This is a genomic window from Nitrospirota bacterium, assembly GCA_016207885.1.
In the GTDB taxonomy this organism is placed as follows: Bacteria; Nitrospirota; Thermodesulfovibrionia; order UBA6902; family UBA6902; genus JACQZG01.
This window is the reverse complement of record JACQZE010000023.1, coordinates 57,672-115,342: the sequence shown is the minus strand read 5'-3', so window position 1 is coordinate 115,342 and position 57,671 is coordinate 57,672. Positions and strand designations below refer to the sequence as shown.

At 47.0% G+C, this 57,671-nt stretch carries 59 protein-coding genes (2 of these 59 cut by a window edge); 33 read left to right on the top strand and 26 right to left on the bottom strand.

The features are described from left to right. From HY807_10520 to HY807_10510, 3 genes are all read left to right on the top strand, one after another. A protein-coding gene (locus HY807_10520) for a PAS domain S-box protein (protein MBI4826835.1) crosses the window boundary here: on the top strand, positions 1-1,648 show its 3' portion. 581 nt of this gene lie to the left of the window's left edge; only the last 1,648 of its 2,229 coding nucleotides appear in the window; its start codon lies beyond the left edge, outside the window; it ends in the stop codon at positions 1,646-1,648. Positions 1,649-1,828: 180 nt separating this feature from the next. Further along, a complete protein-coding gene (locus HY807_10515) occupies positions 1,829-2,269 on the top strand; it encodes a response regulator (protein MBI4826834.1) in 441 nt (146 codons plus the stop codon). Beyond that, the gene (locus tag HY807_10510) at positions 2,262-3,695 is read left to right on the top strand and encodes a diguanylate cyclase (GenBank protein MBI4826833.1); all 1,434 of its coding nucleotides are present in this window, start codon (positions 2,262-2,264) and stop codon (positions 3,693-3,695) included. The genes HY807_10515 and HY807_10510 overlap by 8 nt, the downstream gene beginning before the upstream one ends. Positions 3,696-3,777: 82 nt before the next feature. Here the strand turns inward: HY807_10510 and ftsZ are convergent, their stop codons facing one another. The 16 genes from ftsZ to mraZ form a co-directional block, all read right to left on the bottom strand. Then, positions 3,778-4,917, bottom strand: a complete 1,140-nt coding sequence (gene ftsZ, locus HY807_10505; GenBank protein ID MBI4826832.1) for a cell division protein FtsZ — start codon at positions 4,915-4,917, stop codon at positions 3,778-3,780. Positions 4,918-5,163: 246 nt separating this feature from the next. After that, positions 5,164-6,378, bottom strand: a complete 1,215-nt coding sequence (gene ftsA, locus HY807_10500; GenBank protein ID MBI4826831.1) for a cell division protein FtsA — start codon at positions 6,376-6,378, stop codon at positions 5,164-5,166. After that, on the bottom strand, positions 6,375-7,295 hold the full coding sequence (locus HY807_10495) for an FtsQ-type POTRA domain-containing protein (protein ID MBI4826830.1): 921 nt from the start codon (positions 7,293-7,295) through the stop codon (positions 6,375-6,377). Before HY807_10495 ends, ftsA begins: the two co-directional genes overlap by 4 nt. Further along, positions 7,282-8,220, bottom strand: a complete 939-nt coding sequence (locus HY807_10490) for a D-alanine--D-alanine ligase (protein MBI4826829.1) — start codon at positions 8,218-8,220, stop codon at positions 7,282-7,284. The genes HY807_10495 and HY807_10490 overlap by 14 nt, the downstream gene beginning before the upstream one ends. 147 nt (positions 8,221-8,367) lie before the next feature. Next, positions 8,368-9,363: a UDP-N-acetylmuramate dehydrogenase gene (gene murB / locus HY807_10485; GenBank protein ID MBI4826828.1), complete on the bottom strand. Its 996-nt coding sequence runs from the start codon at positions 9,361-9,363 to the stop codon at positions 8,368-8,370. Beyond that, positions 9,324-10,703: a UDP-N-acetylmuramate--L-alanine ligase gene (locus HY807_10480; GenBank protein MBI4826827.1), complete on the bottom strand. Its 1,380-nt coding sequence runs from the start codon at positions 10,701-10,703 to the stop codon at positions 9,324-9,326. The genes murB and HY807_10480 overlap by 40 nt, the downstream gene beginning before the upstream one ends. A gap of 112 nt (positions 10,704-10,815) precedes the next feature. Then, positions 10,816-11,907 (bottom strand): undecaprenyldiphospho-muramoylpentapeptide beta-N-acetylglucosaminyltransferase, encoded by a 1,092-nt coding sequence (gene murG / locus HY807_10475; GenBank protein MBI4826826.1) that lies wholly within the window; start codon positions 11,905-11,907, stop codon positions 10,816-10,818. Beyond that, positions 11,904-13,079 carry a putative lipid II flippase FtsW gene (gene ftsW, locus HY807_10470; protein ID MBI4826825.1) on the bottom strand — a complete coding sequence of 392 codons (1,176 nt, stop codon included), beginning with the start codon at positions 13,077-13,079 and terminating at the stop codon, positions 11,904-11,906. Before ftsW ends, murG begins: the two co-directional genes overlap by 4 nt. Before the next feature lie 6 nt (positions 13,080-13,085). Further along, positions 13,086-14,567, bottom strand: a complete 1,482-nt coding sequence (gene murD / locus HY807_10465; GenBank protein ID MBI4826824.1) for a UDP-N-acetylmuramoyl-L-alanine--D-glutamate ligase — start codon at positions 14,565-14,567, stop codon at positions 13,086-13,088. Next, positions 14,564-15,646, bottom strand: coding sequence for a phospho-N-acetylmuramoyl-pentapeptide-transferase (locus tag HY807_10460; protein MBI4826823.1), 1,083 nt, complete (start codon positions 15,644-15,646; stop codon positions 14,564-14,566). The genes murD and HY807_10460 overlap by 4 nt, the downstream gene beginning before the upstream one ends. Beyond that, positions 15,636-16,991: a UDP-N-acetylmuramoyl-tripeptide--D-alanyl-D-alanine ligase gene (locus HY807_10455; GenBank protein MBI4826822.1), complete on the bottom strand. Its 1,356-nt coding sequence runs from the start codon at positions 16,989-16,991 to the stop codon at positions 15,636-15,638. The genes HY807_10460 and HY807_10455 overlap by 11 nt, the downstream gene beginning before the upstream one ends. A 138-nt stretch (positions 16,992-17,129) precedes the next feature. Continuing rightward, the gene (locus HY807_10450) at positions 17,130-18,611 is read right to left on the bottom strand and encodes a UDP-N-acetylmuramoyl-L-alanyl-D-glutamate--2,6-diaminopimelate ligase (protein MBI4826821.1); all 1,482 of its coding nucleotides are present in this window, start codon (positions 18,609-18,611) and stop codon (positions 17,130-17,132) included. A gap of 49 nt (positions 18,612-18,660) precedes the next feature. After that, positions 18,661-20,463, bottom strand: a complete 1,803-nt coding sequence (locus HY807_10445; GenBank protein MBI4826820.1) for a penicillin-binding protein — start codon at positions 20,461-20,463, stop codon at positions 18,661-18,663. A gap of 155 nt (positions 20,464-20,618) precedes the next feature. Next, positions 20,619-20,951, bottom strand: coding sequence for a hypothetical protein (locus HY807_10440; GenBank protein ID MBI4826819.1), 333 nt, complete (start codon positions 20,949-20,951; stop codon positions 20,619-20,621). Further along, a complete protein-coding gene (gene rsmH, locus HY807_10435) occupies positions 20,948-21,823 on the bottom strand; it encodes a 16S rRNA (cytosine(1402)-N(4))-methyltransferase RsmH (protein MBI4826818.1) in 876 nt (291 codons plus the stop codon). Before rsmH ends, HY807_10440 begins: the two co-directional genes overlap by 4 nt. After that, positions 21,824-22,264, bottom strand: coding sequence for a division/cell wall cluster transcriptional repressor MraZ (gene mraZ / locus HY807_10430; GenBank protein MBI4826817.1), 441 nt, complete (start codon positions 22,262-22,264; stop codon positions 21,824-21,826). It abuts the gene before it with no gap. 266 nt (positions 22,265-22,530) lie between these two features. Here mraZ and xerD point away from each other — a divergent pair, with 266 nt between their 5' ends. The 11 genes from xerD (at position 22,531) to HY807_10375 (ending at position 33,451) form a co-directional block, all read left to right on the top strand. Further along, positions 22,531-23,403 carry a site-specific tyrosine recombinase XerD gene (xerD, locus tag HY807_10425; GenBank protein ID MBI4826816.1) on the top strand — a complete coding sequence of 291 codons (873 nt, stop codon included), beginning with the start codon at positions 22,531-22,533 and terminating at the stop codon, positions 23,401-23,403. A 108-nt stretch (positions 23,404-23,511) separates the two neighbouring features. After that, entirely contained in the window at positions 23,512-25,944 is a 2,433-nt protein-coding gene (locus HY807_10420) for an AAA family ATPase (GenBank protein ID MBI4826815.1), read from the top strand. Then, the gene (locus tag HY807_10415; protein ID MBI4826814.1) at positions 25,941-26,879 is read left to right on the top strand and encodes a lysophospholipid acyltransferase family protein; all 939 of its coding nucleotides are present in this window, start codon (positions 25,941-25,943) and stop codon (positions 26,877-26,879) included. Before HY807_10420 ends, HY807_10415 begins: the two co-directional genes overlap by 4 nt. Positions 26,880-27,004: 125 nt before the next feature. After that, positions 27,005-27,310: a nucleotidyltransferase family protein gene (locus HY807_10410; GenBank protein MBI4826813.1), complete on the top strand. Its 306-nt coding sequence runs from the start codon at positions 27,005-27,007 to the stop codon at positions 27,308-27,310. Next, on the top strand, positions 27,297-27,644 hold the full coding sequence (locus HY807_10405) for a DUF86 domain-containing protein (protein MBI4826812.1): 348 nt from the start codon (positions 27,297-27,299) through the stop codon (positions 27,642-27,644). Before HY807_10410 ends, HY807_10405 begins: the two co-directional genes overlap by 14 nt. Before the next feature lie 45 nt (positions 27,645-27,689). Next, positions 27,690-29,252, top strand: a complete 1,563-nt coding sequence (gene waaF, locus HY807_10400; protein ID MBI4826811.1) for a lipopolysaccharide heptosyltransferase II — start codon at positions 27,690-27,692, stop codon at positions 29,250-29,252. Beyond that, positions 29,249-30,253 (top strand): lipopolysaccharide heptosyltransferase II, encoded by a 1,005-nt coding sequence (gene waaF / locus HY807_10395; protein MBI4826810.1) that lies wholly within the window; start codon positions 29,249-29,251, stop codon positions 30,251-30,253. Before waaF (HY807_10400) ends, waaF (HY807_10395) begins: the two co-directional genes overlap by 4 nt. Next, complete coding sequence (locus HY807_10390) at positions 30,250-30,996, top strand: DUF3108 domain-containing protein (protein ID MBI4826809.1); 747 nt, start codon at positions 30,250-30,252, stop codon at positions 30,994-30,996. Before waaF (HY807_10395) ends, HY807_10390 begins: the two co-directional genes overlap by 4 nt. Positions 30,997-31,115: 119 nt before the next feature. After that, entirely contained in the window at positions 31,116-31,871 is a 756-nt protein-coding gene (locus tag HY807_10385; protein ID MBI4826808.1) for a glycosyltransferase family 2 protein, read from the top strand. After that, positions 31,868-33,169 (top strand): UDP-glucose/GDP-mannose dehydrogenase family protein, encoded by a 1,302-nt coding sequence (locus tag HY807_10380; protein ID MBI4826807.1) that lies wholly within the window; start codon positions 31,868-31,870, stop codon positions 33,167-33,169. Before HY807_10385 ends, HY807_10380 begins: the two co-directional genes overlap by 4 nt. 9 nt (positions 33,170-33,178) lie before the next feature. Beyond that, positions 33,179-33,451 carry a hypothetical protein gene (locus HY807_10375; GenBank protein MBI4826806.1) on the top strand — a complete coding sequence of 91 codons (273 nt, stop codon included), beginning with the start codon at positions 33,179-33,181 and terminating at the stop codon, positions 33,449-33,451. An 11-nt stretch (positions 33,452-33,462) separates the two neighbouring features. Here the strand turns inward: HY807_10375 and HY807_10370 are convergent, their stop codons facing one another. From HY807_10370 to HY807_10335, 8 genes are all read right to left on the bottom strand, one after another. Next, positions 33,463-34,485, bottom strand: a complete 1,023-nt coding sequence (locus tag HY807_10370) for a sensor domain-containing diguanylate cyclase (protein ID MBI4826805.1) — start codon at positions 34,483-34,485, stop codon at positions 33,463-33,465. Between the two features lie 4 nt (positions 34,486-34,489). Beyond that, positions 34,490-35,128: a 16S rRNA (guanine(527)-N(7))-methyltransferase RsmG gene (gene rsmG, locus HY807_10365; GenBank protein ID MBI4826804.1), complete on the bottom strand. Its 639-nt coding sequence runs from the start codon at positions 35,126-35,128 to the stop codon at positions 34,490-34,492. 113 nt (positions 35,129-35,241) lie between these two features. Beyond that, positions 35,242-35,598 (bottom strand): 3'-phosphoesterase, encoded by a 357-nt coding sequence (locus tag HY807_10360; protein ID MBI4826803.1) that lies wholly within the window; start codon positions 35,596-35,598, stop codon positions 35,242-35,244. After that, positions 35,595-36,305, bottom strand: a complete 711-nt coding sequence (gene ubiE, locus HY807_10355) for a bifunctional demethylmenaquinone methyltransferase/2-methoxy-6-polyprenyl-1,4-benzoquinol methylase UbiE (GenBank protein ID MBI4826802.1) — start codon at positions 36,303-36,305, stop codon at positions 35,595-35,597. The genes HY807_10360 and ubiE overlap by 4 nt, the downstream gene beginning before the upstream one ends. A gap of 35 nt (positions 36,306-36,340) precedes the next feature. Continuing rightward, a complete protein-coding gene (locus HY807_10350; GenBank protein ID MBI4826801.1) occupies positions 36,341-37,597 on the bottom strand; it encodes an ATP-binding protein in 1,257 nt (418 codons plus the stop codon). Next, a complete protein-coding gene (locus HY807_10345; protein ID MBI4826800.1) occupies positions 37,590-37,796 on the bottom strand; it encodes a class I SAM-dependent methyltransferase in 207 nt (68 codons plus the stop codon). Before HY807_10345 ends, HY807_10350 begins: the two co-directional genes overlap by 8 nt. Before the next feature lie 41 nt (positions 37,797-37,837). Further along, on the bottom strand, positions 37,838-39,055 hold the full coding sequence (locus HY807_10340; GenBank protein ID MBI4826799.1) for a Fic family protein: 1,218 nt from the start codon (positions 39,053-39,055) through the stop codon (positions 37,838-37,840). Positions 39,056-39,404: 349 nt separating this feature from the next. Further along, positions 39,405-40,964, bottom strand: coding sequence for a sensor histidine kinase (locus HY807_10335; protein ID MBI4826798.1), 1,560 nt, complete (start codon positions 40,962-40,964; stop codon positions 39,405-39,407). Positions 40,965-41,091: 127 nt separating this feature from the next. Here HY807_10335 and HY807_10330 point away from each other — a divergent pair, with 127 nt between their 5' ends. From HY807_10330 to HY807_10295, 8 genes are read left to right on the top strand one after another with little or no spacing between them, the layout of a single operon-like run. Beyond that, complete coding sequence (locus HY807_10330; protein MBI4826797.1) at positions 41,092-42,105, top strand: hypothetical protein; 1,014 nt, start codon at positions 41,092-41,094, stop codon at positions 42,103-42,105. Next, positions 42,092-42,724 (top strand): dTMP kinase, encoded by a 633-nt coding sequence (locus tag HY807_10325; GenBank protein MBI4826796.1) that lies wholly within the window; start codon positions 42,092-42,094, stop codon positions 42,722-42,724. The genes HY807_10330 and HY807_10325 overlap by 14 nt, the downstream gene beginning before the upstream one ends. Next, on the top strand, positions 42,706-43,716 hold the full coding sequence (locus tag HY807_10320) for a DNA polymerase III subunit (GenBank protein ID MBI4826795.1): 1,011 nt from the start codon (positions 42,706-42,708) through the stop codon (positions 43,714-43,716). The genes HY807_10325 and HY807_10320 overlap by 19 nt, the downstream gene beginning before the upstream one ends. Further along, positions 43,709-44,758 carry a stage 0 sporulation protein gene (locus HY807_10315; protein ID MBI4826794.1) on the top strand — a complete coding sequence of 350 codons (1,050 nt, stop codon included), beginning with the start codon at positions 43,709-43,711 and terminating at the stop codon, positions 44,756-44,758. The genes HY807_10320 and HY807_10315 overlap by 8 nt, the downstream gene beginning before the upstream one ends. Then, on the top strand, positions 44,748-46,712 hold the full coding sequence (gene metG / locus HY807_10310; protein ID MBI4826793.1) for a methionine--tRNA ligase: 1,965 nt from the start codon (positions 44,748-44,750) through the stop codon (positions 46,710-46,712). The genes HY807_10315 and metG overlap by 11 nt, the downstream gene beginning before the upstream one ends. Continuing rightward, positions 46,709-47,149 carry an MOSC domain-containing protein gene (locus HY807_10305; protein ID MBI4826792.1) on the top strand — a complete coding sequence of 147 codons (441 nt, stop codon included), beginning with the start codon at positions 46,709-46,711 and terminating at the stop codon, positions 47,147-47,149. Before metG ends, HY807_10305 begins: the two co-directional genes overlap by 4 nt. 6 nt (positions 47,150-47,155) lie before the next feature. After that, positions 47,156-47,638 carry a MogA/MoaB family molybdenum cofactor biosynthesis protein gene (locus HY807_10300; GenBank protein ID MBI4826791.1) on the top strand — a complete coding sequence of 161 codons (483 nt, stop codon included), beginning with the start codon at positions 47,156-47,158 and terminating at the stop codon, positions 47,636-47,638. Next, positions 47,635-48,375, top strand: coding sequence for a sulfite exporter TauE/SafE family protein (locus HY807_10295; GenBank protein ID MBI4826790.1), 741 nt, complete (start codon positions 47,635-47,637; stop codon positions 48,373-48,375). The genes HY807_10300 and HY807_10295 overlap by 4 nt, the downstream gene beginning before the upstream one ends. A 20-nt stretch (positions 48,376-48,395) precedes the next feature. Here the strand turns inward: HY807_10295 and HY807_10290 are convergent, their stop codons facing one another. After that, positions 48,396-48,575 (bottom strand): hypothetical protein, encoded by a 180-nt coding sequence (locus tag HY807_10290; protein ID MBI4826789.1) that lies wholly within the window; start codon positions 48,573-48,575, stop codon positions 48,396-48,398. 41 nt (positions 48,576-48,616) lie between these two features. Between HY807_10290 and HY807_10285 the strand changes: the two genes are divergently transcribed. From HY807_10285 to HY807_10235, 11 genes are all read left to right on the top strand, one after another. Continuing rightward, positions 48,617-49,201 (top strand): peptidoglycan DD-metalloendopeptidase family protein, encoded by a 585-nt coding sequence (locus HY807_10285; GenBank protein MBI4826788.1) that lies wholly within the window; start codon positions 48,617-48,619, stop codon positions 49,199-49,201. Between the two features lie 250 nt (positions 49,202-49,451). Beyond that, entirely contained in the window at positions 49,452-49,682 is a 231-nt protein-coding gene (locus HY807_10280) for an addiction module antitoxin (protein MBI4826787.1), read from the top strand. Further along, a complete protein-coding gene (locus HY807_10275) occupies positions 49,669-49,992 on the top strand; it encodes a type II toxin-antitoxin system PemK/MazF family toxin (protein MBI4826786.1) in 324 nt (107 codons plus the stop codon). Before HY807_10280 ends, HY807_10275 begins: the two co-directional genes overlap by 14 nt. A 248-nt stretch (positions 49,993-50,240) precedes the next feature. After that, the gene (locus tag HY807_10270) at positions 50,241-52,166 is read left to right on the top strand and encodes a YgiQ family radical SAM protein (GenBank protein ID MBI4826785.1); all 1,926 of its coding nucleotides are present in this window, start codon (positions 50,241-50,243) and stop codon (positions 52,164-52,166) included. A 9-nt stretch (positions 52,167-52,175) separates the two neighbouring features. After that, positions 52,176-53,129: a transcription termination factor Rho gene (gene rho / locus HY807_10265; protein ID MBI4826784.1), complete on the top strand. Its 954-nt coding sequence runs from the start codon at positions 52,176-52,178 to the stop codon at positions 53,127-53,129. 181 nt (positions 53,130-53,310) lie between these two features. After that, positions 53,311-53,523 carry an addiction module protein gene (locus HY807_10260; protein MBI4826783.1) on the top strand — a complete coding sequence of 71 codons (213 nt, stop codon included), beginning with the start codon at positions 53,311-53,313 and terminating at the stop codon, positions 53,521-53,523. Next, on the top strand, positions 53,514-53,822 hold the full coding sequence (locus HY807_10255; protein ID MBI4826782.1) for a type II toxin-antitoxin system RelE/ParE family toxin: 309 nt from the start codon (positions 53,514-53,516) through the stop codon (positions 53,820-53,822). The genes HY807_10260 and HY807_10255 overlap by 10 nt, the downstream gene beginning before the upstream one ends. 128 nt (positions 53,823-53,950) lie before the next feature. Beyond that, entirely contained in the window at positions 53,951-54,286 is a 336-nt protein-coding gene (locus tag HY807_10250) for a winged helix-turn-helix transcriptional regulator (protein MBI4826781.1), read from the top strand. Next, positions 54,286-54,843, top strand: coding sequence for a hypothetical protein (locus HY807_10245; protein ID MBI4826780.1), 558 nt, complete (start codon positions 54,286-54,288; stop codon positions 54,841-54,843). The genes HY807_10250 and HY807_10245 overlap by 1 nt, the downstream gene beginning before the upstream one ends. A gap of 127 nt (positions 54,844-54,970) precedes the next feature. Further along, on the top strand, positions 54,971-55,144 hold the full coding sequence (locus HY807_10240; GenBank protein ID MBI4826779.1) for a hypothetical protein: 174 nt from the start codon (positions 54,971-54,973) through the stop codon (positions 55,142-55,144). 18 nt (positions 55,145-55,162) lie between these two features. Beyond that, the gene (locus tag HY807_10235; GenBank protein ID MBI4826778.1) at positions 55,163-56,041 is read left to right on the top strand and encodes a hypothetical protein; all 879 of its coding nucleotides are present in this window, start codon (positions 55,163-55,165) and stop codon (positions 56,039-56,041) included. Positions 56,042-56,052: 11 nt separating this feature from the next. Here the strand turns inward: HY807_10235 and HY807_10230 are convergent, their stop codons facing one another. Continuing rightward, positions 56,053-57,671, bottom strand: the 3' portion of a protein-coding gene (locus HY807_10230) for a UvrD-helicase domain-containing protein (GenBank protein ID MBI4826777.1). Its footprint extends 400 nt past the window's final position; 1,619 of the gene's 2,019 nt are visible here — the last part of the coding sequence; its start codon lies beyond the right edge, outside the window; the stop codon is at positions 56,053-56,055.

Genomic DNA, 57,671 nt, shown 5'->3' with positions numbered 1-57,671 from the left:
GCTTCAGAGAGGATTCACTCTGAATTTTGAAAACCGCTACATATGCAAAGATGGCTCTTTAATATGGCTGTCCTGGAAGGCTATCTATAATAAAAAAGAAAAAATCACGTATGCCACAGCGCGCGACATCACATTGAACAAGTGGGCCGAAGAGGCTCTTAGAGAATCGGAAGAAAGGTTCAAGCTCATCTTTGAAAGCTCAACCGACGGAATCCTGCTTGCCGGCATCAAAGAGAAGAAGTTTTCCACAGGCAATAAAAAGATATGCGAAATGCTTGGTTACACGCTGGACGAGATCAAAAATATCGGGGTCATGGACATACACCCTGAGGCAGACCTGCCTTATGTTATTGACAAGTTTGAGAGGCAGGCAAAAGAAGAATTCTCCCTGATAACGGACATCCCTGTAAAAAGAAAGGACGGGAGCATTTTTTATGCCGATATAAATTCATTCCCGATAAAACTGGGCGGCAAAGACTATCTGGCAGGGTCATTCAGAGATATTACCGGGCGCAAGCGCCTTGAAGAGGCTGTTAAAGTTCAGACAAAGCGGTTCGAAACATTTTTTACCAACTCGATAACCCCGCTGGCATTTCTTGACAAAGACTTTAATTTTATCCGTGTCAATAAGGCGTATGCGGACGCAACTCAAAGAGATATATCCGAATTTCCGGGACGAAACCATTTCGAACTTTACCCGTCGGACGCAAAGGCGATATTTGAAGAGGTTGTCAGGACGAAGACGGCATTTCAGACATTTGCCCGTCCATTTATCTTTACCGATCATCCTGAGTGGGGAGTCACATACTGGGACTGGACACTTGTGCCCACGCTGGACAATAACGGGGAGGTTGAATTCCTCGCGTTCTCTCTTGTTGACGTAACCGAACAGAAGAAGGCGGAGCAGGAGCGCGAGCGCCTTAACAAAGAGCTTGAGCAGATATTGTATGCCGCATCGCATGACCTGAAGACCCCTCTTGTCAACATCAACGGCTACACCGGTGAAGTGAAAAAATCCATAGAGAACATAATAGGCCTGGCAGAGAGAGGGGTTGTATCTTCAGAGATCAGGAAAGAGATAACTTCACTCGCGATGGAACTTCCCGAGTGGTTCGCATTCATTAGCTCGAGCGTTTCACGGATGGACAGGCTGCTGAACGGGCTGTTGCAGTTTTCGCGTTCAGGCAGTGTTGATCTGAAGATGGAAGAGATAGATATGAATACGCTGATAAATGAGATCGCGGGCAACCTTAATTACAGGCTGAAAGAGGCGGGCGCAAGCCTTGAAGTCGCAGGCCTGCCGGGCTGCGGCGGAGACAGGGAGCAGATAAACCGCATCTTCTCAAACCTTATGGAGAACGCGGTCAAGTATCTTGACCCTTCGCGCAAAGGCGAGATAAAGGTTACCGGACACATAAAAGATAACCTCTCTGTTTATTGCGTAGAGGACAACGGCATCGGCATTGCCGCTGAACACCAGAAGCAGATATTCCACATATTCCATCAGCTTGACCCTTCGATCACAGGCGAAGGGCTGGGGCTTGCGATAGTGCAGAGGATGGTGGAGAGGCACGGCGGAAAGATATGGCTTGAGTCTGAAAAAGGCAAAGGGTGCAGGTTCTGTGTGGCGCTGCCGCGGAAACAGTGATATAGTGAAGATGAAAGGAATATGAAATTAACACACCCCTTAATCCCCTCTTATTAGAGGGGAGATAAAAAAGGGAATTTCAGCTTTTCCCCTCTTGATAGAGGGAAGTTTTAAAGGGCATTATAGCTTTTCCCCTCTAAAAAGAGGGGCAGGGGTGTGTTTGAAATAAAAGGGCAACCTATGAAGAATGACGCGATAATCCTGATAGCTGAAGACGATGAAGGGCACGCCGGGCTCCTGACCAAGAACTTCAGGCGCGCCGGTGTAAGGAACAAGACCATCCTCTTTAATGACGGGGAGGAGATCCTTAACTTTTTATTTGGCAAAGGCAAAGGCACTCATGTGCACCCGGGGTCTTCTTACGTTCTTATCCTTGATATAAGAATGCCCAAGATCAGCGGTATCGAAGTATTAAGGCTGCTTAAAAGCGATGAAAAGCTCGGAGTGATCCCTGTGATAATGTTCACCACAACATTTGACCCGGCTACGGTGAAGAAGTGCCATGACCTCGGCTGCTCAAAGTACCTGATAAAGCCGACTGAATATGACAAGTTCGTTGAGACGATAAAACAGTTAGGGATACTCATAACCGCAATGGAGGTGCCTGTTGTAAATGAGTAAGCAGAAGAATTCTCATGCGGCAAAAATAAATGATCAGGCTGCGTGTCCTGTGATCCTTATTGTTGAGGACGAAGAAGGCCTGAACCACCTCATTAAAAAGGTCCTCGGCAGAGAGGGGTTTGTGACCGAAGGAGTTCTCAACGGGGAAGACGCCATCCGCAGGATCAGCAATGATACTGACGTGATCCTGATCCTGGACTTTGTGCTCCCTGACATGACCGGCAAAGAGGTCATCACATCTCTCGCAAAAAAAGGCATCAAGGTCCCTTTCATCATCATAACGGGCCACGGAGACGAGAGCCTTGCCGTAGATATGATGAAACTCGGAGCCAAGGACTATATAGTCAAAGGATCGGAACTTGCCGGCATACTCCCGCATGTATTGAACAGGGTGGCATACGAAATAGAGCAGGAGCATAAACTTGTCGAAGCGCAAAAAGCTGCCGCTGAAAAGCAGGCTGAACTGTCAGTCCTGTATAAGGTTTCTTCGGCGCTGAGCCAGACACTGGATATCGAAAAGCTCTTTGATATTATCTTTCATACGATAACCGGGCTTGATATGTTCGATATTCAGGAAAAAGGCGGGATATTCATGATCGACGAGGACAGGATGACGCTCGTTTCACATCTCGGGCATCCCGACTCATTCATTGAATCTCACAAAGGCATGAGAGTAGGCGACTGTCTCTGCGGCATCGCGGCAAAGAGAGGAGAAATACTGGTATCAAAAAACTCTCATCATGACGACAGGCATACCATCCGGTATCCTGAGATAGCGCCTCACGGGCATATAATAATCCCTTTAAAGGCAAGGGGCAGTGTGGTTGGAGTGCTGTATCTTTATATGGATGTTGATTTTGATCTGCCAGATGGCAAATTACGCCTTCTTGATTCTATCGGAAACCAGATAGGCATCTCGATAGATAATGCAAGACTCTACGAAGAGACCAAAAAGTCTTCTCTCCATGACCCGCTTACTGGGCTTGCCAACAGGCGGATGATGCATATAGTCTTCGGCAGGGTCATGGCAGAGGCAAAGAGAACAGAGAAACCGTTCTCAGTAATAATGATAGATATCGACCGCTTTAAGGAATTCAATGACACCAGAGGACACTCCGCAGGCGATAAACTGCTTGAAGAGCTCGCTGACCTGATAATAAAAGAGTCAAGAGAGGTAGATCTTGTGGTGAGGTACGGCGGTGAGGAGTTTCTCATCATCCTCCCTGATACCACCCTTGAAATGGCGCGAGAAGCTGCCGAAAGGATAAGAAAGGCTGTTGAGTCACGAACAGAGGTAACGATCAGCCTCGGCGCGGCAGCCTACAGCAAAGAAACAGTGAATGAAGAACACCTCACCAACAAGGCTGATTCCGCGTTATACCTTGCCAAAAGAAACGGCAGGAACAGGGTCGAGGTCAGCAGGTAAGAAGACAGAGATAAATTTGTCACAGTATCTAAGCTTAGGATGTCATTCCGGACAAGCCGGAATGACAACACAGGGACAATTACTACAAGCCCCCCTCTTCTCCTGCCCCTGATTTACGCATGAATGTCGGCACATCAAGGTCATCCTTCACTTCTATGGGAGCCATCGCCTTTGAGAGTATATTGCCGGAACCCTTCAGGCTCTGGCCCTGTGAAACAGCCGGCCTCCACTTATCCAGGCCGATCGTAGTGGGCTGCTTCTGCTCGTCAAAACTCGTCGCGATGACCGTTACGATTATCTCATTGTCAAGGTCTGAGTCAATTACTGAACCGAATATTATCTCCGCGTCCTCATGCGCGACATCCCTGATAAGGCTTGCCGCCTCATTTACCTCATGGATAGTAAGGGAGGTTCCTCCCGTTATATTGACAAGCACGCTCCTTGCTCCGTTTATTGACGTCTCCTCCAGCAGAGGGCTGTTGATAGCCATCCTTGCCGCCTGCTCAGACCTCTTCTCTCCGGCTCCGTTGCCAATGCCCATGACCGTCCTGCCGCTGTTCGAGAGGATAGTCCTGATGTCGGCAAAGTCCTGATTGATTAGCCCCGGCAGGAAGATAAGGTCTGTAATGCTCTTGACCGCCTGCCTGAGAACATCGTTTGCAAGTTCAAGCGCTTTAAGCCAGGGCGTGTCTTTGTCAGCGACGCTGAGGATCCTGTTATTATGGACAAGCACTATTGAATCAACATGCTTCTTCAGCTCCTTTATGCCGTGGTCCGCGTTCTTCGACCTCTTGCCGCCCTCAAACAGGAACGGCCTTGTAACGACCGCCACAGTAAGTATCCCCATCTCCCTTGTTAACTCGGCAATGACCGGCGCCGCTCCGGTGCCTGTCCCGCCGCCCATGCCCGCGGTTATGAATACCATGTCTGCTCCGTTAAGCGCTTCTGCTATAACGTCCCTGTCCGCCATAGCCGCCTGCCTCCCGACCTCGGGGTTCGCGCCGGCGCCAAGCCCTTTTGTCATGGAGCCTCCTATCTGTATCCGCCTGTGCGCAAGCGATGACTCAAGGACCTGCGCGTCGGTGTTTACAACTATGAACTCCACCCCCTCAAGGCTTGCGGCTATCATGCTGTTGACGGCGTTGCCTCCGCCTCCGCCTACACCTACGACCTTGATCCTGGCATTCTTGTTCTGAACCTCATCCATCTGAAAAATCTGCATGTCCCTCTCCTTTAAAATGTTTATTGAAATTAAATATTAAAAAAATAGCCTGTTAATTAAATAAATATTTGTCATTCTGGCTTGTCCAGAATCTTCCCCTCTAATAAGAGGGGTTAGGGGTGTGTTTTATCTCAACATCCCCCTGTATCCCCCTTTACTAAGGGGGAATTTAAAAAACCTGACTCCCGATACCCAAAGGGCACAGGCAAGCGGGAGTGACAGAAATAAAATATTAAGTTTTTTTATTTAAAGATGAAGCGTCTCTCTGGCCCAGTTGATCACTCTTGATATGCCCCACCTTGAGTGTTTTTCATTCTCGGCCGTCATCTCCCGCGCGCCATAAATCAAAAGCCCCACGCCTGTTGCATACATAGGGCTTGACATATCATCAGTGAGCCCTTCTATCCCCGCAGGCATTCCTATCCTCACCGGCATATCAAGGATATTCTCTGCCATTACATCCATCCCCTCCATCATTGCGGAGCCTCCTGTAAGCACGGCTCCGGATGAGAGCAGGCCGTCAAAGCCGCTTGCCCTTATCTCATCCTTGATAAGTTTAAAGAGCTCCACAGCGCGGGGCTGTATTATCTCTATCAGGTGATGCCTCGGCACATTCTTCGCCTGCCTGTCGCCTGAATAACCTATCTCAATCTCCTCATGGTCCTGAACCATGGATATCATCGTGCAGCCGTACTGCTTCTTTATCTTCTCCGCCTCGGGCGCGGGGGTTCTCAGCCCGATGGCTATATCATTTGTGAAATTATTTCCGCCGACAGGGATCACTGAGGTATGGCAGAGAAGGCCCTCGTGGAATATCGCGATCTCGGTAGTGCCGCCTCCTATGTCTATCACAGCAGTGCCGAGCGATCTCTCATCATCAGTAAGCACAGCCTCTGCCGTTGCAAAAGGCTTAAGCACGATATCAATGACCTCAAGCCCGGCCTTCTCGCACGTCTTAACAAAATTCTGCACATACGTGGCTGAGCCTGTGATTATCCTCACATCCGCTTCAAGCCTTACCCCGGACATGCCTCTGGGGTCTGTTATGCCGTTCTGCCCGTTTATGCTGAAGCCCACGGGTATGACCTGCAGAACTTCCCTGTCAAAAGGAATGGCGACCGCCCTTGCCGCGTCTATGACGCTGTCAACCTCTCTCTGCTCTATCTCATGCTTTGAAAGCGCTATCACACCGTGGCTTAAAAGGCTGCTTATATGCTCTCCGCCGATCCCAAGGTACACCGCGTTGATCTCAATGCCGGCCATCGCCCCGGCATCTCTGACAGCCTCTTTTACAGATTCAACCGCATCCTCGATGTTTATTACAGCTCCCTTCCTGAGCCCTCTGGAAGGTGCGCTGCCGCGGCCGATGATACGAAGCCCGGCCTCTCCCGTCTCGCCTGCGATCACGGACGTCTTTACAGTGCCTATATCAAGGCTTACTATGAGCCTGCCCTTTTTCATGATCTCTTCTTCACCTTTTTCTTAGTCCTGGCTTTTACCTTCTTCTTTGCCGTCTTGACCGGCACATCCTTCTTAACTGTCTCTTCCTTCTTCACCGTCTGAACGGCCGCATCTTTTTCCGCAGTCTGGACGGTTTCTTCCTTCTTCACGGACTTGGGTTTCTCTTCTTTTTTTACGGGCTGGACTATCACATCATCAAACCTGAGGTCAACGTACTCGACAGCGGTCTCCATCTTTCTTATCTCAGGTTCCAGAGCCTTCCATTTATCAAACTTCTCAGTGTATTTTCCATAACCGATCTTCAGCATATCGCCGTCCATCTTCACGGCAAGGCCGTATGATTCAAGCCATATCTCGATAGACTCCTTGCCTTCAAGCCTCTTCTTTTCCGAAAGGACATCCACGAGGCTCAAAGCCTCTTTGATCGCTTCCTTGTTTATCAGCGGGTCAATATCTTTTATTACAGGAAGGAACGGGGTGCCTTCTCCGCTGATCTTATCAAGCACCTCGCCTCTTGCGTCAACAAGCGAGGTCTCCCCGCGGAGTGAAAGAAGCGCCTTTGGCGAAGACTCCTCGATTATCAGGGCAACCGTATCAGGGAACTCTTTTCTCATAGAGATTTCCTTTATCCAGAAATTCTTCCTGGCGTTCTTTTCAACATCCCTGAAAGAGAGTTCAATAAGGCTCTCACCGCGCCATATGCCTGAGCTCTTTATTACATCCTCATCCTCAAGATGATGGTTTCCTGAAACAATTATATTTTTTACCGTAAAAGTACTTGCCGCAAGCTTCATACCGAGGCCTATGACTGCGATAAGTATGACCGCCGAAAAAAAGAGCATGCCCTTTCTGAAAAAGACAGACGCCTTCTCCCCGCGCCGGTATGCCGCCCTTTTTTTGTTCTTATTTTGCCGCAAGAGCTATTATCTCCTCTATCAGTTCCTTGAAGCTTATGCCCGCTGACTGCGCTATCTTTGGAAGCAGGCTCGTTGAGGTCATGCCCGGAAGCGTATTGACCTCAAGTATATACGGCGTTCCTTTGGCATCCACGATAAAGTCCACCCTGCTTGCGCCTGAACAGCCAAGCGCGTTATGCGCCTGAAGCGCCTTCTCCTTCAGATCTCCGTAAACAGCATCGTCAATCTGCGGCGGGATTATATACTCTGTCAGGCCTGATGTGTACTTTGCCTCATAATTATAAAATTCCAGCGACGGCCTCACCTCGACCCCGCCGAGCGCCCTGTCCCCGAGCACCCCGATATGGATCTCTTTGCCGCTTATGAACCTCTCTATCAGAACCCTGTCGCCGAGGGCAAACGCCTTCTGCACCGCGGGCATGAGCTGCGCTTCTTCCTTAACTATGGCCACGCCTATGCTTGAGCCTTCTGAAGCAGGCTTCACGACCCACGGCAGCGGGAATCCTATCTTGGGCGGCTCAGAGGCTGACTTGCCCTTCTTTCCCTTTGGAATTCCGAGAGCCATAAATTCAGCAACAGGAAGGCCGTGATGCATGAATATCTTTTTTGACGCCTCCTTATCCATGGCAAGCGCAGAGGCGAGAACTCCCGAACCTGTATAAGGTATCCCCAGCACTTCGAGCATCCCCTGTATGGCGCCGTTCTCTCCTATGCCGCCGTGAAGCGCGAGAAAGGCGAGTTTGATCTTATCCTTTTTAAGCACAGCAGCTATATCCCTGTTGACATCAACAGGCACGCAAGCGTATCCAAGCTCCTGAAGGGATTGATACACCGCAAGCCCGGTGCGCATCGAGATCTCGCGCTCGGATGAAAACCCTCCCATCAATACCCCTATCTTCTTCGTTGTAACCGGCTTCTTTGTCATTATAAATTTCCGCCTTTCATGTTTTATTATTAATCAATATTTCTTGTCATTCCGGCTTGTCCGGAATCGTCTGTAATTTAGATTCCCGACGCGCTTCGCTTGCGAGAATGACAGCATTTATCTAATTAATTGTCCTGTTTTCAACTTTCAGTTTTTCCCTATTATCTTTATCTCAGGTTCAAGCGTGATGCCGCTGTGCTCCTGCACCTTTTCCCTCACCATATCCATAAGCGCGATGAAATCTTTGCTCGTGGCGCTCCCTCTGTTTATCAGATAATTTGCGTGCAGCCCGCTCACCTCAGCATCGCCTGCCCTCATGCCCTTGCATCCCGCGAGCTCTATCAGCCTTCCGGCGCTCTGGCCTTCAAGGTTCTTAAATACACATCCTGCCGAAGGCGCTCCAAGCGGTTGTGTCTCCCTCTTCTTCCTCAGGCATTCATTCACTTTGGCATCGACCTCTTCAGGCGTTCCCTTCTTTAACTTAATATTAGCGCTCAGTATGGCAAGCCCTGCCGGAAGATTTGAGTTCCTGTATGAAAACCTCAGGTTCTCTATCTTGAGAATAGCTATCTTGCCGTACCTGTTCATTATCGCGATGGAGACTATAACATCTTTTATCTCAACACCGAATGAGCCTGCGTTCATATAGACAGCTCCTCCTAATGAGCCGGGTATTCCTGCAAGCGCCTCTATGCCTGAGTATCCTTTTTCTTTTGTAAAATTTATCAGCTTGCCAAGCGATACTCCTGCGCCGGCAAAGAGTGTAACATTCTCATCAGTATCTTCTGCTACGCAGACCTGATTGAATGCATCCAATGATACCGCTATGCCGTCAAGCCCGCCGTCCTTTACAAGCAGGTTCGTACCCGCGCCTATAAAAAATACAGGCACTGCCTCTTCCTGCGCCGCTGTCAGTATGTTCTTCAGCGACATCGGGTCTTCCGGAAATACCAGCATCGAAACAGGGCCGCCTATCTTTAAAGAGGTATGTTTTGACAATGCTTCATTCATCATTATCTCTCCCCTGACAGTCTCCATTATCCTGGCTGAGAACTTCTCCATCCTGCCGCTGAATCCGCTGTCTTCATCTGCAGCCTGTCCTTTCAAATCTTCAGCCTCAGGAACTCTTCGCCCAGCTTCCATACATCGCCCGCGCCGAGTGTTAATAAAATATCGCCTGCCCTTAGTTCTTCAGAGAGGCGGCCTAATGCTTCATCTTTCTTATTTATATGGTCAATATCTTTTCCTGCGTCTTTTATGCGGGTGCAAAGCGCCTCTGAGTTAACGCCTTCAATGGGCTTCTCTCCCGCGGGATAGATATCCATCATCATCACCTTGTCGGCATATGCGAACGCGCCTGCAAACTCCTGGAGCAGGTCCCGTGTCCTTGAATACCTGTGCGGCTGAAAAAGCACGACGAGCCTGCCTTTGTCTTTGGCATTGATCATCGCCTCTTTTATCGCCTTTAAGGTCGCCTTTATCTCTTCCGGGTGATGGCCGTAATCATCTATCACCCTGATGCCGGATACCTCGCCCTTCTGCTCAAACCTTCTCTTTACGCCGCTGAACTCTCCGAGCGATTCTTTTACCGTATCCATAGGGATCTCAAGTTCATTTGCGACAGCTATCGCGGCAAGGCAGTTTGATACATTATGGTTCCCGATAAGAGGCACATCAAAGATACCTATGGACTCGCCGTTCAGAACCGCCTCGAACCTTGTCCTGAACCCGTGTGTCCCGATATTGCGCGCCGTGAGATCCAGCCCCGAGCTTATGCCGTATGTTATGAACCTCCTCTGCACCTTAGGCAGCAGGTCTTTGATATACGCATTGTCTCCGCACAGAATATTCAGCCCGTAAAAAGGCACCTTGTTTATGAATGAGAGGAATGCTGTCGTAAGCTCTGTCATATCTTTGTAAAAGTCCATGTGCTCCCGGTCTATATTCGTGACAACTCCTATGGTCGGACTGAGCTTCAGGAAAGAGCCGTCGCTCTCGTCAGCCTCTGCCACAAGAAAGTCTCCCTGACCAAGCTTTGCGTTGCTCCCCAGCCCCTTCAGTTTGCCGCCTATAACAACGGTAGGGTCAAGCCCGCCGGACGCAAGCACGCTTGCTACGAGCGAGGTGACTGTCGTCTTGCCGTGCGCTCCTGCTATCAGAACACCGTATTTGAGCCTTGCGAGCTCGGCAAGCATCTCTGCCCTCGGAATAACAGGTATGGCGCGCTCCCTTGCGGCAATGACCTCGGGATTAGTTGGCGAGACTGCGGAAGAGATGACAACAACGTGCGCGTCCCTTATGTTCCCGGCATTATGGCCGACATTAATATGTATACCCAGGCTCTCTAGCCTGCGGGTCGTCTCAGAACCTTTCAGGTCAGAGCCTGTGACCTCATAGCCGAGGTTGTTAAGCACCTCTGCGATCCCGCTCATGCCCACGCCGCCTATGCCTACAAAATGTATCCTCTCAAAACGTTTATACATGCTTTATATCCCGTATCAGTTGTCATTCCGGCTTGTCCGGAATCATTCTTTTTTCTTATAAAGGCAAGATTCCGGACAAGCCGGAATGACTTTAATTATTAAAGTTGTGATCTCATTTTTTTATCAGCCCCATCATATGCTCTATTATCTTCTTCACTGCATCCGGCTCTCCAAGCGAAATTATCGTCCTCTCCATCTCGCCGATAGCATCAGGGCTCTCCAGCAGATGGATGATCATATCGGCAAGCGTCTTGCCGTTGAGATCCTCGTCAATTATCATCTGCGCCGCTCCCATATCCAGAAGCTTTCTGGCATTTGACTCCTGATGCTTGCCTGCCGCGAACGGGTAAGGAACAAGTATCGCAGCCTTTCCGCATGCCGCCAGCTCTGCAAGCGTGGTCGCGCCTGCTCTTGAAATAATAAGGTCGGAGACCGCATACGCGTCTGCCATCTCATGCGCAAAAGATATAACCGTCCCCTTAAAGCCCATAGACAGATATGTCTCTCTTACAGGCACAAGGTCAGCCTCCCCGGTCTGATGCAGAAACTGCACCTTATCTTTATACGCATCAAGATACCTCAGCGCCTCGGTCACGGCTTTATTGATATGCCTCGCGCCCGAACTGCCGCCGAATACAAAGATGGTAAAGAGGCCTTTATCAAGAGAGAACCTCTCATACCCCCTCTCCCTGTCGCCGTGCAGTATCTCCTCTCTTACGGGGTTTCCGGTAAGGAACGTCTTTTCACTCGGGAAAGAGGATATTGATTCATGATATGTAACAGCTACCGTATCCACATATTTACCTAATATCCTGTTTGTTAGTCCGGGCACTGTGTTCTGCTCATGTATCATCGTCGGTATCTTCATCCATACCGCGCTCATTATCAAAGGCCCTGACGAGTAACCGCCTACGCCGAAAGCAAGGTCCGGCTTTATATCCTTCAGTATCTCAAAGGAATCCCTGAACGAGTGCGGGATATTCATAGCTGATCTCAGTGTTCCAAAAATCCCTTTTCCCACCAGTCCTTCTGACCTGATGAACCTCAGGTCAAAGCCTGCTTTGGGTATTATCTTATTCTCAATGCCCTTTGTTGTGCCGACAAATACAACATCAGTGCTTGGTATCTTCTTCAGAGCCTTGGCAACCGCAAGGCCGGGAAAGAGATGCCCGCCTGTGCCGCCTCCTGCGATAACTATCCTCATCTGCCTCTTCTCTGAGAAACATGGGCTGCCTGAACATCCGGCCGGCCCCTTCTCTCCATCTTCATTCTGTCGTTCCTTCCTGATATGTTCAGGAGTATGCCTATGGCTATCATGTTTATCAGCAGCGAAGAGCCGCCGTAACTTATAAGCGGCAAAGGCAGCCCCTTTGTAGGAGCAAGGCCGATGGTCACAGCCAGGTTTATTATCACCTGGCTGCCTATCATCAAGGTCAGCCCGAGCGCGAGGTAGTGGCTGAACGGGTCATCCGTCTCCAGTGCGACCATTATCCCCTTTATCAAAAGCCACAGGAATAATCCTATCACCGCAACAACCCCCAAAAAGCCAAGCTCTTCGCCAATAAGCGAAAAAATAAAATCCGTATGTATCTCAGGCAGAAAAGCGAGCTTCTGCCTGCCGCTGCCGATGCCAACCCCTGTGACGTAACCGTTGCCGAATGCTATGAATGACTGCACAAGCTGAAAGCCGCACCCCAGAGAGTCCTGCCAGGGGTCGAGAAAGCATGTCACCCTCTTCCACCTGTAAGGAAAGAATTTTACGAGCATAAAGATTCCGGGCAGAGCCACGAGAATAATGGCAAACAGCGGCCTTAGTGTGACGCCTCCCAGAAAGAGGAGTCCGACAGTAAGTATGCCGAGGCTCATTACAGCGCCGAAGTCAGGCTGGAAGATGATCGCAAGCTGAAATGTCAGCATGATCGCAATGGGAATGAGAAACCCGTGCACCAGATTCTTCATCCTGTGCTTGTTCTTATCCATATAATCCGCAAGAAAGAGAACCATGGCTATCTTGGCAAGCTCAGATGGCTGGAAGGTCGTGGGCCATAACCTTATCCATCTTCTCGCACCGTTTGCCGTCAGGCCGATGCCCGGCAGAAAGACGGCCAGAAGGAGGATAAAAGAGACCGCAAGCATAACTGTGCCGAGCGGCCTGAGCTTCTGATAATCGAGCCTTGAGACTATGAGCATGGCCACGAAACCGATAAAGACGGTAAAGAGGTGGCTCCACAGATAATGAAACCCTGTGCCGTACTTATTAACAGACAGCAGCGCGGTCGAACTGTAAACCATCACTACGCCTATGAAGATAAGGGCGATTACCGGGATAAAGATGTTTTTTGAATTTGTTGAACTCATGTATCTGCTGTTTATCATATCCGCCTATGAACTCCGTATCGCGTTTACTGCTTCCTTAAAAATTCTGCCCCGGTCTTCAAAATCCCTGAACATATCAAAACTCGTGCATCCGGGAGAGAGAAGCACGGTATCGCCTTCAGATGCCCTTGATACAGAGAGCTCAACAGCAGACTTCATGTCTTCGGCATACTCGACGGGTACGATATCTCCCAGGCTCTCTGCTATCTTCTCTTTCGCCTCTCCGAGAAGCACAAGGAGCTTTACCTTCTTTTTTACGAGATCCCTTAACGCGGTAAAATCGCCGCCCTTGTCCCTGCCGCCCATTATAAGTATCACTCTCCCGAAATTTTCAAGTGACTTTTCAACAGCGCCGACATTTGTGCCCTTTGAATCATTGATAAAAGTTATGCCGTTAAGGAAACGCACGGCCTCGTTCCTGTGCTCAAGCCCTGTGAAATTTGTAAGCACATTCCTGACCGCATCTGCGGAAGCACCCGATAAGATCGCTGCCAGAGACGCAGCCATGGCATTCTCAAGATTATGAGTGCCTTGTATCTTCATCTTGCTGACACTTATCAACTGTGACCTGCCTGCTCCTATGGAAGGATGAAGCACGGCTGATAATTTTGCCGGCAGATTATAATAAACAGTTCCGTCTTTAAAATAAATCCCAGCGACCTCATCCCTGAGGCTGAAATATAAAACTGCAGGCCTTTCATTTTTTGACATCAGCTTTTCGCTCTCGATCTTTCCGAGCAGAGGGTCATCCGCGTTAAGTATCAGATAATCGCCTTCCCCCTGGTTCTCGAATATCCTTTCCTTGGCTTCTGCATAGCCGCTGAGCGTATCATAACGGTCAAGATGGTCGGGTGTTATGTTCATTATCAGCGCTACATCAGGCCTGAACTCTTTTATAGACTCAAGCTGAAAGCTCGATATCTCGGCAACTATAAGATCAATATCGCTCAGGAATGAAGTGGCTGATGCCAGCTTATATATCTCCTCTGTCAGGGCTGCGCCTATATTGCCGCCGAGCATTGTATGAAACCCCGATTCCTTCAGCATAAGGTCTATCAGCGTTGTCGTGGTTGATTTGCCGTTCGTGCCTGTTATCCCGATGATACCAGGTGATTGACCCTTAACTTTGGACTTATGACTTTTTATTATTTCATAGGCAAGCTCAAGCTCGCCTATTACCGGAACCCCTCTCTTCATCGCATTAACTATGGGAGATATCTTCATCGGTACGCCGGGGCTCACGACTATCAGGTCAGCGCTCAGGAACGCCTCCTCGGGATTTCCGCCTGTTATAGCCTTAACAGGCTGCGACAGCCTTTTCATCTCGCCTTCAAGTGAACTCTGCGGCCTTGTGTCTGTGACCGTCACATTCGCGCCAAAAAATGAAAGCAGGTTTGCCGCGCCTGTGCCGCTCCTCGCAAGCCCGACGACCAGGACATTCTTGCCTTTCAGGCTGTCAATTGTGACCTCCATCTTCTCAGTTATCATCTGACCTTCAATGTCGTTAAACTCAGGAGCGCAAGTATGATGCCGACTATCCAGAACCTTACAATGACCTTGGGCTCGGGCCAGCCTTTAAGTTCAAAATGATGGTGAATGGGCGCCATCTTAAAGACGCGTTTGCCTGTCAGCTTGAATGACGCGACCTGTATTATCACTGAAAATGTCTCTATAACAAATATCCCGCCGACGATCGCAAGAACGATCTCATGTTTTGTAATGACCGCAAGCGTCCCTAACGCGCCGCCCAATCCTAACGAGCCCACATCGCCCATAAAGACCTCTGCCGGATAGCTGTTATACCAGAGAAAACCGAGCGAGGCGCCGAAGAGCGCGCCGCAGAATACTGTAAGCTCACCCGTGCCGGGAAGGAAAAGAAGATGAAGGTATTCTGAAAATCCCGCATGGCCTGAGATATACACAAGCGCCCCGTTTGCAAGGGTCGCGATCCCGACAAGCCCGATAGCAAGTCCGTCAATCCCGTCTGTCAGGTTAACAGCGTTGGATGACCCGACAATTACAAGTATGGCAAAAGGTATATAGAACCATCCGAGGTCAATGAGCCAGTTCTTAAAGAAGGGTATGCTCAGTTTTGTTATATTCGGGTCTTGAGGGTTGTAGTAAAAGACCATCCCTATCAGAAGCGCAAGCACTATCTGCGCGCTGAATTTATACCATGCGCTCAGGCCTCTTGAATTCGCCTTCATCAGCTTGATGTAATCATCAACCAGTCCGATAATGCCGAAGCCGAGGATCGAAAGGAGCATTATGAGTATGTACTTGTTGCTCAGGTCAGCCCAGAGCAGAACACTGACGACGACCGATAAGATTATAAGAATGCCGCCCATTGTAGGGGTGCCTGTCTTGCCGAGGTGAGTCTTGGGGCCGTCATCCCTCACATACTGGGTATAATGCAGCTTCTTCAGCTTTCCTATAAGCCATGGGGCAAAGATAAAACATATTGTCAGAGACGTAATGATCGCAAGCGCGGTCCTGAATGTAATGTACCTGAAGACATTTAACGGTGAATAATATTCACTCAATGAATAAAGTAATTTATACAGCATGCCTGACACCTCTTATGGCGTTCTCTAATTTCATCGAACGCGACCCCTTGAATAAAACAGTATCTCCCGGTTTTAGAATATCCATGATATTCTCACCAGCCTCGCCGGAGCTGCTGAACCTGTAAACAAGGGACGGTTTTTCTCCTCTTGCTTTTATATATTCATCAGCGGCAAAATTCATCAATTCTCCTACAGCTGCAAATACATCTATGCCCATTTCAGAAAGCGTATTCCCGAGCTCCCTGTGGGCAACTTCAGAGAAATCGCCGAGCTCAAACATATCACCAAGCACAGCTACAAGCCTGCTTCCATCACCCATTGCTGCCATCTCTTTTAATGATTCTTTCATTGAGGCCGGGTTAGCGTTGTATGCGTCATTGATCAATGTTATCTCCCCGAACTTCATGACCTCAAACCTCATGGAGAACGGCCTGTAATTCTCAAGCGCTGGCTTTACAGCTGAAAGCGGTATGCCGAGCGAAGAAGATACAGCAGCAGCCGCAAGCGCGTTATAAACATTAAAGATGCCGTGAACTTTCAGTGCGATCCCTACACTGCCTTTATCCTTTATGCAGAGCGTAAAAGCGCTTCCATCTTCTGTCAGGCGAAGATCCTTTGCCGTCACATGCGCGTCCTTCTTTATTGCGAAGGTGATTACCTCCCCTTTAAATCCCTTTATGCCTGACATTAAAAGATCATCATCCGCATTCAGCACCGCAACTCCAAGCCCGGGCAGTATCTCAAGCTTTGCGCTCCTTATCGCCTCCCTGCTGCCTAACATGCCGAGATGCGCGGTGCCTATATTTGTCACAACACCATGTGTCGGAAGGGATATCTCGCACAGCCTCCTTATCTCTCCAGGGGCGTTCATGCCCAACTCCAGCACAGCCGCGTCATCGTCCTTTGCAAGCCTCGTAAGCGTGAGCGGCAGGCCGATATGGTTGTTAAGGTTGCCCTCATTCTTTAAGACCCTGTACCTTTGTGAAAGGATCGCATATGTCATCTCTTTTGTGGTCGTCTTGCCGTTACTGCCTGTTATTGCTATAACAGGTATATCCCGCTCTTTCCTTATAAAGTGCGCCAGGTCCTGCAGCGCCTTTAAGGTGTCGCCCACATGCACAACGGCTTTGCTTTCAGGGATCGATAATGGTTCGGTATCCACTACAGCGCCCATGCACCTGCTGAACGCATCTTTTAGAAAGTCATGGCCGTCAAACCTATCGCCCCTTATGGCAAAAAAGAGATCTCCCTCTTTGATCGTGCGTGTATCAATTGATACACCGGTGAAGGCTCCGCCGTCTCCTGCTATGAGCCTTCCTTCTGTCGCCTCTATGACCTTTTCCACTGTCAATCCTTCCATTTTATATAAATTACAATTCCATATTTCTGTCATTCTGGCTTGTCCAGAATCTTTCTTGCAATCCCCGAAAACTTTCGAAAACAGATTCTGGACAAGCCAGAATGACAACTTTTTACGAGTTCGTTACTTTTTTTCTTTTATATTTTTCAAAGCCTCTCTCAATACTTCCTTATCGCTGAAAGGATAGCGTATGCCGCTTATCTCCTGATAATCCTCATGCCCCTTGCCTGCGATAAGCAGCACATCACCGGCCTCTGCCATGGAGACAGCCTTGTTTATAGCCTCAGTCCTGTCAGGCACTTCCATATGGTTCTTCTTTTTAATGCCTTTAACAATATCGCTGATTATTTGAAGCGGGCCTTCAGTTCTCGGATTGTCAGAGGTCACGATAACAAGGTCACTCAACTCTGAGGCCGCATCGCCCATAAGCTCTCTCTTTGTCCTGTCCCTGTCGCCGCCGCACCCGAAGAGTGTTATGACCCTCCCCTTTGTTATCATCCTTGCCTCATTTATCACAGCCTTCAGCGCGTCATCAGTATGGGCATAATCAACAATGCATAAAAAATCCTGGCCTTCATCAACCCTCTCAAAGCGGCCGCTGACCGGCCTTGCTTCAGCAATACCTTTGAGTATGGCATCTTCTCCTATGCCGAGCGCGTATGCTATGCCCGCAGAGATCAGGATGTTATAGACATTGAAGCGTCCGATAAATTCAGACCCGGCCCTGAACCTGCCTCCCGGTGTGATCAGGTCAAAAGAGAGGCCGGCGCTGTCATCAATATTCTCCGCCCTTATGGTTGCGCCTTCCAGAAGGCCGCATGTAACAATATTACAGTTCAGCCTTTCCTCAACCTCCCTTACCGCGGGGTCGTCCCAGTTAAGCACTGCCGTGCCTTCTTCATCAAGGTAATTAAAGAGCTTGTCTTTCGCGAGAAAGTAGTTATCCATTGAACCATGAAAATCAAGATGATCCTGTGTAAAATTTGTAAATGCCGCAGCTTTAAAGACACATTGTTCAACCCTCTGAAGGGCAAGCGCGTGCGAAGAGACCTCTATCACCGCGTATTCCATACCGTTATCCAGCATCTCCCTGAGATATCTCTGCAGGTCTAAAGACTCAGGCGTGGTCCGCTCCGCCTTTTTTGTCTCGCCGGCTATGTACTGGATTGTGCCGAGCAGGCCTGCCTTTTTGCCACAGGCTTCGATTATGCTTTTTGTTATATAACTTGTAGTTGTCTTTCCGTTCGTGCCGGTTATGCCTATAAGAGAGATACTTTTTGAAGGCTCTCTGTAAAACCGCGCGGATATTGAAGCCAGCGCGCTTCTGCTGTCATGGACCTCGATACAGGTCACTCCGCTCAGCAGAGAAGGCGGATATGAAGCATACATATCTGCAATAGGCCTTTCAGTTATTACCGCTGCTGCACCCCTGTTTATCGCGTCTTTTATAAAATCGTCGCCATTGAAAGAGAGGCCCTTTATCGCCACGAATAAAAAACCTTTGTCTGCTGACCTGGAATCATAGGCTATCCCCATGATCTCGGTATCTAACGGGCCCTCTCTCTCCTTTATCTCCAGTCCTTGTAATAAATCCGCTATTATCATTTATCCCGTTAGAAAAATATTTTCAAATTCCGTTAGAGACAGCGGTTTTCTAACGGGAACTCTTGACAAGAAGTATGTGGTTCTTATCGCTTTCCATCGGGATATTAAGATAAGCAAACGCGTTCTCAACTATCCTCTTGAAAACAGGGGCAGCCACCACCCCGCCGTAAGTAGCGCCTTTAGGTTCATAAACGACTACTACAAGAGCTATCTCAGGTTTATCTGCCGGAGCAAACCCGACAAATGAGCTGATGAACTTGTCCTTGGAATACCTTCCGGTATCAGGGTCGACCTTCTGCGCCGTGCCTGTCTTTCCTGCGACCAGGTTGCCTGTGATCTCGGCGTTCTTGCCGGTGCCCCCTTCTTCAGTGACCCCTTTTAGAATGTCTGTGATAACCCCTGCCGTACGGGCCGATATCACCCTCTCTACTATTACAGGATCATTTTTTTTAATGACCTCTCCCGTATCGGAGATTATCTCGGATACTATATACGGCTTCATGAGAAACCCGCCGTTTGCGATTGCCGAATAAGCCCTGACAAGCTGAAGGGGCGTTACACCTATCTCCTGCCCTATTGAAATCGCGCCGATGGAAGTGCCGGACCATTTAGCCGGCGCCCTGAGCATTCCGCCTGCCTCTCCCGGCATATCTATGCCGCTCTTGTCGCCGAATCCAAACTTCTTCAGATAGCTGTAATATTTTTCCTTTCCAAGCCTCATCCCTATCTGGATCGACCCGACATTCGATGATTTCTTTATGACATTCTGAAAGGTAAGCACGCCATTTCTGTGCACATCTTTTATCGGCTTGCCGCCGACCACGATAAATCCTCTTGAACAATCGAACTGCTGATCCAGCTTCACCGCGCCTTCCTCAAAAGCGGCAGAAGCAAGAACAGCCTTCAAGGTGGATCCGGGCTCATACATGTCTGTGACCCCCCTGTTTCGCCTTTCAGAATCTGTCGATTCCTTGGGAAAGTTCGGGTCGTAAGCAGGCCTGTTGGCCATTGCGAGTATCTCGCCTGTCATCGGGTTCATCATGATCGCTACCGCCGCCGCCGCCTGCCAATCTGTCATGGCCCTTGATAACTCCCGCTCAACGATATACTGAAGGCCCTCATCAATGGTAAGCAATATGCTGTTCCCGGATAAGCTGTCCTCCAACCCCTGTGAAAGTTTATTGCCTCGCGCGTCTCTGCCGCCTGAGACCTTCTTCTCCTCGCCCCTCATATATTCATCATATGTGAGTTCAAGGCCGGAGATGCCTTTATTGTCAATATTCGTATAGCCCAGGAGATGAGAGGCGGTCTGCCCTTTAGGGTAATAGCGCTTTGTCTCTGTCACCAGGCCGATCTCCTTTATCAACCTTTCTCTGGCCTTCAGGGAACTGACATTGCGGGAAGTCTCTTCATCCATCTTTCTTAAAAGCCAGACAAAATCCTTATCTTTCTTTGCGATGAAAGTTGTATTGAGATCATTGGCTGAGACCTTTATGACAGGGGCAAGCTTTGATGAAAGCGCCGCTATATCATCTACTTCAGACGGGACCGCGAACAGAGAGTCGGTCTCAATATTGATCGCCATCTCCTTCGTGTTCCTGTCCCATATAACCCCTCTCTGGGGCTTTAATGTCTTGGACCTCAGATATTGCTGTCTCGCCTTTTTGGACAACGATTCATGCTGCAGTACCATAAGGTCAAAAAGGCGGATGGATATTATGAAAAAACTGAAAACAATGAAGGTTGCCAGAATGAAGGCCCTCTTCCTGGACTTTTGAAGCTGCGGAATTTCAGGGTCTTCATCCCACAGCTTTCTGGTGTCGTCATTTCTCTTTCTTCTGTTATTAACCATTTCCTATACCGGAATATTAAGGCCTCAGGGATAGGAATCAGATATCATCCTCTACAAACACCCGCTTGCTTCTACATGTTTGTTGATGCCGTGTCTCTCATTCCGTACCCGCAGTAACTGACCGCTGACTTCTGCAATATTAATAAAACCAATGGTTATGGTTTTTCCATAGCCACTTTATAAAGGCCTGCCTCTTCTGTTCTGCCTACATAGAAGATGTTCTTTCTGTCCGGAGGACTCATGCCGAGAACATTGACCGCCGTCGCTTCGATATTCTGGGCCGAATAGAAATTCGCCCTGTTGGCGGTGACAAGCTTCTGTTCGCGCATAAGGCTCGTCTTCTGCTGATTCAGCGACCCGAGCTCATACTCAAGAGAAACAACCTGGGTCCTGAACCATATGAGAGTAAATAACCCTGCAACAAAATAAATGAAAAGGCTGAACTTCAGAAGCGTCCATTTTTTCTTCTTTGATCTTCTTGTCGTCATATCCTCTCCGCTACCCTGAGTTTTGCACTCCTTGATGGAGGGTTTGATCTTATCTCCTGCCGGCTTGCGACAAGAGGTTTTCTTGTGATGATATGGAATATGCCATCATTTGCCAGTTTCTTGAACGCGTTCTTTACGATCCTGTCCTCAAGCGAATGATAGGAGAGAACGCAGAGCCTTCCGCCGGGATTGAGCATATCCGCTCCTGAACTTATTCCGGCTGAAAGCTCATCAAGCTCTTTATTTACCTCGATCCTGAGAGCCTGAAAAGTCTTTGTGGCAGGGTGTATCCTGCCTCTGCCTTTGAGCGAATTTTCTATTATTGCAGCCAGTTCACTGCAGGTCTCGATACGCTTCTTCCTTCTCTCATTAACTATCGCCTTTGCGATCCTTCTGCTGAACCTCTCTTCTCCGAAAACAAAGATCAAATCCGCCAGATCCTTTTCGTGGTAGCTGTTGACGACCTCTTTGGCAGAAAGTTTCTGGCTCTTGTCCATTCTCATATCAAGAGGCTCATCTTTCATAAAGCTGAAGCCCCTGCCATCGGCCTTAAGCTGCATGGTAGAGACCCCGATATCAAGCAGTATGCCGTCAACCGCCCCGTAACCAAGGCTGCTGACCGCGGCCTTTATGTTTGAAAAACTCTCTTTTGCAAAGTAAACATTCGTGAAGTCCTTCAGCCTCTCCCTCGCTGACTCAATCGCCGCCTCGTCTCTGTCGATCCCTATCAAAGCGCCCACTTTTGCATTATTTAAAATCAACTCGGCATGCCCGCCAAGTCCGACTGTCGCATCCACGTATATTCCTGAATCTTTTATGTTCAATGCCTCTAAAACCTCCCCCGGCATGACCGGGACATGAGTGATAGCCATTTATATTCCAAGGCCTGAAAGCTCTTCCTTGAATGCCTTTGTGTCTATCTTCGCCGGGTCGGCAACCACTTCAAGCGCATTCTTTTCCCATATCTCTATCTTGCTGCCCTGTCCCATAACAACAACTTCACTGCTGAGCCCCGCATCTACACGCAAGGCAGACGGGATCTGTATCCTGCCCTGCTTGTCAAGTTCACACTCAACGGCAGAGCCCACGACCCTGCGCATGAAGTACTTCACCGAGTCCATTGTCTGCGGTTTATCTTTTACCCTGTTTACCAGATTGCCCCACTCTTCCACCGGATAAGCACAGAGACAGTGGTCGAACGCATCGTTTGCAATTATCAGCTTGGTATTTTTGGCAGACGAGAGGATCTCACGAAAAGGCGCGGGGATGATTATCCTTCCCTTCGGATCCAGCGTGTTATAATATTTTCCCAAGAAACTAGACACGTCTCCCACCACTTCCCTCCACTTAATACCACCAGTATATTTATATTAATAATACTTGTCAAGAGAAAAATGATTATTTTTATATAGATGCTATATTTTGTGGTCTGGCTAATTAAGCCCCACTACATGTGGACAAATTCCTATCCCACGATTGGAGCCAAGGATACAGGCTTAAGCCTGAGAGGCCGGTCTGAGCCTGAAAATTTATAGTCTTGCACCTTGCATGCAAAATCATAAATCCTGTATTCTGAAAAATGGTTGATCCTGTCCAAAGATTTATAAATTACCTGACGGTTGAAAAGGGGCTGTCGCAAAATACATTAGAGGCATACGAAAGAGATATCAGGCAATTTTCCGCCTATCTCGATAAGAACGGAAGCAGCATTGCAAGGTTCAGCAAAAAAGATATTGACTCTTATTTAAACCATCAGAACGATTCAGGCAAGGGATCGGCAACACGCGCAAGGCACTTAGCTTCGATCAGAGGCCTTTGCAAGTTCATGCTGATGGAGGGGATGATCACTGAAGACCCTGTTGAGAACCGCTCAACACCAAAAGGCTGGAAACGTATCCCTAAGGTTCTTGGCATAGAAGATGTCGAGACGCTGTTAAGCAGGCCTGAAGGTAAATATTCCCTAAGAGACAGCGCGATCCTTGAGATCTTTTATTCCTCAGGCCTTCGTGTAAGTGAATTGGTCAATATCAGGATCAGGGACATAAATTTCGAGGCAGGTTTCATCACAATCATGGGCAAAGGGTCCAAGGAAAGGGTCGTGCCGGTCAATGAATATACTCTCGGGACGATAAAAAAATATATCGAAGAGTTAAGGCCAGAGATCCTCAACAAAAGAACCAGCAATTTTCTGTTTCTCAGAAAAGGCGGTATGCCCATGACAAGACAGAGAGTCTTCCAGTTGGTAAAAAAGTATTCCAAGGGCCTCTCCTGCGCAGTGTCGCCGCATACGCTCAGGCACTGTTTTGCAAGCCATCTTCTTGATGGAGGAGTAGACCTCAGGGCTCTACAGAAGATGCTCGGCCACACTGACATCTCAACAACCCAGATATACACCAAGGTCACACCTGACCGCTTAAGAAAGATCCACAAAAAATATCATCCGAGAAGTTAGTCCATAATCTGCCTGTCCGAAAGTTGCTTATTTTTCTTGAACTCTTGTATCAAAATGCTGTATCTTTTAAGCTGTATATATAAGCAGCATCTAAACCGGAGGATATCTATGCTGAAAAAAGTCACAAGAGAAGAACTCTGCAACTGCTGCGACCTTTCCGATCTGCCCTTCAAAACAACCGATGATGTAAAGCCCCTGGAAGGGACTATAGGCCAGGAGAGGGCCCTCAGCGCCCTGGAGTTCGGCCTTGATATAAACAGCCATGGATTCAACATATACATACTCGGCGAGAGCGGCACGGGAAAGATGACCACCATCAGGAAGATACTGGAAGAAAAAGCAAAAGATGAGCCCACTCCTGATGACTGGTGCTACGTATACAACTTCAAGAATCCCGATGTTCCGAATATCCTGAATCTGCCGGCAGGGACCGGCATCGCCTTCAAAAAGAGGATGGATGAACTTATCAATGACCTCCAGCAGGAGATACCAAAGATATTCGAATCCAAAGAGTATGAGAAGCAAAGGACAAACATCCTGCATGAATTTCAGGAAAAACAGAAGGAACTCTTCTCGGAGTTGGAAAAGGAAGCTGAGAAGAAAGACTTCAGCCTGCAGAAGAACGTAAGCGGCCTTGCCCTGCTGCCCACCAAGAAGACTGGAGAAGCCCTGACAGAGGATGAGTATGAGAAACTCGAGGCAGAAGCAAAGAAGAAGATAGCCAAGATCGGAAAAGAACTTCAGGACAAGCTTGATGATGTTATAAGGCTCGTGAGGGCGGAAGAGAACGAGGTAAAGAAGAAGATAGCCGCCCTGGAACGCCAGGCCGTATTCTCCTCTGTAGGCCATCGCATAGACGAACTGAAGGAAGCCTACAAAGAGAATGGCAAGATATTAAGCTATCTTGAGGATGTGCAGGAAGACATACTTGAACATCACGAGGATTTTAAAACGCAGGAGGAGCAGCCGCAGGCATTCAGCTTCATGAAGCCGCCGAAGACAGAGCCGTCATTCATGAAATATCAGGTCAACGTCCTTGTCAATAACCTCGAACTCAAAGGCGCCCCGATAGTCATAGAGACAAATCCCACATATCTGAATTTATTCGGACGGGTGGAGCATAAACTTCAATACGGCGTTGCCGTAACTGATTTTACAATGATCAAACCGGGCGCGCTCCATAAGGCAAACGGCGGCTATCTCGTCACTGACGCCCTTGACCTGCTGAAAAATATTTTTTCCTATGACGCGCTGAAGAGGACCATAAAGGACAGAGAGATAAAAATTGAAGACATCTGGGAACAATACCGCCAGGTTTCGACCGTCACGCTTAAGCCGCAGGCTGTTCCCTTTGACGTCAAGGTAATTCTGGTGGGCAATCCCAGGATATACTATCTGCTTTATAACCTTGATGAAGAATACCGGGAGCTCTTCAAGATAAAGGCAGATTATGAAAACCGCATGGAGAGGAATAAAGAGAACATCCTCAAGTACGCAAGTTTCATAAAGACAAAATGCCTGGAGAGAGACCTGCATCCTTTTGACCAGAGCGCTATCGCAAAGGTCATTGAACACGGCTCACGGCTTGCCGAACACAAGAACAAGCTCTCTGCCAAATTCTCGGAGATAGCGGATATATTGAGAGAAGCAGCCTACTGGGCCAAAAAGAGAAATAACGGCCATGTGACATATGAAGATGTTGAGAAGGCGCTTGACGAGAGGATCTACAGGTCGGACAAGGTTCAGAGAAAGATACTTGAGGCGATCAAGGACGGCACTATCCTTGTCGATATGGAAGGTTCGGTCGTCGGCCAGATCAACGGGCTTGCGGTCTTAGACCTCGGCGATTACAGCTTCGGCATGCCTTCGAGAATAACGGCCAAGACATACGCGGGAAAAGCAGGCATCGTAAACATAGAGCGTGAGACAAAGATGAGCGGGAAGATACACGAAAAGGCGATCCTCATACTGACCGCTTATCTCGGCGGGAAATACGCAACCAAACGCCCTCTCAGCCTGACCGCCTCACTTACTTTCGAGCAGCTTTACGGCGGCATAGAAGGAGACAGCGCCACGTGCGCTGAGGTCTATGCTCTCCTAAGCAGCATATCCGGCATTCCGATAAACCAGTCCATCGCAATAACAGGCTCCATGAACCAGCACGGCGAGGTCCAGCCCATCGGCGGAGTCAATGAAAAGATTGAGGGCTTCTTTGAGTTCTGCAAGGTCAGCGGCCTTACCGGAAAGCAGGGTGTTATCATCCCGAGGCGCAACCTTATCAACCTCATGGTCAGGAACGAGGTCTTCCAGGCTGTAATGGACGGCAAGTTCAACATCTACTCGATAGACAATATTGAAGACGGCATAGAGATACTCATGGGGATGCCGGCCGGGGAGATAATGCCCGACGGAAAATATCCCAAAGGAACTGTCAACTTCCTTGTGGCTGAAAAACTCCTTGAACTCTCAAAGGCATCGAAAGACAAGCCTGAGAAGAAAGCGCCTAAAAAAAGCTCTAAAAAGACTGCCGACACAAAATGAGGCCTGAGCGTTCGGCAGTTGAAAAGCCTAATGCGTTCAAACACCTTATCTGGCTCCTTGAAACTTTTTTAATACTTGCTCCGCTCTTCCTCCTCGGAATGCTGCCGAGGAGGATATCAACCCGGCTTGGAGAATTTTTAGGCTCCGGCCTCTTCCTCATCTTCAAAGACAAGAGAAGGATCGCGCTGAAAAATATTGAGATAGCCGTAAGCGGAGGCCTTAATATCACAGAACCTCCGCAACAGATTGTTAAGCAGCACTTCATCAATCTCGGAAGGTCGATAGCTGAGGTCTCAATGCTCATGCTCGGAAGAAGAGCGATACTGAAAGACATCGTCTTTGAGGGCATTGAAGTTTATGAAGAGGCCATGGCAAAAGGACGCGGTGTCATTCTCATTACCGGCCATTGCGGCAACTGGGAACTCACCTCTTTTGCAAAGGCATGGAAATCCCTGCCTTCCGCCGCAGTTGCGAGGCCGCTCAATAACCCCTACCTGAACAGATGCATTGAGCACTTGAGAACAAGACACGGCAATAAAGTCATTAATAAAAAAGGCGCTCTGAAAGAGATACTTGCTATCCTAAAAAAAGGCGGCTCTGTCGGCCTTCTTATGGACCAGAGCGTTGTAGAGAACGAGGCTGTTGTTGTAGAGTTCTTCGGCGAAAAGGTACATGCCATGAAGACCCCGGCCTTATTAGCCATGAAGACAGGCGCAGCGGTCATGCCGATATTTATCAATTACCTCGGCAATGGAAGACACCGGATAAAATGCTATAGAGAGATACCGCTCAGGATAACAGAGAACAAGGAAGATGATGTAATATTCAATACGCAGATATTTACTAAAATCATTGAAGCCTATATCAAAGAAAATCCGTCTGAATGGCTGTGGATACACAGACGGTTCAAATTGAGTCATGGAAGAAGATATTAAACGAATCCTTATCCGCGGGGTTAGATTTTGTGACAGTATGGAGTGGGAAAACGAAGAAGCCGATTAGAAAAAAACAGATAGGTTGATATACAATAAAAACAAATGGAATATCAGGTAGTGGAATAATGGGAAAGGCGCATATTGATCTGCCGAAAGAAAAAATAGCGGAGTTTTGCAAAAAAAATCATATCTCTAAATTGTCGCTTTTTGGTTCTATTCTCCACGGCGATTTTGGCCCGGACAGCGATATTGATTTTCTCGTTGAATTCGACCCTGACCACATCCCCGGTTTTATCACTCTGGCAGGAATAGAAATCGAGCTTTCAGAAATACTCGGACGCAAAGTTGACTTGAGAACGCCGCAGGAATTAAGCCGTTATTTCAGGCAAGAGGTTGTCGATTCCGCAAAGGTTCAATATGCGAAAAGATGATTCCGTGCGTCTGCTGCATATGCTGGAGGCGGCACAGGAAGCTATTTCATTTATAAAAGATCAAACGAAAGAATCACTTAATACCAACCGGCAGATGATTCTTGCCGTTGTGAAGGATATTGAGATTATTGGAGAAGCAGCCGTAAATGTAACAGTAGAACGCAGGGGAGAATTGCCGCAGATCCCCTGGAATAAGATCATCGGCATGAGAAACCGGCTGATCCACGCGTATTTTGAAATCAATCTCGACATCCTCTGGAAAACAATTAACGAAGATATCCCGCCTTTAATATCAGAGCTTGAAAAAATAGCACCAAAGAACAATAAGGCATAAAAGCCATGTTCAATGAATTCTTAGTTAATTCTGATATCCTTCATAATGACAAACAAACCTACAGAAAACATTAAACGAATCCTTATCCGCGGGGTCAACTGGATCGGTGATGCCGTGCTTACGATACCTGCAATAAGCGCGGTGCGGCATGAGTTCCCTGACGCTCATATAAGCCTGCTTGTCAAACCGTGGGTTGCGGATATTTTCAAAGAGAACCGCGACATAGATGAGATCATTCTTTACGAAAAAGAATATGACTCTCTTGCCGGTAAATTCAGGCTTGCAAAAGAGTTAAGGCAGAAGGGATTTGATAAGGTGATACTTCTTCAGAACGCCTTTGACGCGGCTCTTATAACATGGCTTGCCGGGATACCGGAACGTATCGGATACGCAAGAGACGCAAGAGGTTTTCTGCTCACTAAATCAATTCCGGTTGAGAAAGAGAGCCTGAAGAAACATCAGATAAATTACTACCTCGGCCTGCTGAATCAAGCCGGGATCGATGCCCGGTTCACTCATCCGTATATATATCTGACTGACAAAGAAAGGGAATGGGCAAGGTCACTTATAAACAGCTCGCCGCTTCAGATACAGAACTCTCCTATCATCGGTATCAATCCCGGAGCTGCTTACGGCTCTGCAAAAAGATGGATGCCTGAGAGCTTTGCAGAGGTGATAAAAAGGATAGTTGATGAACTTAACGGAAGGGTGATAATATTCGGCGGCCCTTCTGAAACAGAGATAGCCAATGAGATAGCTGGTCTCTGCCCTGGCCATTCAAAAGATATCATGATAATGGCAGGCAAGACAGATATCAGGCAGCTTGCTTCACTTATCTCAGAGTGCGACGCATTCATAACAAATGATTCCGGCCCTATGCATATGGCATCCGCTCTCCTTGTGCCGACCGTCGCCATATTCGGCTCGACCGACTCTACTGCAACAGGCCCGTTTGGAGAGGGGCATAAGATCATCACAAGTAATTTGCCATGCGCTCCATGTCTTGAGAGAGAGTGCCCTGAGGGACATCTTAAGTGCATGACCGGGATAACAGGCGATGAGGTATTCAGCGCTCTCATAGAAATATTGCCGAAAGAAAGAGCGGTCTTTCTGGACAAGGACGGCACTCTTATAGAAGATAAAAACTATCTCAACAGCTTTGATGATCTTGTCATACTGCCGAATATAAGAGAGGGGATTAAGAGGCTGAAAGATGCCGGCTTCAAACTTATCGGCATAACAAACCAGTCAGGCATTGCAAGGGGAATTGTGGATGAGAATTTTTTAATGGAATCCAACGCCTTTCTTCAGAAAGAGCTTGGGATAGATGACTTTTTCTATTGCCCTCATCACCCTGATGAAAAGTGCGATTGCAGAAAGCCCGAGCCTTTAATGCTGCTTAATGCGAGGCAGAAGCATAATATCAATCTGAAAAAATCATATATGATAGGTGATAAAGAACTGGATGTTCTGCTCGGGAAAAAGACAGGCGTGACAGGAATTTTATTAGCAAAAGAAGCTCCTGAAATCACAATCGCTTCTTATGTTGCCGCAGATATAAATCAAGCGGCTGACTGGATATTGGAAGAAGAGAAGAGAAAGTTATGAAGATACTTATCATAAAGCCCAGCTCTTTGGGAGACATTATTCACGCCCTCCCCTTTTTAAAGGCTGTGAAAGACACCTATCCTGAATCACAAGTCGACTGGGTGGTGAGCAAAAATCTTAAGGGCCTGCTTGAGGGGAATCCTCTGATCAACGAACTGATAGTCTTTGACAAGGACTCCATGAAGGCTTTAAAAAATCTTCCAAAAACCATAATTGAGATCAGGAAGTTTAAAAGAATACTGAACACTAAATATTATGAGATCATAGCAGACCTTCAGGGACTGCTGAGGAGCGGCCTTATAACGCATTTCACGCCCGGGGCTTTAAAGATAGGCTTTGCCGACGGCCGCGAAGGCAGTAGCCTGTTTTATGGCAAAAAGGTTTCAGCACAAAACGCCGTGCACGCCGTAGATAAAAATCTGCTCATTGCAAAGGCTATAGGCGCGTCAGTAAAGAAGATTGACTTCCCGCTCTATGTTAACAGCTCAGCCCGTGACAAGATAACGGAACTATTGAAAGACAGCAGTGAATATGTATTGATAGCCCCGTCTGCAAGGTGGATGAGCAAGCGATGGCCTCCTGAATACTTTGCCTCTCTCATATCTAAAATAAATATGCCGGTCGTTATTACCGGCAGCCTTTCAGACATGGCGATAGTTCAGGAGATAAAAGATGAATCTCCCGGAAAGATCATCGATCTCTGCGGCAAAACAGACCTGAAGGAACTCATCGCGCTTATAGACGGAGCCAGGGCCGTTGTGAGCAATGATTCAGGCCCGATGCATATCGCAGCCGCTTTGAATAAACCGGTCATCGCTTTCTTCGGCCCCACGGACTATGAAAAGACCGGGCCGTACGGATGGCAGAACAATAAAGACCTTAATGTGCTCAGGGCGTCGGCAAAGTGCAGCCCGTGTTTTAAAAGGAGATGCAAAGACCTCGTCTGCATGAAAGGGATAACTGTAGAAACCGCCTATAACGCATTAAGGAGATACTTATGAAAATAACTGCCGGAAGGTTCAGCATGATTTGTCTGATTTTCATCTCCTGCCTGTTTTTCTATTCACCGCCCTCTGAAGCAGGACAAAGGCTGCCTGAAAATTTTGTTTACCATATCTATTGGTCAGGGATCAAGGCGGGCAAGGCGACTATGGATTTTGCAAATACAGAAGAAGGGGTCAGGATAACGTCACATGAAACATCCACCTCATTTGTATCATTATTCTACAAGGTCGATGATATCGCGCAGAGCACCCTTTACAGTGACGGATTTCCAAAAAGCTACACGATAAGTATCCGGGAGGGACGGCACAGGAGGGAGAAGGCAACCGCTTTTGAAGTCCCTGTCGAAGACGGAAAACAGAAGGTTGTTTACAGAAATATCCTTGACAAAGAGACCGTTGAGTTCGAACTGGAAGGCAAGGCGTATGACGCATTATCAGCGCTTTACGAATTAAGAAAGCGGCCTTTGAAGGTCGGGGTGCCGGAATACCTGGATATATTCGAAGACAAAAAAACCTGGAAGACCGAGGTGCAGGTTATAAAGAAAGAGAAGATACGCGTGCCTGCCGGAGAGTTTGATACAATACTGATAAAGCCAATGTTTAGATCAGAGGGATTGTTCCTTAAAAAAGGAGATGTATATATCTGGCTTTCAGATGACGAGAAAAGGATACCTGTGATGATAGAGATCCAGACGAAGGCAGGGAATTTCAAAGTAAAGCTTTCAGAAGGTGCGTATTAACAATAAATTAATCATAGTTTTTTGATGTCATTCCGGCTCGTCCGGAATCCGCATCAAAAAAGATTCCCGACAAGCGGGAATGACAAAAATAATCGAGGAATTATTTTATAAAATAACTCATGCTTTCAGTTGCCATAATCACATATAACGAAGAAGAGAATATCCGGGACGCGCTTGAAAGCGTGGAGTGGGCTGATGAGATCGTGGTCGTTGATTCTTTCAGCACGGATAGGACTCAGGAGATATGCAGAGAGTACACCGACAAGGTTTATAGTGTAAAGTGGGCGGGTTTTTCAGCCCAGAAGAACACCGCCGTCAGCCTGACCACGCATCCATGGATCCTTGTCCTTGATGCTGATGAGCGCGTATCAGAAGATCTTAAGTCAGAGATAGTGAGAACGATGACAGGCACTGCTCCGGCAGACGGATATTACATCGCGCGCAAAAACTTCTTTTCAAATAAATGGATACGCCACGGCGGATGGTGGCCTGATTATACATTGAGGTTATTTAAACGTGAGAAAGGCGCGTTCGAGGATAGAGAGGTGCATGAGGCGATAAAGGTCAGCGGAAAGACAGCCCGCCTTGAGAACCCCATAATACACTACACTTACAGCGGTGTGGATGATTTCATGAAGAGGATGGAGAAGTATTCCGGCCTTGCCGCAAAAGAGCTTTATAAACAAAGGCGGAAAGCCTCTCTATTTGATCTTGTCTTCAGGCCGCCGGCGACTTTTATCAGGATGTATTTTCTACGGCTGGGAATGCTCGACGGCCTTTATGGCATAATATTAGCCTGTTTATATTCAGTTTATACTTTTAAAAAATATTCCAAATTCAGGAAGATAATTAAAGAGGCCGAGGGGAAGATATGAATATCGCCATTATAGGCACAGGATACGTCGGGTTAATAACCGGGGCATGTTTTGCAGAGTTCGGGTTTAATGTTACCTGCGTTGACAATGACGAAAAAAAGATAAGCAAATTAAAGAAAGGAAAGGTTCCCTTTTATGAACCGGGCCTTGAAGAGCTGCTTCACAACAACATAAAGGCAAAACGCATCAGCTTTACTTCATCTATAGCAAAAACCGTAGAGTCCTCACTGGTAATTTTTATCGCGGTAGGAACGCCTCCGCGCGGCGACGGCTCGGCAGATATGCGTCATGTGGAAGGTGTGGCAAGAGAGATATCAAACCACATCAACAGCTACAAGGTGATCGTCACTAAAAGCACCGTTCCCGTGGGCACCGGAGAAAAGATCCATAAGATCATCTCGAAACACTTGAAAGAGAGCGTAGACTTTGACATCGCCTCAAACCCGGAATTCCTCAGGGAGGGGGCGGGCATAGAAGACTTTATGAGGCCGAACAGGGTTGTCATAGGCACATCAAGCGATCGCGCGGCCGCGATAATGAAAGACCTCTATAAACCCCTGAACCTCATCGAAGTGCCGATAGTCATGACCGAGGTCAAGACAGCCGAGCTGATCAAGTACGCCTCAAACGCCTTTCTCGCAACCAAAATATCATTCATTAACGACCTGAGCAAACTGTGCGAAGCAGTCGGAGCCAATGTGCAGACGGTTGCAAAGGCGATGGGGCTTGACAGGCGTATAGGCCCGAAATTCCTTCATGCAGGCCCGGGATACGGCGGCTCCTGTTTTCCCAAGGACACGCTTGCCATCCTCCAGATAGCAAAACAATATGATGTTGAACTCGGCATAATAAAGTCTGTTGTAAATGCCAATGAAGAGCAGAAGGAGCGGTCTGTAAAAAAGATCAAGGCCGCTATGGGCAGTTTGAAGAACAAGACAGTATGCATTTTAGGGCTATCTTTCAAGCCGAATACAAATGATATAAGAGAAGCGCCGGCGATATTCATCATTGAAAAACTCATCAAGGCCGGTGCAAAGATAAGGGCCTTCGACCCTGTTGCAATGAATGACGCAAAAGATATTCTCCCTGACATAACTTATTGTAAAGACGCATACAACGCGGTCAAGGGTTCAGACGCTGTTGTAATCGTCACGGAATGGAACGAGTTCAGAAATCTTGACCTAAGCAAGATAAAGAAGCTGGCAAAAGGCAGCTTCTTCTTTGACCTCAGGAATATTTACGAACCTGATAATGCCAGAAAAGCAGGTTTCAAATACTTCTCTATAGGCAGAATATAAAATACCGGAATGAACGAAGACATAGACAAGGAAATTTCAAAAAAGTACTGCCCGAGATTCGGCATGATAGCTGTGGATATGGGATTTGTAACGCCGGACCAGTTAAAAGAGGCTCTCGCGAAACAGATAGAAGACGACCTCTCAGCCCGGCCTCACAGGGTTATAGGCAGGATATTTTTTGAAGATGGCCGGATGACCCATAAGCAGATTGAAACGGTCCTGAACAAGATGTTTAAGGAAACAAGGAAAGAAGAAACGGCCGATCGGCCTGAAACAGGATAATTGTCATATCCTCAATCAGCCTCTTTTTTTGCAAGAATTATCTCTATCCGGTTTCTTCCATTCTTCTTTGCCTTATATAATGCCCTGTCTGCAAAATCTATAAGCTCCCTGTATTCAATATCCTGGTGCTTCCATTCCAGATAACCGAGGCCGAGGCTTATGGTGACCTTTATGCCGTTGAAATCATGCTTCTCAACCGCGCTTCGAAGCCTTTCGGCAACCTCAAGCGCGTTCTCGTAAGACACATAAGGCAATATCGCGGCAAACTCTTCACCTCCGTAACGCGCAACAATATCGCTCATCCTGGTGCCTTTCTTCAGAAGCGCGGCTACTCCCTGAAGCACGCTGTCACCGGCAAGGTGCCCGTATGTGTCATTGACCTTCTTGAAGAAATCAATATCTATCATAATAAGCACCATATTGTGCCTGTACCTCTTTGCGCGGTCCACTTCCTCATTCATCCTGAGCTCAAAGAACTTGTGGTGGTACAGGCCTGTAAGCCCGTCGGTTATGGAATCCCTGTAAAGGAAGGCATTCTCTATCGCCACAGCGACCTGATTCGCAAGCGCGTAGAGCATTGACATATCATCGGCAAGAAAGACCCCTTCCTTCTTGTTGATCGCCTGTAGCACGCCTATGATCCTTTCTTTGGAACGGACAGGCACGCAAACCATATTCCTTGTGATAAAGCCGCTGCTCTCATCAGCGCCCTTGTAAAATCTCGGGTCAGCAGAAAGGTCATTTATGATAACAGGCTCTTCATTCTCCGCCACCCAGCCCGCGACCCCGAGCCCTTTTGCAAGCCTTATCGATTTTACCCTGTCCCCCTTCTCGCCCAATGCGACTTCAAAGAAGAGCTCTCCTGTCTCAGTGTCTAAAAGAAGCAGGCTGCCGGCCTCTGCATTAAGCAGCTTGGTGGCCGCCTCTATCGCCTTCTTCCTGATAGAGACGGGGTCAAGGGTGGAGTTGATGAGCGCAGCCATCTCGATGAGGGTGTCAAGCTGATTTATCTTGTTATCTTTATCTTCAGGCATTATATTATTTGCAATTCATCAGGATCAGGTTCCTGATGCCCCCTCCGTGCGGGAGGAGAAACTCTTTTACATCTTTAATAAACTTTCCGGATTCCGGATGCTCCTTAAGCTCTTCTGAATAATTCGGCCCCTTGCTCACGATCATAACACCGCCCGGCCTGATATAAGGAGAGGCTGCATTTATATAATCCATTATACTAAATGTCGCCCTTGAGACAATAACATCAAAATAATTATGAAAATCCCCACCCATCTCTTCAGCCCTCATTTGCAGGACAGTTACACCGTTAAGCCCAAGCACCCTTACGATATTCCTGAGAAACGCAGCCTTCTTTCTTGAAGGCTCTACAAGCGTCATCTCAATGTCAGGCCTGATGATCTTTATGGGAATACCGGGAAAGCCTGCGCCTGTCCCGATATCAGCCGCCTTCAGCACATTGTCAGGAAAAACCTTCAGATACAGAAGCGAGTCCAGGAAATGCTTGATGATTATATCTTCATAAGTCTTTAATGAGGTGAGGTTATACGCCTTGTTCCACTTCTTAAGTTCTGAAAGCAGTGTCAGAAGGTCATCTGCCTGTTTTTTTGAGCAGGAGAGCCCAAGCTCATCAATTCCCTTTAATAGAAGTTCTTCTGCATTCATTATATCCCCCTCTTAGGCAAAGAGGGGCAAGGGGAGATTTTACGAATAATTAAGTAAAACATAATCTTTAAAATCCCCCTCAATCCCCCTTTGCTAAAGTGGGAAGCATGTCATCAGAGTTTTATAAACAGCCACTGCTTATCTTTCAGATGTACAAGGCTGTAAGCGCCATTAACACGTTTGCCCTTCAGTTCAAAGACAAGCCTCTTGTCAGTTTCAGATTCAAGCCCATATACACCTTTGTCCCATACCTTTACCGTTCCTGCCCCGTACTCGCCTTCAGGGATCGTGCCCTCAAAATCAATATAGCTGAGTTGGTGGTCTTCCACCTGAATAGCAAGGCGTTTAATTCCCTTCCTCTCAGGCACGCCTTTAGGCACAGCCCAGCTCTTTAAGACGCCGTCTTTTTCAAGCCTGAAGTCCCAGTGCAGATGTGATGCGTGATGTTCCTGAACAACAAAACGGCTCATCTTACCGTCCCGATATGCACGGCTGCGATGCCGAGTGTTAATTTGTAATATCTGACATCCGCAAGCCCTGTCTCCTCCATAGTCTTTTTAAGATCGTCAGGCGACGGGAATGCGAGCATGGATTGGGGCAGATATTTGTACGCTCCCATCTTGCCTGAGATAACACCTCCGATAAATGGGAGGACTCTTGAGATATAAAAACGATAGAACGGCTTGATGATGCGGTTCTGCACAGTTGTGAACTCCAGTATCACGACCCTGCCGCCCTTCTTCACAACCCTGCCCATCTCGCTGATGCCCTTTTTATAATCCTGCACATTCCTGATGCCGAAGGCGATTATCGAACCGTCAAAAGTGTTATCTTCAAACGGCAGAGCGGCCGCATCTCCGAAACGCATATCTATCCTCTCGCCAAGTCCGGCATTGCTGACCTTCGCCTTACCGATCTCCAGCATGCCCTCGCTGAAATCAACTCCTGCCACCTTTGAACCGGGAATCCTTCTGACTATCTCAAGCGCCACATCGCCAGTGCCTGTTGCGACATCAAGATAACGGGCATTTGCGGATCCCGGAAGTTGATCTATCGCAAACCTCCTCCAGCTCCTGTCTATGCCGAGGCTCAGCACCATATTCAGAAAGTCATAGCGGTGCGCTATAGTCGTGAACATCGTCTGTATCTTTACAGGGTCTTTTTCTGAACTGTCCATTTTGTTATATGAGTAACACCCCAACCGTTTTAACTTCAACGGGGCGCTCTTCCCTCAATCAACCATTTCCAGACCGGCACCAGTCTTATCGTAACACCATCTTTCTTTATTTCATCTTCCTGATGGAGTGTTATTATTGTGCCGGTCTTCAGTTTACATGTGAGCGCCGCCTCCAGCACACCCTTGATCTCTCTTTCCTCATTCACCCCTCTGCGAAGCTCCCTGCTCACCTGAATTGCCTCGGTTATCTTTGATCCCGTTCTTAAAAGAAAATCACATTCGTTTTTGCCCCTGAAATAGAATATCTCCTGTCCCCGGCGCTTAAGTTCGATATAGACTAAGTTTTCAAGAAGCCTGCCGCTGTCTTCCGAAAAATAAAAAGAGACCGCGTTTCTGAGCCCGTTGTCTATGACATACATCTTCTTTCCCGTGGAAACCTGTTTTTTCAGGGAGTAGTCATATCTCGGCAGCTCAAAGACAAGATATGCCTCCTGCATGAATTCTATGTAATTCGTTACCGAGGTGACACTCTTGAATCCAAGCCCGTTTTTCAGGGAGTTGTAACTCATTTCCTTTGTGAAATTCGAAAAAATAAATGATGACAGATTCTTAAAGGCTTTGACTTCCCTGATCTTGAAGCGCACAAGAATATCTCTGTATAGTATGTCGTCATAAACCCTTTTCAGGGATTCAGGGTCATTGTACCGTACAAACTCAGGCAGCCCGCCCTTTTTCAAATATTCATCAAAATGCCGCAATATAGCCGCCCTTCCCCCGGATGATACAACGCTATATTGAACACCGTGAAAATCGAGAAATTCCAAAAAGGAAAAAGGATACAATTCTATCTTCGCATATCTCCCGGTAAGGTGTGTGGCAAGCTCGGAGCTAAGGAGCCTGGCGTTGGAACCCGTAAGAAATATTTTATACCCTTCGTCATGGAGCCTTCTCACAAACCGTTCCCATCCCGCTATATTCTGCACCTCGTCTATAAATATGGTATTAGCAGTATACAGTTTCTGAAAAACGACCATCAGGTTGCGAAAGTCTTCAACTGAAAAGTTAATGAACCGTTCGTCGTCGAAATTTACATAATAATATTCCTTGACTCTCCCGGCAAACTGAGACAGCAGGGTTGATTTCCCGCTTCTCCTGATGCCGGATATGACCGTAATCTGTTTAGTTTTGAGGTAGCTGTCAAAGTCAACATGGCGGGGGATCCCTGAATCTTTCTTGCTGAAATACGCAAGCTGGTCGTTCACTACCTCTTCAATAAGGGATATGTTAGCCATGACTTATTTTACATTGGCAATGTTTATTAATCAATATTATCACTATTGGCAATGTTGACCTGTGAAGCTGACTGATAGCAAACCTCCTCCAGCTCCTGTCTATGCCGAGGCTCAGCACCATATTCAGAAAGTCATAGCGGTGCGCAATAGTCGTGAACATCGTCTGTGTCTTTACAGGGTCTTTTTCTGAACTGTCCATTTTAGTTATATTAACACCCCGACTCCCTCTTAAATTGCCGCCTATCTCGTCAACACCGGATACAACTCCGGGAAAAACCATCCTGCCGCATGAATAGGCAATCCCAACCTGATCTCTCCCTTCGGCGTATCTGAAACCAGCAACCCCTCCTCAAGAAGCATCCCCAGCAGGCTTCGTCCTGTGCGTTCCTTCAACCCTGAAGCCTGAATGACATCACCCCGCGTCGAGACGCCGTGTATCAGTACCTCCTGAAGCATTCCGGATGCCTCTGGCCGGAGAGGCTGTTTTTCGCCAGATGGCCCGGGGACCATGCCCCTGTTTCTAAGGTCAACATAGTGCCTTATCCGCTGAATGAGTTCTTCGAGCTTCAACAGGCCGCTCATATATTCCACCTGGTCAAGGCAGACTTCCAGAAAAAATCGGCAGAAGTGTATCAGCCCTTCATTCGACAAATTCCCTCTGCCGTCGAGGTCATTGCGCCGTGGAGCATCCGCCCATGTGAGCGCAGCCTTATAGTCAGCGTTCCGGCGGGCAAGCCCGCGGCTCACTGACCAGAGACCGTAGCCGAGAACTGGAATCCGATGAAAATATGCCTCTGTAAATAGACGAGCCACCCGGCCGTTGCCGTCGAGGAAAGGATGTATCCACATGAATCGATGATGAGCGGCTGCTGTTGCAACGAGCTTTGCCGCGCCATGATGATGTTCCGGCGCATAAAATTCTCCGAATCGATCAAGTAGGCCACCAAGAGAACCACTTTTCGGCGGAATGTGCCGTCCGACTTTTACCGCTTCTTTGCGAAACTCGCCAGGCACAACCCTGCTTTCGCGGCCTGTATCAGGATTCTTCACGATCAGAAACTCCCCGGGCAATTGGTTATAAAATTCCCGGTGTATATAACAAAGAAATTCCTGACTTGCGATATTGGACTCAGGCTCATCCTGTAATCTTTTTTCCATCTCTCTTTGAACAGTAATATGAGCAACACTCTCTAATTGTAGATTACGCTTTGCCGGTTCAGTATCGTACTTCTTCTGCATCGCGCGGACAATGTCATATGGATGAGTGTTATGTCCCTCGATCAGATTGGAATAATAACTGTTGATTATCCGGAGCAATTCATGCAGCGAACGGAGCGTGACAGGATGCTGCCGGCTGCCAAGGGCAGCGGACTTCTGGATTACAGACAGGGCGAGGTCGTGAAGCTCCTCTGCATTTTCAGGATAAAGAGGAGTCATTTTGTTTATTGCTAAAGACATATCAATCTCATATTGCCGATTTAATTACCTGTTTATTATCCTTAATAAATTTATATTAAACAATTAGTTATTGTAAGTCAATAGAGAAATAATGTATATAGTATTGCCGATATATATGCCGATTATAGACAAGCCTTAACCCGGCCTTTTTTAAAGGTATCAAAGACCATTATATAAACACCCCCGGTCTCCGACTCTCCCCCTCTGCCTGAGGCACCTACCTCTGGTTAAGATAAGGGGGGGGGTAAAGGGGAGTTATGATTTTTCGTAGGGCGAGAAGGAGTTATGTTAAAGGTGTGAAATGAGTTTAAAATACATGCGCCGGCATGACAGACAGGCAATATGCTGCTTAAATATTTTTAAGCACAACCATCCTGTTATAGAATTCACACTTCTTGCAGTCGCCCAGTTTCTGGGCAATGGCGCCGCAGACTTTTCCGCCGCAAAATGTCCCGGATACAGCCCAGCATATGCGCCCATAATTAGGGTAGGCAGGGCATTTTGTGAGCGCCGCGCCCTCTGTCTTTTCCACGCCGCACTTGAGAAATTCCCAGCATTTTATCTTGGATCCTTCTTCTTTGCTCTGATAAGGGAAGAACAGTTTAAAAGATGTGCCCCTGCCTAATTTGCTCTCAACCCTTATTAATCCGCAGTGCTCATCCATGATCTTTTTGCATATGGAAAGGCCGAGGCCTGTGCCGGAGCCTATCTCCTTAGAAGAATAAAACGGCTCAAAGATCATGCTTAATTTATCCTCCGTTATGCCGCAGCCTGTGTCGGCTATCTCCACCACCAGATAATTGACTGAATTCAATTCATACATAAATGCCTTTAGCTGTAACGTGCCTCCCCGGGGCATCGCATCAATTGCGTTTGAGATAAGATTATTCACCGCCTGCCTGGCCTGGTCCCTGTCCACTAAAATATCAGGAAGCGATCCGTCGATCTTCTCCTCTATGGCTATTGATTTGTCCGCGCACATCTCATCAAAGATATGGAGCGATTCCTTTATGATCCCGCTTATCGCCTGATGCTTCATGCTGTATTTAACGTCTTTTGAAAAGGTGAGTATATCTCTCAAGATCCGTTCCAGCCTGTTAACCTCTGCTATGATGATCTTTGCGTACTCTTTTTCTTTCAGGATATTCTGAACATACTCCTTTTCATTGGTCATATGCGACAATTCATGTTCAAGGCGCCTCGCAAAACCTCCTATGGATGTCAGCGGATTTCTTATCTCATGAGCTACGTCCGCCGCCATTCTTCCCAGTTCTGACATCTTCTCCACCTGGACAAGCCTTCCATGGATATTCTGCAGCTCAACAATATAATTTTTCAGGCTCACATTCAGGTTTGAAATCTCAGAGCTGTCTCTCTTTAACCTCTGGGACAGCATGCCGAGCGGGATCGCCACCAGAAACAGCGACGCGATACTGACGGAGATATCAGCCCAGTAGTGGGTGGTGAAGTCAAAATCTCCGCTTGCAAGATAAAGCGATGAGGCCACAGCGGATATGGCAGCGCCGGGCGCAAGGCCGTAATAGAAGGAATAAAGGGCTGTCATAAGGTAAAACCCTATCAGGAAATGGCTGTCAAATCCGCCTGTAAGCCTGACCAGCAGAAAAGTGAAGAGAAAGTCGAAAAAGAGGAAAAACACATGGATGTTCCTTTTTTTCTCCGGATAAAAGAAGAGCAAAAGATAAATGAGGATAGAGTAAACGGAAAAACAGACAAAAAGATTGCTGAGATCCTCAAGGCCTTCCCGGGGGATATTAGAGAAAACAAGCCATATGATTCCGCCGCAGAGAATTATAAGCCGCAAAAAGAGAAAAGCTGCGTCAGCCATCTCCACGTATGGCCTGGCGGCATCCCATTTTGTTTTAAGAGTCGTGAAAATATCCAGGATCATGTTTTTAATTTCCTGCGTACTACCCATTATACATCAGAAGGCCTGAGAAAGAACCATATAATTTCGACATATTAAGCCGCACCGTCAGTTTGAAAGTTACTCCCCCTATAGCGTATGATTAATAGCTATGTTCCAGAGTTTCAGCACAACCGGCATCGGAAGCCTACCCCATACAGACCCAGTTGAGGCGTGTAATATAATCCTCAGCCATGTGGATATCCCTTTCTGGCCGCAGCTCCCGCACAGAAGCTTTCTCGAGCTCATGGTGCCTCAATATTCCGAAGGTTTCCCCTTTGTAAAGATAGAGGGCGAACATATCTATGTCGGAAAGGCTGACGAAAAAGCGCTGACGAAATTCTATGAGGATATCGCAAGCAATGCCGGCTTCCCGACCTCAAGGGAATACGCTGCCGGCCTATACGCATTTGTCGACATACTCAAGGAAAGAGGCAAAAAATACAGGTCGGTCAAAGGCCACGCCACCGGCCCGCTCACATTCATGTTAGGGCTGACAGACAACAATAAGAGGCCTATCTATTTTGACGAAGAGATGAGAGAGCTTGCGTTTGAATTCCTTAAGGGCAAGATAAGCTGGCAGATAGATATGCTCAAGCCGTATTGTGAAAAGGTGCTCTTCTTCATTGATGAACCGATACTTTCAGCTCTCGGCTCATCATCTTATATGGGAGTAAGCACTGAAGAGGCGCTCAGGCTTCTTAAGGGGACAATAAAACATATTCAGGATTGCGGCGCTGCCGCCGGGATACACTGCTGCGGAAAGGCTGACTGGACGCTGGCTCTGGCAACCGGGCTCGACGTATTCAACTTTGACGCTTACTTCTTCTGGAACACATTGAGCATCTATCCTGAAGAGATGAAGAACTTCATAGACAATAACGGCTATATCGCATGGGGTATCGTCCCTACGACAGATGATATCAAAAATGTGGATATCCGGATATTGAATGAACAGCTTGAAAGAGGGCTTACATCTCTTGAAGAGGCAGGGATCTCAAGGGAGAAGCTGAGAAATCAGGTCATACTCACACCTTCCTGCGGCACAGGCTCGCTCATGCCTGTTGACGCCATAAAGGCATTCACACTGCTGAAAGGTTTAAAGGAAAGATATGCCGGCAAGTAAGAGGTTCATCTCATTTGAGGGCACTGAAGGCTCGGGCAAAAGCACGCAGGCCTCGCTTCTGGCGGAATATCTGAGAAAGAAAGGTTATGATGTTATTTTAACAGCCGAACCGGGCGGAACAAGGATAGGAAAGAAGATAAGGGAGCTTCTGCTTGAGCCTGAAAACCATATGGACCCACTCACCGAACTCCTTCTTTATTACGCAGACAGGGCGCAGCATATCAGGGAAGTTATCGAGCCTGCGCTTGAAAGAGGCTCCTTCGTGATCACGGACAGGTTTGCCGACTCCACAGTAGCATACCAGGGATTTGCGCGCGGAGTGGATCTTAATATCATCAATCCTTTAAATGAGATGGTGGTGCGGCATTCAAAACCGTCTCTGACATTCCTGCTGGACATAGATGCTGAAGAGGGGCTGAGAAGGAACAGGCAGGCGCAGAAAGAGGACAGGTTTGAACTTGAGGCGATAGAGTTTCATAACCGCGTGCGGAGCGGCTATCTCGAGATAGCTGAAGACGATCCTGCAAGGGTAAGGGTCATCGACGCGTCCGCAGGGAAGGAAGATATCACCATGAAAATAATAGAGATCGTAGAAAAGATATGGCCTTCAAAGACATAATCGGGCAGAGCAACGCCATTAATATACTCAAAGGTGTTATTGCAAAAGACCGCGTTCCCCATGCCATGCTCTTTAAAGGCGAGGAAGGCATCGGAAAGAAGCTTACCGCGATAAATTTCGCAAAGGCGCTTAACTGCACACACCCCCATCCCCCGCTTGGCAAGGAGGGAGCGTCCGAATCCGGGATCGATTCCTGCGATAAATGCCCGTCCTGCGTAAGGATCGACAAAGGCATACACACAGACGTAACCATAATAGGGAACGAAGAAGACAGCGGACAGATAAAGATCGGCTCCATAAGAAGGATACAGGAATCTCTCTCTTTCAAACCGTTTGAAGGCAGATGGAAGGTGGTTATAATAGATAATGCCGAGACGCTCAACACATCGGCTGCCAACGCCTTTCTTGAGACGCTTGAACAGCCTTCCTCAATGAGCCTCTTAATCCTTATAACATCAAGGCCTGAGATGATACTCAAGACGATCCGTTCAAGATGCCAGAATATAATCTTCTCGCCGCTCCCGATCTTAAAGATGGGAGAGCTGCTCGCAAAGAGAAGCAAGGTTTCAGATGAAGAGCAACTGCTGCTCATAAGCGCGCTGTCAGGCGGAAGGCTTGGATACGCGCTCAATGAAGACCTGGTCAAACAGCGTGACTCGCTCTTTGGAGAATTTCTAATGATGCTTCAAAATCCTGAAAAGGAGATTTGGGAGAATAGGGATGAGATGCAGGAGTGGTTTGACTGGTGCCAGCTCTGGCTCAGGGATATCGCAGTCTTTAACGCGACAGGCAGAAAAGACCTGCTAATCAATAAAGATAAAGCTGATGAGATAGCAAAACTCTCAAAAAAAGCATTATTAAAGGATATAATTAAGTTGTCGCACAAACTGGATGAGATAAAAGGGCTGCTGAACTTCAATCTGAATATACCCATCACTGTTTATCACACCAGCATGCTTATTAAAAAAACTCTCGGGAGGATGAATGCCTGAAACAATCGAAACAGAGAAGGTTGAAGATAACAATACCACCACCGTTGTCCACGTCAGGTTCAAGACCGGCAATAAAACATCGATACTTGAGATGAACAACATCGATGCAGAGGTCGGCACGCGCGTGGTTGCAGAATCTGACATAGGCCTGAGCCTCGGAACGATAATAAAGCCGAAAGAGATAATTGAGAAGACAAAAGAACCTCTCAAAAAAGTCCTGCGGATAGCTGTTGAGAATGATTTCAGGACCGATGAAGGGAACCGCGAATTTGAACATGAGGCAAAGATGTTCTGCGCAGGCAAGGCACATGAACTCCGTCTCGACATGAAGGTCGTCACAACAGAGTCTACATTAGACAGAAAAAAACTCATATTCTATTTCACAGCCGACAGCCGCGTGGATTTCCGGGACCTTGTCAGAGACCTTGCGGCAAAATTCAAGACACGCATTGAGATGAGACAGATAGGTGTGCGTGACGAGGTTAAGCTCATCGGAGGAATAGGTGTATGCGGCGGCGAAACATGCTGCAGCAGGTTTCTCACGCACTTCGAGCCTATCTCAATAAGAATGGCAAAAAAACAGGAGCTCTCCATCAATCAGGGAAAACTTTCGGGAATATGCGGAAGGCTGATGTGCTGCCTCAATTATGAAGTAGAGGATCCTGATAAGAAAAAGGCACGTTCCTCCTCTCCTGCAGGGAGAAAAAGCAGAGGCAGCGGAAGGACGGCTGCCATTGAAACCATAAATAATAATGAAGTTGAACCGCCGTATGAGATATATCCCGTACAGGAGATAGTAGGGGCGGATATTCCATCAGCATCGTTGACACCTGAAAAAGAGGAGCCTGCTGCTCCTGTCATTGCTGAAGGATCAGGTGAAAATTCACTGCAGGGCAAGCCCCCGGTCCAAAAAACCGACGACAGGCCGAAGAGGCCGGGCAGCTCCTCGAATAAACGCAGAAGGTTCTGGAAGAAAAAGCACAAGGAAAATAAAGGCGGAAGCAGCCCGAACCAGGCAGGCCCGAAACAAGATGGGAATTAAGAGATACATTACAACCCCGATATATTATGTAAATGATGTCCCGCATATCGGGCATGCGTATACAACCGTAGCCGCTGATATCCTCGCAAGATTCTACCGGCTTAAGGGCGATGATGTATTTTTCATCACAGGAACAGACGAGCACGGCCAGAAGGTGGAGCAGGCTGCTGCTGCAAAAGGTCTGACCGCAAAAGCACATGCCGACATAATGGTAGAGAACTTCAAGTCTCTATGGAAAACCCTTAATATCTCAAATGACAATTTCATAAGGACGACTGATGCAGGACATATTGAGATAGTTCAGCAGGCGCTTCAGTTGCTCTTTGATAAAGGCGAGATAGTTAAAAGGTCTTACTCAGGCTGGTACTGCACTCCTGATGAGAGGTTCTGGACTGAAAAAGATATTGTCGACGGGAACTGCCCTGACTGCGGACGGCCGGTGGAGGAGATACAGGAAGAGAACTATTTCTTTTTAATGTCTAAATATCAGGCGAGGCTGATCCAATATATTGGAGAGAACCCCTCTTATATTCTGCCTGAGACGCGCAGGAATGAGGTGTTAGGCTTTCTCAATAATAACGACCTCGGAGACCTCTGCATCTCAAGGCCCAAGTCAAGGCTGGCATGGGGCATACCGCTTCCATTTGATAAAGAGTTCGTGACATACGTCTGGTTTGACGCGCTTCTGAATTATTATTCAGCTACAAAATATCTTGCGCCTTTAAATCCCACCCTTGATAAGGGGGGGCTAAGGGGGGGTGAATGGTGGCCTGCAAGCCATCACCTTGTGGGCAAAGACATCCTCACAACCCATGCGGTCTACTGGTCAACGATGCTCATGGCGCTTGAATATCCGCTGCCTGAAAATATCTTCGCGCATGGGTGGTGGACGGTCGAAGGAAAGAAGATGTCAAAGTCTGTCGGCAATGTCGTTGATCCGAATAAGCTGGTTGAAAAGTACGGCGTGGATGCCTTCAGGTATTTTCTCTTCAGAGAAGTGCCGTTTGGATTGGATGGGAATTATTCAGAAGACGCATTGATAAACCGCATCAATACAGAACTTGCAAACGACCTCGGAAATCTCCTGAGCAGATTCATGACGATGGCTGAGAAGTTCTTTAACGGAACGATAGAAAAACAGAGCGGTTCATCAGGCGATTTTCTTGAACATTGCATAAATGCGAATCATTCAGTTCATCACGATATACAAGGCTGGTCACAGCTTAGATTCAACCACATACTTGATTCCATTTGGGAGATCATCCGGTCTGCAAACAATCATATCGCGCAGACAGAACCGTGGAAGCTTGCAAAAGATGATCAGGCTCAGCTTAAAGATGTCATGTTCAATCTCTGGAACGCGCTGAGGCTCTCCGCCCTCTCGCTCTATCCATTCATGCCAGAGACATCAGGGAAGATGTGGAAGCAGTTAGGATTGAAGTCATTAACAGAAGAGGCAAACGATAAAAACATTTTCACATGGGATTGGAAGCCGGTATATGAGATAAAAGTTTCTAAAGGTGAGCAGTTATTTCCGAGGATAGAGGTGAAGAAGATGCAAAGTGAAAATGAGAAAATCCCCCTCAGTCCCCCTTTTACAAAGGGGGGTCAGGGGGGATTTGAAACCGATAACCTTATCTCCATAGAAGATTTTGCAAGGGTGCAGCTCAAGATCGGCAAGGTGCTCGAGGCAGAGCGCGTTCCAAAATCAAATAAACTTATTAAACTTCAGATAGACACAGGCGAGCAGAGACAGGTGGTTGCCGGTATCGGTCAGGTTTACGCGCCTGAAGACCTCATCGGGAAGAAGATCGTTGTTATAACGAATTTGAAGCCCGCAAAGCTCATGGGCGTTGAATCTAACGGGATGCTCCTTGCGGCAACAGACAGCGACGGGGTATTGTCCATACTGATGCCTGAAAAGAATGTGAAAGAAGGAGCGAAGATCAAGTGAGCGCCAAAGTTGTTTCAATAAACATAAGCGCAAAAAAAGGCGTCAGAAAAAAACCTGTTGACGAGGCGCTCTTAATAGAGAATTTCGGGATCGAATCTGACGGACATGCGTCAGATAAGTGGCACAGGCAGGTGAGCCTGCTTGCTCTTGAGAGCATTAAAAAGATGCAGGAAAAAGGGCTGAAGGTCGTAGCCGGAGATTTCGCAGAGAACATTACAACAGAGGGTATAGACCTCCCTTCCCTTCCCATAGGCACAAAGATGACGATCGGCGAAGAGGCAGAGGCAGAAGTGACTCAGATAGGTAAAGAGTGCCATAATAAATGCGCGATCTATTATCAGGCAGGAGACTGCGTAATGCCGAAAGAGGGCATCTTTGTAAAGGTATTAAAGGGCGGGAAGATAAAGAAGGGCGATAAGATAGTAGTCAAGGGTTAGAGATTAATGATAAAGGTTGCGATCATGACATTAAGCGATAAAGGCTCAAAAGGGAAGAGAGAGGACACGAGCGGGCCGACGATTGAAAAGATGATGAAGAAGATAGATGCGGAGATCATAAGTTACGACATCCTGCCTGATGAAAAGGCGCTGATAAAGAAGAAGCTCATATCTCTGTGCAGAAAGGCTGACCTCATCCTTACTACAGGAGGGACAGGGCTGTCGCCGCGCGATGTCACACCCGAAGCAACACGCGAGGTAATCGATCAGGAGATACCCGGCATCGCTGAGGCGATGCGCTTTGAAGGGCTCAAAAAGACGCCTTATTCAATGCTCTCAAGGGCGGTTGCAGGCGTGAGGAAGAAGACGCTTATCATAAACCTGCCGGGCAGTCCCAAAGCTGTTCAGGAGAACCTGGCGGTAATAATCAATGTGCTGCCTCATGCTATCGAAAAGATTAAAGGCAGCAAAGCGGAGTGCGCGAGATGAGCAATATCAGTTATCTTGGAGCATTTCTCGGCGGGATACTCTCCTTCCTCTCTCCATGCGTTCTGCCGCTGATACCTTCTTATGTCTCTTATATAACCGGCATATCTTTTGAGGATTTCAAGGCAGGCGACAAAGCGCATGCCAAACACATCAGGCTTGTCACCCTTATAAATTCATCCGCCTTTATCCTGGGCTTCTCAGCCGTATTCGTCCTGCTCGGCATATCTTCTTCATTTCTGGGCAAATACCTTGCGTACTATTATGATCAGATAAGGATAGTGGGCGGAGTTATCATAATCTTTTTCGGCCTATATGTAATGGGCGTTATAAAGCTCAACTTCCTTTCCGCTGACCACCGCGTGCACCTGAAGCACAAGCCGCGCGGATATATTGGTTCAGTAGTAGTCGGACTCACATTCGGCGCCGGATGGACGCCTTGCATCGGCCCCATCCTCGGCTCAATACTTCTTGTGGCAGGAACTTCAGGCTCTGTCATGTACGGCTTCAAATTGCTGGTCGTCTATTCGCTCGGACTCGCCATACCGTTTCTCGCGACTTCGCTTGCAATGAGCTACTTCATCAGCCACTTCAGCGCGATACAGAAATATATGAAGGTCATAATGATCCTGAGCGGGCTACTCCTGATATCATTCGGCATACTTCTTCTCTCTGACAGGCTCTATCTGCTTCTCGGCGCTGTGCCTGATTTCGGGCTTGATGAGATGATCAAACACTGAAAGCCGCCGCTGTAAACAAACTACTCTATATTAAAAGTGGCGACTTCCTTCACTCCCGGCAGATACTCACCGACCGGAACGAGCTTTTTGTTGGTATTTGCGCAATCAATTATTATCGTCCACAACTGGTTAAGCTCCTTCTTCTCCCTGTCAGTCTCAGGTGTCATCCTCAACAGCGTGCCTTCAAGTTCAATCTTCATATATTCCTCCGTGGTTTTTTCTGTATGATAATTAGTATATCATGGGAATCAAACTGAACAAAACAGAGTTCACGGATTACTTCATCAAAAAGAATTTATTGCCTGAAGACGGCTTCAGGGAGTGGCTCCTCTATCCGGGGATGCTATTTAACTCATCCGCTAAATGGTGGGGCAGCGGTACGCGCAATGCCTCGCATGAGGGGATCGATCTCTGCGCTTATACAGACAGTCAGGAGAGAATACATAACATTGCCGAAGGCATGAAGGTCCCGGTTCTTTATGACGGAGTAGTCGCTGCTGTCATTGATGACTTCATCGGCAAGTCAATAATCGTTAAGCATTCGAGCGCAGATAACAAGAGTGAGTTTTGCACCATCTATGGACACACCATGCCTGAAGATGATATTCGTATCGGAAAGGCTGTTGAGGCAGGTGATGTTATCGCAAAAGTGGTAGGCATAAAGGAATCCAAATCAGGCATGCGTCCTCACCTGCATATATCAATAGGTTTCCCCGCGTCCGCGGAAATTTCATACGATGCCATTGACTGGAAGGATATAAGCGATCCGAATAAGATAACCCTCATCGACCCGCTTCAGGTTATTGATAGATACAGGTTAGTGTAATTATTCCCAACTTTAGAAATGTACCATCCCCTTCATGGCATAATGACATTCTTTTGCAGCGTGAAGGATTGGTATCAGAAGGGAAAGAAACATTTACGGATTGGGAAAAAGCAAAAAAGAGTATCCGCGAAAAGTTGAACACCATCAACATAAACACCAATTCAAGATGTGAGTTCATTGAAGCATAGTTCTACTTATTGACTTATCCTTTATCGCACGTATACTATACGTATAAGAAAGGAGAACTTCGATGCAAAAGAAATTGACCATAACCGTAGATGAAGAAGTTTATAAAGGGCTTCATAAGACCATCGGCCCCGGCAAGATCAGCAAATTTGTTGAAGGATTGGTTCGCCCGCATGTAATTCGCCAAAACCTGGAATCTGCATACTCCCAAATGTCAAAAGACAAGAAACGGGAAGCGGAAGCTCTGGATTGGGCAGAGATATCTTTTAAGGATACGGCACATGAAAAGAGGTGAGGTCTGGTGGGTTAATTTCGATCCTTCTGTTGGAGGCGAGATCAGGAAAAAACGTCCCGCAGTGATCGTCAGTAACAATGCATCAAACAAATTCCTTAATCGAGTTCAGGTTGTTCCTCTAACCAGCAAGACAGATCGTCTTTATCCAAGTGAGGCAATGGTTTTATTTGACGGTAAAGAAAGTAAGGCGATGGCCGATCAGTTGGCAACCGTAAGCAAATTACGAATGTCTAAACGTGCGGGTCTTCTTTCAGAAGAAGATATGCTCAGGATAAATGAGGCGATCAAGATCCAACTGGATATTTACTGACAGTAGGTATGAATTTGAGAGAGATTGCGCCGCTGCTATAACCCGCTAAACCTGAGGCCCGAACAAACCTGTGCTCAGATACCTGTCGCCTCTGTCCGGGAAGACAGTGACAACCGTTTTTGAGGGATGTAAGTTTGTTTCTCCGTATTTTGCCAATTTCTGAAGCAACATTCAGAAGTTTCCATTCTCCAGAATAGTTATACTAAATAGTTCATGACATAACATGAAATAGAGGGGTTAATAATTAAGTGGCATTTTTACCAGTAAGCCGGGACGATATGCGAAAGAGGGAGTGGGATGCCCTGGATTTTCTCTTTATCAGCGGAGATGCCTATGTGGATCACCCCAGTTTCGGACACGCGATCATCACCCGGGTTCTGGAAAGTGAAGGATATAGGGTCGGAATTATTGCTCAGCCTGACTGGAAGGTGATTGCGAATTTCAAAAAGCTGGGGAGGCCTGAACTCGGGGTGCTTATATCTTCCGGCGTGATTGACTCCATGGTAAATCATTACACAACTACCAAGAAAGTAAGGAAAAATGATCAATACTCACCGGGCGGCAAGGCCGGCTTAAGGCCCGATAGGGCAGTTATTGTCTATACTCACAAGATCAGGGAAGCATTTGGACAGATCCCCATAATTATCGGAGGGGTGGAAGCTTCTCTGAGACGATTTGCCCACTACGATTACTGGGATGATCTTGTGAGGCCTTCAGTCCTGATCCACTCAGGAGCGGATATATTAGTTTACGGAATGGGGGAATCACCTATTGTGGAGATTGCCCGGCTTCTTAAGAAAGGCGTGCCAATTAAAAATATGCTGAATCTGCGGGGCACCTGCGTTGCGCCCCGGAGAAATGATTGTAAGGGAGAGCTGGCTGCATTTTTGGAGCATAAAGAACATGATGACAAATATGTGCTTATAGAGTCTTTTGAAGAGGTGCGCCAAGACCCGCGGAAATATGCCAGTGCATTTATGATGGAGAGCAATGAGCAAGATTACGTCAGGGGAAAAACTATAGTACAGCCGCATGCTGACAGGCTGCTGATTCAGAATCCTCCCCCAAAGCCTCTGAGCGAAAAAGAGATGGATAAGATATATGCTCTTCCTTATGAAAGAGCCCCTCATCCCATGTATGAAAATATAGGCGGTGTAGCTGCTATTGAGGAGGTTAAATTCGGGATCGTCAGCCATAGGGGCTGCTTTGGCGGCTGTTCTTTCTGCGCTTTGAATTTTCATCAGGGCCGGGTGATCCAGCGGCGAAGCGATGCTTCCATTATCGGGGAAGCTGAGAATTTTACCCGCGATAAGGATTTTAAAGGATATATCCATGATGTAGGCGGGCCCACAGCTAATTTCCGAAATAAGGCCTGTGATAAACAGGAAAAGCATGGGGCCTGCCGAAACAAACAATGTTTAACTCCGGAGCCTTGCCGCAATTTAAAGGTGAGCCACAGCGATTATTTGATGTTACTGAGCAAACTGCGGAAAATTCCCGGGATAAAAAAAGTATTTATCCGCTCAGGTATCCGATATGATTATCTCATGTTAGATAAGGATGAGCGTTTCTTTGAAGACCTTTGCCGTCATCACATCAGCGGCCAGCTTAAGGTCGCCCCGGAACATATTTGCCCTGCCGTATTGGAAAAAATGGGGAAGCCCTCCAGCAAAGTGTATGATAATTTTGTCCAAAGATTTTCCCGGGTCAATAAACGCCTTGGAAAAGAACAGTATCTCGTTCCGTATCTATTGTCAAGCCACCCGGGAAGCACCCTGAAGTCCTCCATAAAACTGGCTGAATATTTAAAAGCTGCGGGGATAAACCCGGAGCAGGTCCAGGATTTCTATCCCACTCCCGGCACACTTTCAACATGTATGTTTTTCACGGGCCTGGATCCGCGCAGTATGAAGAAAGTATATATTCCCAGGTCATATGAAGAGAGGAAGATGCAGCGGGCCCTGCTCCAATTCAGAAGGCCGGAAAATCATGACATTATTCTCCAAGCCCTTCAATTAGCCGATCGCATGGACCTGGTGGGATTTGGGCCGCTCTCTTTAATCAGGCCGAGGGCCGGAAAACCTGCATGGAAAACGCAAACGGGTTTGTCTGACAGGAAGCGCAAGCAGACATATAAAAAGGTAAATAAAGTAAAATTTAAAAAGTCCAATTAAGGAGTATATATGAGTTCGTATGGTTCAAATTCACGGCGCGGGCAGTCACGGCCGCAGCAGCGTTCAAATGTGCCGGCACGCAGGGTTGTTTCATCAGATGAGAAGAAGTTTCTCGAAGGTACGGCGATAAATCCTGATACGCGCATTATCCTTGAGAAGGGAAGTGATGACCTTTCCGTGCGCGCGCTTGATCTTATCTGTCCTATAGGCATGGGCCAGCGCGCTCTCATCGTATCATCGCCGGGGTCAGGCAAAACAACATTCTTAAAGAGTATCTGCAATGCTGTAACAAACGGGTATCCTGAGATGAAGGTATATTGCGTGCTTGTTGATGAGCGGCCGGAAGAGGTGACTGATTTTACGCGCAGCGTGACTGCCAAAGTATATTCTTCGTCCATGGATAACAGCAATGAAAGTCATATCAAGGTCGTCGATAAGGTTATCGCAGAGGCTTTTAAGGAAGCTGCCGCAGGGCATGATGTGATGATACTGCTTGATTCACTTACACGTCTTGCACGGGTGCATAACACACAGCACCGTGGCGGAGGGCGCACGATGTCCGGAGGAGTGGGCGCAGGCGCGCTTGAGGTTCCGCGCCGTATCTTTGGCACCGCCCGGAATGTAGAGGGTATGGGCTCTATAACTATCATCGCGACGATCCTGGTCGACACAGGCAGCGCTATGGATACTGTTATATTTGAGGAGTTCAAAGGCACGGGCAATATGGAGCTGGTGCTCTCAAAAGAACTGGCGCAAAAGAGGGTCTTCCCGGCGATCGATGTGCCGAAGAGCGGCACGCGGCGCGCCGAGCTTCTTTTTGAGCCGGAAGAGTACAGACGCCTTACATTATTGCACAGGGGTATGGCATCTATGAATAATGTTAGCGCTATGGAAAAGCTGATAGAGATGCTTCAGAAATATCCGACTAACAGCGAGCTTTTAAAATCATTTAAGGTTAGTTGAACAAAACACCCCGCCCTCGCCTATCAGATATTTAATATCCCCACTTTAACAAAGGCCAACAGTAGGTGCCTTAAGCAGGGGCAAGGGGGGATTTTACAATAAAAATCATTCTCATTTTGTTGTTGTATTTTTATTCAACATACTCATATAATTATCTTATCCAAAAAATGGAGGGAAGATCATGATTACTAATGAAATAAAAAAAATGTCTACCATAGAACGTTTACAATCAATGGAAGAATTATGGGACCTTCTATGCCATGAAGAGCAAGAAATAGAATCGCCATTATGGCATAAAAATATTCTTGAAGAAAGAAAAAATAAAATTGATAATGGCAAAGCGGAATTTATTTCTTTAGAAGATGTAAAAGCCGGCACACATAAATGGAAATAAGAAAAGTATTAGTTTTAAAAGAAGCAGCTTTTGACTTAGAAGAAGGGCGATTATTTTATGATAGAAAAGAACAAGGAGTTGGCGATTACTTCTTTGATAATTTAATTTCTGACATTGAGTCTTTAAGATTTTTTGCAGGAATCCATAACAAACAATTTGGTTTCCATCGAGCCCTGTCAAAGCGATTCCCTTTTGCTATTTATTATGAAATAGAAAATCATATTGTGAAAATTATCGCTGTTTTGGATATGAGACGTACTCCCGCATGGATTCGTAAGAAATTGGAAAAGAGAAGCTGACAAGGCAATCCATCCTAACGCAAAAAATGCGGTAGCTGATTGATGCGTTCTTATGAATTCTATATAAACCTTGCATGCTACCAATTATTGTGGTACTATAACCAATATAATTGGTAGGAGCTGAGATCATGCTTGAGATATTATTTGGAAATCAAAATACAGAACGGATACTGTTCACCATCCTTCTTAGTGAGAAATGTTACGCAAAGCAACTGGCTGACCACTTCGGGACAGCCCTGTTCGGATTTCAGACCACTTTGCAAAAACTGGAAAAGGCGAACATTCTGGTCAGTTTTAAAGAAGGCAGCACCCGTATTTTTCAATTCAACCCTAGATACCCATTCTTGCAGGAATTAAAACAATTAATACAAAAGGCATATGAATTTCTTCCAAAAGATATAAAAGAGAAATACTACGAACCAGTAAGCCGTACAAGGCCGAGGAGAACAGGCAAGCCCCTGTAATGAAGAAGATCAATCTTAAGAAAATCACGATCAAAGAATTAGCAGAAATGATCGGCGCTCATTTATCCAGCCATGATATATGCGCCGTACTTGTCGGAGGAGCTTGCGTCTCTATATATTCAGAAAACCGATACATGTCATACGACCTGGATCTTATCACCCATGAATCGAATAAAAAGATCAAATCCGCTCTGGAAGAAATAGGATTTATGTATGACAAGAAAAAGTACTACCGCCATCCTGACTCTAAATTCTTTCTGGAATTTCTGGCGCCGCCAGTTGCGATAGGGAACGAGCCAATTAAAAACTTCAACACGATCTCATCTGACGCAGGTTCAATAAATATCCTAACCCCGACAGACTGCGTAAAAGACAGGTTAGCCGCCTACATCCATTGGGATGACAAAGAATCTCTTGAACAGGCTGTTATGGTTGCTGCATCACAAGAGATAGATATAAAAGAGATAAAAAGATGGGCTAAAACTGAAAACAACGGTGAGAAGATTAAGTCCTTTCTTGAAATACTTAAAAACTCAAGCAAGCCTGTTCGCCGGTAGACTGGCGGGGATTTTACAATAGAAGTCATTCACATTTTATGGTTGTATTTTATTCAACCCTCTCATATAATTATCTTATCCAGAAAATACGGTGCGTTGATGCCTATGATATGGGGGGATAAATGAAATGTGGAAAGACAAGATAGTAGAAGAAACGAGAAAAGCGCGTGAGGAACACGCGGCAAAATTCGAGTACGATTTAAACGCAATATATCTTGACCTGAAGAAACAAGAAAAACGAAGCGGGCAAAAAGTTGTGTCATTATCCGTCAAGCATCACGCAATCTTAAAAGCATCTTAGGAAACGCTCAACAAGACAATGAAAACAATTAATATTTTATTCATAATTATTACTATTTTGATTTTGCCTCAAAACACTTTATTCGGTAATTCAATATCAAATAGCTATTCAGTTCTTAAGTCATATCAAATTCTTTCAGGAGAAGTAGAGGTAACAGCTGATCTTATTAAATATGATGGCATGGATATATCCGATGTAGACAACGAATTGTATATTTATGTTACCCATGATAAAACTAAATACGAACTCTCTACGTGTATTTTTGACAGAGATATTGATTCAGCAACAGCTGAATTAAAAAAGACAGTGGGCTGGAAAGATAACTTTTTATTTGTACGTTCAGATTCGTGTGGGGGGAATGCATGGTGTAACAATATTGATCATGTTTTTACCTTGAGAGAAAATCAGTTAGTCCATATCGGAGAAGTTTGTAGTGGCGAGGAGAGAAAAGAGCCTGGAGCATTTTATAACGACGGCTATTTTAAAGATTTTTATGACAAGTTTGAAGGCACAAGCTTAACTTCGCATGCTAACTCGCCATTCATACTACTTATTTTAAAAGAAGAGAACAATAAATTGGTAGTAAGTCTTGAGCAAACATGGAATAATAACCAAGAGCAATTCAAACGTAATAAATCTGACATAGAAAAGATTAAAGAAATGCGATTTGAAGAACCAATCTTTAAAGATCGTAAAGTAAGTGGGCCACTACTTTTTAATGCCATTCTTTCTAAATATTGCAATCATGAAACAGAACTGAGAGATATTAGTCAGGAAGCTAATATAATGCTTTCAGAAGAAAGTTTTAATAAATTTAATAATATTCTTTCTTCTGTAGTTGCTGGCGAATTATCGAAGAAAAGAAGAATTGCAAGAAAAATAACTGCCTCATTTTAACCCCCTACATCTCACCCATTAAGTATCCCCATAATCCTGTCATAGTCAGCCTTAATATCTATCTCCTCAGCATCCATCTCTTCACCCTCACCTTCAATCCCGATATGCTCGATAATCTTATCAGGCATCTCCGCGATGAACTGGGACGGCATGCTCAGGGTCTTTGTGCCGTATTTTATTCTGTATGCCGTGTAGGTGAGAAAGAGCTCCTTCATCGCCCTTGTGATGCCGACATACATCAGCCTCCGCTCCTCCTCAAGCCCGCCCGGTTCATCAATCGATTTGCTGTGCGGCAGCATATCCTGCTCAACCCCGACTATGAAGACGACAGGAAATTCGAGCCCTTTTGAAGAGTGGAGCGATACGAGGGTGACGCCGCTGTTCTCTTTCTCTTTTTCAGGCTTGTCATCCAGCGCGAGCGTCTCTATGAATCCCTGAAGTGACGGCGACTTTTCATTCTCTTCATAATACTTGAGCGATTCAATGAATGCGGTCACATTATCTATGCGCTTCTCCACCACATCATCGGTCTTGTAGAAGCCTCTTATATGATCGTGAAGCCCTATCTCATCTATAAAACTGGCAAGCAGTTTTGCCATATCCTTTCCTTTTGAAAAGTCTGTCCTGTAGCGCTTGAGCATATCTGCCAGGGCAGCCGCATTGGCAGCGGTCTTTGCATTGACCTCTTCCACACCGTTTGCGTTGATGAAGGCATCCATGAGAGATATCTTCTGCGCTCCGGCATGGTCGTGCATCTTTCCTATAGATGTAATGCCTATGCCCCTTCTCGGAACATTGGCTATCCTCAGAAGGCTCACATCGTCATATTTGTTAAGGATGATCTTCATGTAGGACGCGAGATCCTTCACCTCCTTCCGGTCAAAGTAGCTCGTTCCGCCTACCACAGTGTACGGCATCTTCTTTCTGCGCAGCTCCTCTTCAAAGAGCCTTGAAAAGACGTTCGCCCTGTATATGACCGCAAAGTCTTTGTGATCAAGCTTTCTGGTCTCCATGAGCTCCTGTATCTTCCCCACAACGATCCGCGCCTCCCCTTCACCGTCAGGCGCCTTTATTATCTTTATCACAGGGCCTGTGCCCTCAGATGTCCAGAGGGATTTCTCCATCCTCCGGCTGTTGTTAGTGATGACGCTGTTTGCAACTGTCAGTATATTCCCCATAGAGCGGTAGTTCTGCTCAAGCCGGATCACCTTTGTACCTTTGAAGTCACCTTCGAAATCAAGGATATTGCCGAGGCTCGCGCCCCTCCATGAATATACCGACTGGTCGTCATCACCCACCACGCAGAGGTTCTTTCTCTTGCCTGCAAGTTGCTTAAGCAGAGTGTACTGCACCCTGTTCGTATCCTGATACTCATCAACCATGATATACCTGAACTTCTCCCTGTACTCCTCAAGCACTGCGGGAACTTCTCTGAAGAGCTTTATCACAAGAAGGAGCAGGTCATCAAAGTCAACCGCATTCATCGCCCTTAGAGTTTTCTGATATTCAGGATATACCCTTGCCATTATGATCGAGAGCGGATCGTGCCCCGAACTGTCCATATCCTCGGGAGCTGTGAATGAGTTCTTCAGCTTCCCTATCCTGTCAAGTATCACCTCAGGCTTGAACT

Bases quoted from the DNA above. Each gene is read 5' to 3' on its own strand.
- ftsW (MBI4826825.1), bottom strand. From the start codon at position 13,079: ATGATAAACAGCAGATACATGAGTTCAACAAATTCAAAAAACATCTTT.
- HY807_10275 (MBI4826786.1), top strand. From the start codon at position 49,669: ATGAAAAGAGGTGAGGTCTGGTGGGTTAATTTCGATCCTTCTGTTGGA.
- HY807_10490 (MBI4826829.1), bottom strand. From the start codon at position 8,220: ATGACAAAGAAGCCGGTTACAACGAAGAAGATAGGGGTATTGATGGGA.
- HY807_10420 (MBI4826815.1), top strand. From the start codon at position 23,512: ATGCTGAAAAAAGTCACAAGAGAAGAACTCTGCAACTGCTGCGACCTT.
- murG (MBI4826826.1), bottom strand. From the start codon at position 11,907: ATGAGGATAGTTATCGCAGGAGGCGGCACAGGCGGGCATCTCTTTCCC.
- HY807_10360 (MBI4826803.1), bottom strand. From the start codon at position 35,598: ATGAGCCGTTTTGTTGTTCAGGAACATCACGCATCACATCTGCACTGG.
- HY807_10330 (MBI4826797.1), top strand. From the start codon at position 41,092: ATGTTCCAGAGTTTCAGCACAACCGGCATCGGAAGCCTACCCCATACA.
- HY807_10240 (MBI4826779.1), top strand. From the start codon at position 54,971: ATGTGGAAAGACAAGATAGTAGAAGAAACGAGAAAAGCGCGTGAGGAA.
- HY807_10460 (MBI4826823.1), bottom strand. From the start codon at position 15,646: ATGCTGTATAAATTACTTTATTCATTGAGTGAATATTATTCACCGTTA.
- HY807_10290 (MBI4826789.1), bottom strand. From the start codon at position 48,575: ATGAAGATTGAACTTGAAGGCACGCTGTTGAGGATGACACCTGAGACT.
- waaF (MBI4826811.1), top strand. From the start codon at position 27,690: ATGACAAACAAACCTACAGAAAACATTAAACGAATCCTTATCCGCGGG.
- HY807_10245 (MBI4826780.1), top strand. From the start codon at position 54,286: ATGAAGAAGATCAATCTTAAGAAAATCACGATCAAAGAATTAGCAGAA.
- HY807_10380 (MBI4826807.1), top strand. From the start codon at position 31,868: ATGAATATCGCCATTATAGGCACAGGATACGTCGGGTTAATAACCGGG.
- metG (MBI4826793.1), top strand. From the start codon at position 44,748: ATGGGAATTAAGAGATACATTACAACCCCGATATATTATGTAAATGAT.
- HY807_10235 (MBI4826778.1), top strand. From the start codon at position 55,163: ATGAAAACAATTAATATTTTATTCATAATTATTACTATTTTGATTTTG.
- HY807_10445 (MBI4826820.1), bottom strand. From the start codon at position 20,463: ATGGTTAATAACAGAAGAAAGAGAAATGACGACACCAGAAAGCTGTGG.
- HY807_10350 (MBI4826801.1), bottom strand. From the start codon at position 37,597: ATGGCTAACATATCCCTTATTGAAGAGGTAGTGAACGACCAGCTTGCG.
- HY807_10300 (MBI4826791.1), top strand. From the start codon at position 47,156: ATGATAAAGGTTGCGATCATGACATTAAGCGATAAAGGCTCAAAAGGG.
- rho (MBI4826784.1), top strand. From the start codon at position 52,176: ATGAGTTCGTATGGTTCAAATTCACGGCGCGGGCAGTCACGGCCGCAG.
- HY807_10480 (MBI4826827.1), bottom strand. From the start codon at position 10,703: ATGTATAAACGTTTTGAGAGGATACATTTTGTAGGCATAGGCGGCGTG.
- ftsA (MBI4826831.1), bottom strand. From the start codon at position 6,378: ATGAAAAAGGGCAGGCTCATAGTAAGCCTTGATATAGGCACTGTAAAG.
- HY807_10335 (MBI4826798.1), bottom strand. From the start codon at position 40,964: ATGATCCTGGATATTTTCACGACTCTTAAAACAAAATGGGATGCCGCC.
- HY807_10405 (MBI4826812.1), top strand. From the start codon at position 27,297: ATGCGAAAAGATGATTCCGTGCGTCTGCTGCATATGCTGGAGGCGGCA.
- HY807_10325 (MBI4826796.1), top strand. From the start codon at position 42,092: ATGCCGGCAAGTAAGAGGTTCATCTCATTTGAGGGCACTGAAGGCTCG.
- HY807_10450 (MBI4826821.1), bottom strand. From the start codon at position 18,611: ATGATAATAGCGGATTTATTACAAGGACTGGAGATAAAGGAGAGAGAG.
- murB (MBI4826828.1), bottom strand. From the start codon at position 9,363: ATGGAAGCTGGGCGAAGAGTTCCTGAGGCTGAAGATTTGAAAGGACAG.
- HY807_10255 (MBI4826782.1), top strand. From the start codon at position 53,514: ATGGAAATAAGAAAAGTATTAGTTTTAAAAGAAGCAGCTTTTGACTTA.
- HY807_10340 (MBI4826799.1), bottom strand. From the start codon at position 39,055: ATGTCTTTAGCAATAAACAAAATGACTCCTCTTTATCCTGAAAATGCA.
- HY807_10385 (MBI4826808.1), top strand. From the start codon at position 31,116: ATGCTTTCAGTTGCCATAATCACATATAACGAAGAAGAGAATATCCGG.
- HY807_10390 (MBI4826809.1), top strand. From the start codon at position 30,250: ATGAAAATAACTGCCGGAAGGTTCAGCATGATTTGTCTGATTTTCATC.
- HY807_10415 (MBI4826814.1), top strand. From the start codon at position 25,941: ATGAGGCCTGAGCGTTCGGCAGTTGAAAAGCCTAATGCGTTCAAACAC.
- rsmH (MBI4826818.1), bottom strand. From the start codon at position 21,823: ATGGCTATCACTCATGTCCCGGTCATGCCGGGGGAGGTTTTAGAGGCA.
- HY807_10375 (MBI4826806.1), top strand. From the start codon at position 33,179: ATGAACGAAGACATAGACAAGGAAATTTCAAAAAAGTACTGCCCGAGA.
- HY807_10250 (MBI4826781.1), top strand. From the start codon at position 53,951: ATGCTTGAGATATTATTTGGAAATCAAAATACAGAACGGATACTGTTC.
- rsmG (MBI4826804.1), bottom strand. From the start codon at position 35,128: ATGAATGCAGAAGAACTTCTATTAAAGGGAATTGATGAGCTTGGGCTC.
- HY807_10315 (MBI4826794.1), top strand. From the start codon at position 43,709: ATGCCTGAAACAATCGAAACAGAGAAGGTTGAAGATAACAATACCACC.
- HY807_10260 (MBI4826783.1), top strand. From the start codon at position 53,311: ATGATTACTAATGAAATAAAAAAAATGTCTACCATAGAACGTTTACAA.
- HY807_10515 (MBI4826834.1), top strand. From the start codon at position 1,829: ATGAAGAATGACGCGATAATCCTGATAGCTGAAGACGATGAAGGGCAC.
- ubiE (MBI4826802.1), bottom strand. From the start codon at position 36,305: ATGGACAGTTCAGAAAAAGACCCTGTAAAGATACAGACGATGTTCACG.
- HY807_10370 (MBI4826805.1), bottom strand. From the start codon at position 34,485: ATGCCTGAAGATAAAGATAACAAGATAAATCAGCTTGACACCCTCATC.
- HY807_10280 (MBI4826787.1), top strand. From the start codon at position 49,452: ATGCAAAAGAAATTGACCATAACCGTAGATGAAGAAGTTTATAAAGGG.
- ftsZ (MBI4826832.1), bottom strand. From the start codon at position 4,917: ATGCAGATTTTTCAGATGGATGAGGTTCAGAACAAGAATGCCAGGATC.
- HY807_10285 (MBI4826788.1), top strand. From the start codon at position 48,617: ATGGGAATCAAACTGAACAAAACAGAGTTCACGGATTACTTCATCAAA.
- xerD (MBI4826816.1), top strand. From the start codon at position 22,531: ATGGTTGATCCTGTCCAAAGATTTATAAATTACCTGACGGTTGAAAAG.
- waaF (MBI4826810.1), top strand. From the start codon at position 29,249: ATGAAGATACTTATCATAAAGCCCAGCTCTTTGGGAGACATTATTCAC.
- HY807_10440 (MBI4826819.1), bottom strand. From the start codon at position 20,951: ATGACGACAAGAAGATCAAAGAAGAAAAAATGGACGCTTCTGAAGTTC.
- HY807_10510 (MBI4826833.1), top strand. From the start codon at position 2,262: ATGAGTAAGCAGAAGAATTCTCATGCGGCAAAAATAAATGATCAGGCT.
- HY807_10345 (MBI4826800.1), bottom strand. From the start codon at position 37,796: ATGGACAGTTCAGAAAAAGACCCTGTAAAGACACAGACGATGTTCACG.
- HY807_10295 (MBI4826790.1), top strand. From the start codon at position 47,635: ATGAGCAATATCAGTTATCTTGGAGCATTTCTCGGCGGGATACTCTCC.
- murD (MBI4826824.1), bottom strand. From the start codon at position 14,567: ATGATAACTGAGAAGATGGAGGTCACAATTGACAGCCTGAAAGGCAAG.
- HY807_10410 (MBI4826813.1), top strand. From the start codon at position 27,005: ATGGGAAAGGCGCATATTGATCTGCCGAAAGAAAAAATAGCGGAGTTT.
- HY807_10320 (MBI4826795.1), top strand. From the start codon at position 42,706: ATGGCCTTCAAAGACATAATCGGGCAGAGCAACGCCATTAATATACTC.